The 57671-nt window shown below is 56.6% G+C and carries 50 protein-coding genes (1 of these 50 running past the window's edge); 22 read left to right on the top strand and 28 right to left on the bottom strand.

Features of this window, described 5'->3' with window-relative positions:
• The first annotated feature begins 61 nt into the window (after positions 1-61).
• The 4 genes from PZA18_RS16730 (at position 62) to PZA18_RS16745 (ending at position 2760) form a co-directional block, all read left to right on the top strand.
• Entirely contained in the window at positions 62-925 is an 864-nt protein-coding gene (locus tag PZA18_RS16730) for a nucleotidyltransferase domain-containing protein (RefSeq protein WP_308447409.1), read from the top strand.
• Positions 926-1000: 75 nt separating this feature from the next.
• Complete coding sequence (locus PZA18_RS16735) at positions 1001-1405, top strand: VOC family protein (RefSeq protein ID WP_284102016.1); 405 nt, start codon at positions 1001-1003, stop codon at positions 1403-1405.
• A gap of 279 nt (positions 1406-1684) precedes the next feature.
• On the top strand, positions 1685-2254 hold the full coding sequence (locus PZA18_RS16740) for a hypothetical protein (protein ID WP_284102017.1): 570 nt from the start codon (positions 1685-1687) through the stop codon (positions 2252-2254).
• 137 nt (positions 2255-2391) lie between these two features.
• Complete coding sequence (locus PZA18_RS16745; RefSeq protein WP_284102018.1) at positions 2392-2760, top strand: VOC family protein; 369 nt, start codon at positions 2392-2394, stop codon at positions 2758-2760.
• A gap of 64 nt (positions 2761-2824) precedes the next feature.
• Here PZA18_RS16745 and trxC read toward each other — a convergent pair whose 3' ends face one another.
• Entirely contained in the window at positions 2825-3250 is a 426-nt protein-coding gene (trxC, locus tag PZA18_RS16750; protein ID WP_284102019.1) for a thioredoxin TrxC, read from the bottom strand.
• Between the two features lie 643 nt (positions 3251-3893).
• Here trxC and PZA18_RS16755 point away from each other — a divergent pair.
• Positions 3894-4103 (top strand): hypothetical protein, encoded by a 210-nt coding sequence (locus tag PZA18_RS16755; RefSeq protein ID WP_284102020.1) that lies wholly within the window; start codon positions 3894-3896, stop codon positions 4101-4103.
• A gap of 66 nt (positions 4104-4169) precedes the next feature.
• On the opposite strand, the gene PZA18_RS16760 is transcribed toward PZA18_RS16755, so the two are convergent.
• Together PZA18_RS16760 and PZA18_RS16765 are read right to left on the bottom strand one after the other, a co-directional pair.
• Positions 4170-6482 (bottom strand): S8 family serine peptidase, encoded by a 2313-nt coding sequence (locus PZA18_RS16760; RefSeq protein ID WP_284102021.1) that lies wholly within the window; start codon positions 6480-6482, stop codon positions 4170-4172.
• Between the two features lie 148 nt (positions 6483-6630).
• Positions 6631-8949: a S8 family serine peptidase gene (locus PZA18_RS16765; protein ID WP_284102022.1), complete on the bottom strand. Its 2319-nt coding sequence runs from the start codon at positions 8947-8949 to the stop codon at positions 6631-6633.
• Between the two features lie 616 nt (positions 8950-9565).
• Here PZA18_RS16765 and serS point away from each other — a divergent pair.
• The 8 genes from serS to PZA18_RS16805 all read left to right on the top strand — a co-directional run bounded on the left by serS (position 9566) and on the right by PZA18_RS16805 (position 19944).
• A complete protein-coding gene (serS, locus tag PZA18_RS16770) occupies positions 9566-10846 on the top strand; it encodes a serine--tRNA ligase (protein ID WP_284102023.1) in 1281 nt (426 codons plus the stop codon).
• Between the two features lie 160 nt (positions 10847-11006).
• The gene (locus PZA18_RS16775; protein WP_284102024.1) at positions 11007-11432 is read left to right on the top strand and encodes an NfeD family protein; all 426 of its coding nucleotides are present in this window, start codon (positions 11007-11009) and stop codon (positions 11430-11432) included.
• 89 nt (positions 11433-11521) lie between these two features.
• Positions 11522-12493 (top strand): SPFH domain-containing protein, encoded by a 972-nt coding sequence (locus PZA18_RS16780; RefSeq protein WP_284102025.1) that lies wholly within the window; start codon positions 11522-11524, stop codon positions 12491-12493.
• 82 nt (positions 12494-12575) lie between these two features.
• Complete coding sequence (locus tag PZA18_RS16785) at positions 12576-13508, top strand: exopolyphosphatase (RefSeq protein WP_284102026.1); 933 nt, start codon at positions 12576-12578, stop codon at positions 13506-13508.
• Positions 13509-14152: 644 nt separating this feature from the next.
• Positions 14153-15154 carry a hypothetical protein gene (locus PZA18_RS16790; RefSeq protein WP_284102027.1) on the top strand — a complete coding sequence of 334 codons (1002 nt, stop codon included), beginning with the start codon at positions 14153-14155 and terminating at the stop codon, positions 15152-15154.
• A gap of 609 nt (positions 15155-15763) precedes the next feature.
• The gene (locus tag PZA18_RS16795; protein ID WP_284102028.1) at positions 15764-17593 is read left to right on the top strand and encodes a DNRLRE domain-containing protein; all 1830 of its coding nucleotides are present in this window, start codon (positions 15764-15766) and stop codon (positions 17591-17593) included.
• A gap of 84 nt (positions 17594-17677) precedes the next feature.
• On the top strand, positions 17678-19303 hold the full coding sequence (locus PZA18_RS16800; protein ID WP_284102029.1) for an ethylbenzene dehydrogenase-related protein: 1626 nt from the start codon (positions 17678-17680) through the stop codon (positions 19301-19303).
• Entirely contained in the window at positions 19300-19944 is a 645-nt protein-coding gene (locus tag PZA18_RS16805) for an Lcl C-terminal domain-containing protein (RefSeq protein ID WP_284102030.1), read from the top strand. The genes PZA18_RS16800 and PZA18_RS16805 overlap by 4 nt, the downstream gene beginning before the upstream one ends.
• A 78-nt stretch (positions 19945-20022) precedes the next feature.
• Here the strand turns inward: PZA18_RS16805 and PZA18_RS16810 are convergent, their stop codons facing one another.
• Entirely contained in the window at positions 20023-20820 is a 798-nt protein-coding gene (locus PZA18_RS16810; protein WP_284102031.1) for an inositol monophosphatase family protein, read from the bottom strand.
• Positions 20821-20986: 166 nt separating this feature from the next.
• Here PZA18_RS16810 and PZA18_RS16815 point away from each other — a divergent pair, with 166 nt between their 5' ends.
• On the top strand, positions 20987-21778 hold the full coding sequence (locus PZA18_RS16815; RefSeq protein WP_284102032.1) for an RNA methyltransferase: 792 nt from the start codon (positions 20987-20989) through the stop codon (positions 21776-21778).
• Here the strand turns inward: PZA18_RS16815 and PZA18_RS16820 are convergent.
• The 21 genes from PZA18_RS16820 to PZA18_RS16920 all read right to left on the bottom strand — a co-directional run bounded on the left by PZA18_RS16820 (position 21767) and on the right by PZA18_RS16920 (position 46310).
• A complete protein-coding gene (locus tag PZA18_RS16820; protein WP_284102033.1) occupies positions 21767-22129 on the bottom strand; it encodes a response regulator in 363 nt (120 codons plus the stop codon). The genes PZA18_RS16815 and PZA18_RS16820 overlap by 12 nt on opposite strands.
• 173 nt (positions 22130-22302) lie before the next feature.
• Entirely contained in the window at positions 22303-24621 is a 2319-nt protein-coding gene (locus PZA18_RS16825; RefSeq protein ID WP_284102034.1) for a Tex family protein, read from the bottom strand.
• Positions 24622-24770: 149 nt separating this feature from the next.
• The gene (locus PZA18_RS16830; RefSeq protein ID WP_284102035.1) at positions 24771-25634 is read right to left on the bottom strand and encodes an Asd/ArgC dimerization domain-containing protein; all 864 of its coding nucleotides are present in this window, start codon (positions 25632-25634) and stop codon (positions 24771-24773) included.
• A 292-nt stretch (positions 25635-25926) separates the two neighbouring features.
• Positions 25927-26409, bottom strand: a complete 483-nt coding sequence (locus tag PZA18_RS16835; RefSeq protein ID WP_284102036.1) for a YegJ family protein — start codon at positions 26407-26409, stop codon at positions 25927-25929.
• Positions 26410-26476: 67 nt separating this feature from the next.
• On the bottom strand, positions 26477-27586 hold the full coding sequence (asd, locus tag PZA18_RS16840; RefSeq protein ID WP_308447410.1) for an aspartate-semialdehyde dehydrogenase: 1110 nt from the start codon (positions 27584-27586) through the stop codon (positions 26477-26479).
• 33 nt (positions 27587-27619) lie between these two features.
• Complete coding sequence (gene leuB, locus PZA18_RS16845) at positions 27620-28690, bottom strand: 3-isopropylmalate dehydrogenase (RefSeq protein ID WP_308447414.1); 1071 nt, start codon at positions 28688-28690, stop codon at positions 27620-27622.
• A 36-nt stretch (positions 28691-28726) separates the two neighbouring features.
• Positions 28727-29293: a methyltransferase domain-containing protein gene (locus PZA18_RS16850; RefSeq protein ID WP_284102038.1), complete on the bottom strand. Its 567-nt coding sequence runs from the start codon at positions 29291-29293 to the stop codon at positions 28727-28729.
• 16 nt (positions 29294-29309) lie between these two features.
• A complete protein-coding gene (leuD, locus tag PZA18_RS16855; RefSeq protein WP_284102039.1) occupies positions 29310-29948 on the bottom strand; it encodes a 3-isopropylmalate dehydratase small subunit in 639 nt (212 codons plus the stop codon).
• Positions 29948-30076, bottom strand: coding sequence for an entericidin A/B family lipoprotein (locus tag PZA18_RS16860; protein ID WP_284102040.1), 129 nt, complete (start codon positions 30074-30076; stop codon positions 29948-29950). The genes leuD and PZA18_RS16860 overlap by 1 nt, the downstream gene beginning before the upstream one ends.
• 13 nt (positions 30077-30089) lie before the next feature.
• Entirely contained in the window at positions 30090-31496 is a 1407-nt protein-coding gene (gene leuC, locus PZA18_RS16865; RefSeq protein WP_284102041.1) for a 3-isopropylmalate dehydratase large subunit, read from the bottom strand.
• Positions 31497-31742: 246 nt separating this feature from the next.
• Positions 31743-32888, bottom strand: a complete 1146-nt coding sequence (locus tag PZA18_RS16870; RefSeq protein WP_284102042.1) for an MFS transporter — start codon at positions 32886-32888, stop codon at positions 31743-31745.
• A complete protein-coding gene (gene pgsA / locus PZA18_RS16875; RefSeq protein ID WP_284102043.1) occupies positions 32889-33467 on the bottom strand; it encodes a CDP-diacylglycerol--glycerol-3-phosphate 3-phosphatidyltransferase in 579 nt (192 codons plus the stop codon).
• 8 nt (positions 33468-33475) lie between these two features.
• Positions 33476-35302 (bottom strand): excinuclease ABC subunit UvrC, encoded by a 1827-nt coding sequence (uvrC, locus tag PZA18_RS16880; RefSeq protein WP_284102044.1) that lies wholly within the window; start codon positions 35300-35302, stop codon positions 33476-33478.
• On the bottom strand, positions 35299-35721 hold the full coding sequence (gene ftsB / locus PZA18_RS16885) for a cell division protein FtsB (protein ID WP_284102045.1): 423 nt from the start codon (positions 35719-35721) through the stop codon (positions 35299-35301). Before ftsB ends, uvrC begins: the two co-directional genes overlap by 4 nt.
• 189 nt (positions 35722-35910) lie before the next feature.
• The gene (eno, locus tag PZA18_RS16890) at positions 35911-37194 is read right to left on the bottom strand and encodes a phosphopyruvate hydratase (protein ID WP_284102046.1); all 1284 of its coding nucleotides are present in this window, start codon (positions 37192-37194) and stop codon (positions 35911-35913) included.
• A 243-nt stretch (positions 37195-37437) separates the two neighbouring features.
• Positions 37438-39090: a CTP synthase gene (locus PZA18_RS16895; protein ID WP_284102047.1), complete on the bottom strand. Its 1653-nt coding sequence runs from the start codon at positions 39088-39090 to the stop codon at positions 37438-37440.
• A 137-nt stretch (positions 39091-39227) separates the two neighbouring features.
• A complete protein-coding gene (locus PZA18_RS16900) occupies positions 39228-41216 on the bottom strand; it encodes a sensor histidine kinase (protein WP_284102048.1) in 1989 nt (662 codons plus the stop codon).
• A gap of 127 nt (positions 41217-41343) precedes the next feature.
• Complete coding sequence (locus PZA18_RS16905) at positions 41344-42732, bottom strand: M48 family metallopeptidase (protein ID WP_284102049.1); 1389 nt, start codon at positions 42730-42732, stop codon at positions 41344-41346.
• 172 nt (positions 42733-42904) lie between these two features.
• Positions 42905-44281, bottom strand: a complete 1377-nt coding sequence (locus PZA18_RS16910) for a TRAP transporter large permease subunit (RefSeq protein ID WP_308447411.1) — start codon at positions 44279-44281, stop codon at positions 42905-42907.
• Positions 44278-44838: a TRAP transporter small permease gene (locus tag PZA18_RS16915; RefSeq protein ID WP_284102050.1), complete on the bottom strand. Its 561-nt coding sequence runs from the start codon at positions 44836-44838 to the stop codon at positions 44278-44280. Before PZA18_RS16915 ends, PZA18_RS16910 begins: the two co-directional genes overlap by 4 nt.
• Positions 44839-45311: 473 nt before the next feature.
• A complete protein-coding gene (locus tag PZA18_RS16920) occupies positions 45312-46310 on the bottom strand; it encodes a TRAP transporter substrate-binding protein (RefSeq protein ID WP_308447412.1) in 999 nt (332 codons plus the stop codon).
• A gap of 205 nt (positions 46311-46515) precedes the next feature.
• On the opposite strand from PZA18_RS16920, the gene PZA18_RS16925 reads away from it, so the two are divergent.
• On the top strand, positions 46516-48492 hold the full coding sequence (locus PZA18_RS16925; RefSeq protein WP_284102051.1) for a sensor histidine kinase: 1977 nt from the start codon (positions 46516-46518) through the stop codon (positions 48490-48492).
• 83 nt (positions 48493-48575) lie between these two features.
• Here the strand turns inward: PZA18_RS16925 and PZA18_RS16930 are convergent, their stop codons facing one another.
• On the bottom strand, positions 48576-49178 hold the full coding sequence (locus PZA18_RS16930) for a response regulator transcription factor (RefSeq protein ID WP_284102052.1): 603 nt from the start codon (positions 49176-49178) through the stop codon (positions 48576-48578).
• Positions 49179-49322: 144 nt separating this feature from the next.
• On the opposite strand from PZA18_RS16930, the gene PZA18_RS16935 reads away from it, so the two are divergent.
• Together PZA18_RS16935 and PZA18_RS16940 are read left to right on the top strand one after the other, a co-directional pair.
• Positions 49323-50765, top strand: coding sequence for a delta-60 repeat domain-containing protein (locus tag PZA18_RS16935; RefSeq protein WP_284102053.1), 1443 nt, complete (start codon positions 49323-49325; stop codon positions 50763-50765).
• A 279-nt stretch (positions 50766-51044) separates the two neighbouring features.
• Positions 51045-52637 (top strand): RCC1 domain-containing protein, encoded by a 1593-nt coding sequence (locus PZA18_RS16940; protein WP_284102054.1) that lies wholly within the window; start codon positions 51045-51047, stop codon positions 52635-52637.
• 113 nt (positions 52638-52750) lie between these two features.
• On the opposite strand, the gene PZA18_RS16945 is transcribed toward PZA18_RS16940, so the two are convergent.
• Together PZA18_RS16945 and PZA18_RS16950 are read right to left on the bottom strand one after the other, a co-directional pair.
• Positions 52751-52894 carry a hypothetical protein gene (locus tag PZA18_RS16945; RefSeq protein ID WP_284102055.1) on the bottom strand — a complete coding sequence of 48 codons (144 nt, stop codon included), beginning with the start codon at positions 52892-52894 and terminating at the stop codon, positions 52751-52753.
• A 110-nt stretch (positions 52895-53004) separates the two neighbouring features.
• A complete protein-coding gene (locus PZA18_RS16950; protein WP_284102056.1) occupies positions 53005-53151 on the bottom strand; it encodes a hypothetical protein in 147 nt (48 codons plus the stop codon).
• A gap of 254 nt (positions 53152-53405) precedes the next feature.
• On the opposite strand from PZA18_RS16950, the gene PZA18_RS16955 reads away from it, so the two are divergent.
• From PZA18_RS16955 to PZA18_RS16975, 5 genes are all read left to right on the top strand, one after another.
• Positions 53406-54845 carry an amidohydrolase family protein gene (locus PZA18_RS16955; RefSeq protein ID WP_284102057.1) on the top strand — a complete coding sequence of 480 codons (1440 nt, stop codon included), beginning with the start codon at positions 53406-53408 and terminating at the stop codon, positions 54843-54845.
• 83 nt (positions 54846-54928) lie between these two features.
• Positions 54929-55381, top strand: coding sequence for a hemerythrin domain-containing protein (locus tag PZA18_RS16960; RefSeq protein ID WP_284102058.1), 453 nt, complete (start codon positions 54929-54931; stop codon positions 55379-55381).
• 7 nt (positions 55382-55388) lie between these two features.
• Complete coding sequence (locus tag PZA18_RS16965) at positions 55389-55616, top strand: DUF2249 domain-containing protein (protein ID WP_284102059.1); 228 nt, start codon at positions 55389-55391, stop codon at positions 55614-55616.
• Between the two features lie 24 nt (positions 55617-55640).
• Positions 55641-56939: a permease gene (locus PZA18_RS16970; RefSeq protein ID WP_284102060.1), complete on the top strand. Its 1299-nt coding sequence runs from the start codon at positions 55641-55643 to the stop codon at positions 56937-56939.
• 531 nt (positions 56940-57470) lie between these two features.
• Positions 57471-57671 carry the start of a DEAD/DEAH box helicase gene (locus tag PZA18_RS16975; RefSeq protein ID WP_284102061.1) on the top strand. Its footprint extends 1272 nt past the window's final position, so 201 of the gene's 1473 nt are visible here — the first part of the coding sequence; it begins with the start codon at positions 57471-57473; the stop codon falls past the right edge of the window.

Genomic DNA, 57671 nt, shown 5'->3' on the forward strand with positions numbered 1-57671 from the left:
CGGATTTGGGCCTGCTGCCGCGTTAAAATCCGCTTGCTTAGCCCACTAAGCGGCGCGCTTTTTGCCTTGCATCAGGCCCAAATCCGACGAAACGCGATCCGGAAATAAAGCGTCAACAGAGCCTAGCATCCGCCAGCGTATTCTCACCGAGCTGGAGGCCATTGAAGCCCGACATCAGGTGCGGGTGCTGTTTGCCTGCGAATCCGGCAGCCGTGCCTGGGGATTTGCATCGCCAGACAGCGATTACGATGTGCGCTTCCTCTATGTGCATCAACCGGAATGGTATTTCCGGGTCGAACCACAGCGCGATGTGATTGAGCTCCCGATCTCGGACGAGCTGGACATCAGCGGCTGGGAGCTTCGCAAGGCGCTGCAGCTATTGCGCCGTTCCAATCCCACCCTGCTCGAATGGCTGGACTCACCAATCGTCTACCGCCGGGATGAAGCCGTGATAGACAAGCTACGAACACTGGCGCCGGTTTTCTTTTCCCGCCGTAAAGGAAGGTGGCACTACTTGGCCATGGCAAGGAAGAATTTCCGCGACTATCTGCAGGGAGACACCGTTCGACTGAAGAAGTACCTGTATGTGCTACGTCCCTTGCTCGCTGCCCGCTGGATCGATTCTGGCCGGGGAATGCCGCCGATGCGTTTTGCCACAATGGCTGAGGCATTGATTAACGACAACGCCCTGCGCGATGAAATCAACGCCCTGCTCCGAGTCAAAATGGCCTCTGGCGAAGCCGCACATGGCGACCGCTTTACATTGATCCATGCCTTTATCGAGGCAGAACTGGCCAAAGCCGAACACGACACTGACCCGAAAAAGCCGGCAGGCGATGAGCACTTGCTCGACCAGATGCTGTTTCAGGTGGTACACCAGACCGCCAGCGCACCCGCTCGCGTCGAGCAAACCCCGCCGCAGTGAACTAAAAATCAGGGTAAGCCATTTGCGTCCCGAAGTCGGCCATGCCGCCCGACTCGGGCAACCCTGGAGACAACCATGCAAGTACAGCCGTACCTGATTTTCAATGGCCGGTGTGCCGAAGCCATCGAGTTCTACAAAAAGGCCGTCGATGCGCAGATTTTGTTCCAGATGCAATACAAGGACGCTCCGGATCAAGCGCATGTCCCACCGGGATCAGGCGAGAAAATGATGCACGTCAGTTTCAAGATCGGGGAGTCAGTGTTGATGGCGGCAGACGGCCAGGAGGACGCCCCAGCCGCCATGGAAGGCTGTTCCTTATCAATCAGCGTCGAAACCACCACCGATGCCGACCGCGTATTCCAGGCACTGGCCGCAGGCGGCACCATCACCATGCCGCTGACCAAGACATTCTGGAGCGAGGCATTTGGCATGCTGGTCGATAAATTCGGCATCTCCTGGATGATCAATGTCGAACACTAGGCTCTGTTGATCGCTGGCAAGACAGCCGGGTGACGCCTTCCACTTTGGACAGTGTGTCCCGACAGACTCGGCAGAACAGACATCAAATTAACCAGTCGCGCACAAAAAGCAGGGGTTTCTTGCATTAGAAGCCTTGCACCGATAGTCCGACAGGTGATCACTGTGCTAACTTCGGCTTCGGGCTGAAAACAACGACCAGCAAGGTCGCGGGCCCGCTACCGAATACCATTACCCGGCGCCGCGCCGGGACTGATTGGGGAAGCACAAGGAGAGAGCCGAATGTTCAATTCGATTATGGTAAAAACCGAAGCAGGACAAGCCGCCCTGAAAGACCGGCACGCCTGCCCCGCTTTGACAGGCAGATTGCGGACCCTGCTGTTGCAGGTCGATGGTCACAAAACTGGTGGCCAGTTGAATGACATGGCCGAGTCACTGGGCGCCCCGGTAGGCTCGGTTGGCAAGCTGGTCGAACTCGGGCTGATTGAGGCCAGCACCACCGCCGAGCTTGAGTTGGTCGCCGCAGACATCCTTACTGAAACATCAGATAGCCATACCGCGCCGGCAACTGCCACCGTAGCCAAGCCAGCCCCACCGAAAGCGGTTGCCATCCCGGACACCATCTCCCCAGAAGAAGAAGCGACGGTCGCTACCGTCAGGGGCTTGCTGAAAAGTGTCGCCTCGGAATATCTGGGCCTCAGCGGTTTGTTTTTTACCCGTAAGCTCGAAAAAAGTACCCGGCTTGAAGAATTGCGGCCATTGGTCGAAGAGCTACGCAAAGCGATTGCCAAAGCCCGCAACAAGGTCCATGCCGACCTCGCGGTTGACGATATCGTCAAGCTGCTGCAGTAAACTGGCTTGGTGGTATTCCGGATATCGACAACTCACCTTTCTTCCTGAACGTCATACGTGATCATTGGGATCAGTCTTGCAAAAAGAACGAATGTTCTCTATGTTAAAACCCCCAAACCACAGGAGATATGTCAATCATGATGGCGTACGTATTGCTGGGCACCAACGATCTGCCCCGTGCAATCTCGTTTTACGAGGCACTGTTCGAGGGGCTCGATGCCAAACGTGTGTGGGAGTCCGAGCGCGGTATTGCCTGGAGCAACAATCCTTCGGCGCCTGGCTTGGGTGTGATCCTGCCGTTTGACGAAAAGCCGGCCACGATTGGCAATGGCAGCATGGTGGCGCTTCACATGCCTTCCCGCGAGTGGGTTGACAAACTCTACGCCAAGGCCCTCGCGCTAGGCGGTACCGATGAAGGTGCCCCTGGTGAGCGTGGCCCGGGCTTTTACGCTGGCTACTTCCGCGATCTCGACGGCAACAAGCTCAACGCTGTCTGTTTCGGTTAAGCGCTGCAATCAAAAAAGAGGCTTTCGCCTCTTTTTTGATTTATGCACCAAAGATCTGGGGTGCTCAGTTCGGCAGACTGGTCTTGATCCATTGCAGAATCTGCCCGGACGACAGGGCACCACTTTGTCGTGCCACCTCCTGCCCGCCAACAAACAGGATCAGCGTTGGAATACTGCGGATGCCAAAGTGCCGACTGGCAACCGGAGCTGCATCAGAATCCACCTTGACAAACCGCACCTGCGGCCATTTGCTGGCAGCCTCAGCAAACTGCGGCGCCATCATCTGGCAAGGCCCACACCAGGCAGCCCAGAAATCCACCACCACGGGCAGCTCGGTTCCTGCCAGAAAACCAGGCAGGGCTGCATCAGACAGGGCGACGGGCTCGGGCGTCAGCAGGGCCTGCCCGCATTTTCCACACTTCGGCCCAGCCTCCAGCTTGTCTTCAGATACCCGATTCTTCGCGGCACAAGCGGGACACACTAGCAACATTCTCGTCTCCAACAATGAGTCAACAGAACCTAGATCAAGGCAATGCCGCTGATCTCAAGCCCCCGGCAAGGCGAAGGCGCAAACGCATTTTTTCGACAAAGCACTACCCATGCCCAATTCTTTGTGTTAGATTGCGCGCCGGTTTGGAGAAAAAGTACCAAACCTGCCTACCTTGCAGTTCTCAAGCCCCAGTCCTTTTGGCTTGCCTCTCGGAATAAATCCGATAAAAACGAGAGCGCCGTTCCAGATGCCCCACGAGCTTGTTATCGCCCGGCTTTCTGCTTTGTCAGAGTCCTGGCTCGCTGTGACGAAGGCCCCGCGCCGTGGACTGGCAGACCGCTTATAACAAGCATAAAACCCCACCTTTCCCCGGCTTTTTCGTACCGTGCCATGCCCTGTTTGGGCCAGCAAGGTGCCTTGGACATTCCAGGCCCCCGAATCATTTTACTGATTCCCGCCAGAAACTACCGGCTATGCCATCGCGTATTTATTTGATAAATAACGCAGATTTTTATATCCAAAGTTTCTGACTGAAATTCGCATTGCCGTTTGCGGAATTAGGGCTTGTCTCCTGGCAACTTCTGCGCTAAATATAGAGTTGGCGGCGCTTGTTGCGCGAATTTTTTGTTTGGAAAATTGAAAAATGATTATCAAAGAACTACAACCGGGTGACCGTTTCATCCAGAACCATCATGGTGAAAACATCTGCTTTGAAGTAATTGCCATTAATCCTGTTGGTCGGCAATACGAAGTGAGCTTCCGCTCGCAACTGGGTGAAGCCTCCGCTTATTACCCTGGCAATGCCCACATCACCATCAGCCCGACCCGCGATAACCAAGCGGCACTCAATTGATGCCCAAAACCGGGCGAGCCTTCAGGCCATCTGCAGAAACCTGAGGCTCGTCTCTGGTTTTTCGCCTCAGGGCAAGGTATCTACCAAGCTGTAATTTCCACGTCCCAGCATTTCCTCGACATCCGCACCGAAGCCCACATAGATCCGGGTTCCGCTCAGCCCTTCCGTCAGTTTTATCCCTTCATAAACCGATATTTCCTGCTGCTCGGCCAGCGTGAGCATTGCCGATGCTGGCGCAGGCAGGCTGACAGGCTTCCAGCCGCTGCCATGCCTCTGGTAAAGCGTGCCATCTGGCAATTGCGCCACAATGTAGACATTCACCGCTCGTCCCTGATCCAGCTTGCGCGGTGTCAGCGTTACCGACAAGGTGCGCAGCCCATCGCGAGTGATCGCCTTGGGTTGAAAGCTCAAGGGTCGGTACGCCGGCAAAGCCTGCCAGGCGGCTGCGACATCAAGAATGCCGTAGCCCCAGCCATAGTCGGGCAGATCAGGCAAAGGCTTGCGGGCATCGAACCGGGCCAGGTTGCCGCTGTACCGATTGAGTGCAGTCTGTCCAAGCAAGGCGGCGCGCACTTCTTCCGGCGTCAGATCGGGATTGCGTTGCAGCAGCAGGGCAATCGCGCCGCTTACGTGCGGGGCCGCCATACTGGTACCGAATTCCGCCACATGCACACCATCCGGATCGGTCATCGATCCATTGGCCAAACCCATATCACCTGACAGCGCCGAGAACACTGCCATGCCAGGCGCCACCAGCTCGGGCTTGAGCTGGGGTGGGCACTTGGCAAGATTACTGCATACCCGCCTTGGCCCCCGACTGGAGAAACGGGCGAGATCACCCAAGGTGTAGCGGTCCGCAAAGCTGACCTCCCCCTCCAGACTGTTCCAATCGGTCCGGGTAACGTAGGCTCCCACGCCAATCACTTTGGATGCGGTGGCGGTATCCACCAGACTCTCACGCGTCAGCGTGCCGGGCGGCACCACAAAACTGCCTTCCAGCCCCCCTTCCCCGCCTACAAGGCTATAGGAACTCGCTGCATCCGCCCGATCCGCCCGAATTTGGATCGTCCACTCGCCCAGCGCCAACGAACTTTGACCGCGCTTGAAGTCGATCAGAACCTGCTTATCGCCATTCTCAGGATTCGCCTGCACCTGGCTCATGAAAGTCAGGCGGCCACAAGCAGTTTCGGTCACCACGGGTGTGCTGCCAGATGAAATCCAGCCGCTATCGCAAACCCGATCTCCGCTGACAGGCCCCAGCACTCTGACGGCATAGTCATCGGCACCGGGGTACCAAAGTTCAGCCTGTTCCCCCTGGCTGCCAACGTGGATCAGATACGGCCAGCTGACAGTTTGCCCGCGCTCGATGGTTCCACCGACACGCACCGGCACCTCGGCTTCATTGCCGGCCGACGCCACCAGCATGAAGCCCATCTCGACAGCATTCGACAAGGCTCGCTCATAGTTCGACGTGCCATCCCTTGGCCCGTGATAACTACCAAAGCTCATATTCACCACTGCGGGCTTGCCGGCGGCTTTGCTGGTGCGTTTGATATAAGCCAGCGCATCAACGATGGCATTGCTGGTCGTCACATCGCGGTCGAGTGCATTCACGATCACCAGATCAGCTTCCGGCGCCATGCCAACGTAGCGGAAAGCCGGCTTGCCGCCCCCGGTTGCCGCCCCGTTACCTGCAGCGATGGCGGCAACGTGGGTACCGTGGCCGGAGGGGTCATCGAGCAGGCAATTGGCGGCAGAGCGGCCGTCACGCAAGGCGCTATTGATTGCCCCGGCCGTACATTCACTGCCATAACTGAAACTTGCCGGAGGTTTGCCGGCACGCTTGCTCTCACGTTGGTCCCACGCGGCAAGCAAGCGGGTGCTGCCATCGGGTTTGCGGAAATCTGCATGTCTGATGTCGATGCCATCATCGATAATGCCAACAATCACCCCTTTCCCGGTGGCACCCGTCCAGTTGGGCGCCTGACCAGTTCGCAGACGACTGGCGCCGGTCTGCACCACACTCGTGGACAACAGACGCCGTGCCGGCCTGGCCACTTCAAACGACACCAGCGTATCGCTAGCCGCCACCGCCGCCAGCTGATGCAGGGGCACTTCAACCGAGGCCACATCACCCACCACCGAATGCAGAGTAATGCCAAGTCGCTCCAGCTCTCTCAGGCCGCCCAGCTTGAAGCGCAGCAAACCCTTGATGCTGGGGGTCTCGGCAAAACGATTCCCCATCGCCACCGAAGGCAAGGTATGTCGGGCGAGGTCCGGCCGCTGTGCGGCCAGGGTGGCGGGGGCATCCAGATACGCGGCGGAAACCGGCAGGGTAAAGGTCAGGAAACAGGCAATGACGGCGTGGCGCAACAACATCGGGCAATCTCGCAGCAACTAGACAAAACGCCGAGTATAGGCCGGGAGCCAGGCTCTGTTGACGTTTTGTTTCCGATCGCGCCGGACGAAAAAAAGCCGCCCCCGGACAGGGGCGGCAGATCGGAGTGATGATAAACCGGGTGATGGCTTAATGCAGGGTGTAAACCTTGCCGAAAGTGGACTTCTGTAACATCTCGGCATCGCTGGCACCGTAGCCCATATAGATCTCGGTGCCGACCAGGCCGCTCAGGTCGATGCCCGACACAATCGGCACTTCCATGGAGGCTGTGGCAGGGGCCAGATTAGGATTGATAGGTGCAATCGGCGAGGACAAAGGCTCCCAGTTGGCGCCATGCCGGATAAAGAACGCCCCATTGGGCAGGCGTGCAGCAAGGTAGACATAAACCTGCTTACCGACATCGGCCGTAGCGGGAGTGATGGTTCCCACCAATGCCAGGGTCTTCAGATCGCCCGTTGCGCTGGCGGTGAACTTCGCCGTACCGCCACCCGAGCTACCGCCGGAGATGGCGTTGTATGCCTTGGCGACATCCAGAATGCCATAGCCCCAGGCGTCATTCGGGGTTGCCGGCATGGGTTTGGCGGCATCGAAAGTCGGCAGGTTGGTGGTGAAGTTGTTGGTCTGCACATTGCCGAACAACAAGCGCTTGACGTCAGCCGGGGTCAGGTTGGGGTCTTTCTGCAACAACAGGGCAATGGCGCCGGATACATGCGGTGTGGCCATGCTGGTGCCGTTGTAGGCCACATGCTGGCCATCCGCCTCGACCGTGGTGTTGTCGCTACGGGGGGCATCCTGCCCCAAGGAAGACATGATCATCGCGCCTGGCGCAGTGATTTCCGGCTTCATGATCGGCGGGCACTTGCTGGCGTTGCTGCAATCACGACGCGGGCCACGGCTGGAGAACGCCGCCACATCACCAATCGGACCATGGTTGGTGTTGGTGCTTGCGCCATTGAGCGAGTTCCACTGCGTCTTGGTGACGTAGGCGCCGACCGCAATCACGTCTGTCGCTGAAGAAGTATCGGTCAGAATCTGCTTGGTAACGGCATCGGTATGATCTGTAAACACGCCGTTATTACCGTCGTCCGCGCCGATCATGCTGAAGGTGCTGCCAGCCGCTGCAACCGTGCCGGTGATGCTGATTGTCCACTTGCCCTGTTTGAGCGCACTGGTACCAGGGTTGATGTTGATGGTGATCTGCCGGTCATCGTTATTGGGATTGATGTCAGTTGAGGTGATCACCACCTGACCGCATGCGGTTTCCTTGGTTGCCACCGGATCGGCGGGATTGATGGTATCGGTGACGCAGTCCGCCTGCGGGCCAGTGACCTTGACGGCGTACTTGTTGGTGCCGGGGTACCACATTTCAACCGTTTGGGCTTTATCCACGGGAATGTTGTAGCCAACATTCACGGTTTCGCCCTGCGCAATGCTGCCGTGGGCACGGATCTTGTCGGTTGACTCATTGCCTGCCGCCCCAACCAGAATGAAGCCCTTGCCGCCGGCGTTGGTCAAGGCTTTCTCGTAGTTGGATGTGCCATCGCGGGCGCCGTAGTAGCTACCCAGCGACAGGTTGACGACGGCCGGCTTGCCCAGCGCCGCCGCCTTCTGCTTGATGTAGTTCACCCCATCCACCACGGCATTGCTGGTGGATATGCCGCCGCCAATCGAGTTGGCCGCCATGATGTCGGCCTGTGGGGCCATCCCCACAAATCGGTAAGCTGTCTGGCCATTGCCGGTCTGCTGGCCATTGCCAGCAGCAATCCCGCCTACGTGGGTGCCATGATTTCCCTTGGAAGGCTGGGTACAGGCTGTCGAGCTGGTCCCCTCGGTAATCGCCTTGTTCAGCATCTCGACCGTGCATTCCCCGCCGTACTGGAAACCGGACGGCGGGCTACCTGCCGGGCCGCTTGCCCGCTGGTCCCACAGACCCAGCAAGCGGGTTGTGCCATCCGCATTACGGAAATCCAGATGACGGAAATCCAGGCCATCATCGACCACACCAACAATCACGCCCTTACCGGTAGCCCCGGTCCAGTTTGGCGCCGTGCCGGAGCGGATCTGATCCGCATGGGTGGCCGGAACGCTGGCTTCGAGATGCGCCCGTAACTGACGGGCGGCTTCAATGTAAATCACTCCAGGTTGTGCCGCGATCAGGCCCACCTTGGAAACCGGAATATCAACCGTTGCGATATCACCCGACACAGAATGCACAACCGCCCCTTTGGCGCGGATACTGTCGAGCCCTTTTCCTTCAAAGCGCAGCAGGGTCTTAACCACCGGCTCGCTGGCAAACTGCGACTTCTCCAGCGCAGCACGCGCTAACACCTTCTCGGCCAAAGCTGGCTTCTGCGCCACAGCGGTCAAGGCTGCATCCAGCTTGGTGTAGGCCCAGGAAGGGCTGCTCAGCGCGGCGCTGACAGCAACGAAAATTGCAAGACGCTTCATGAATTATCCACCTCATGTTTTGACAACGGTTCAGGCAGGTCGCAACGCTCCCGCCCCCTCGCTTCCAGATCACCCCATTCAACAGAGCCTAGCCAGATCCTGGCGGAATGAACGGGAACAACAGGCTGCGCAGCATTGCACATCCCGCATTTCGCCAGACTAAGCAATCTCTAACCATCCCCTCACCAAGCCATCACAAGTAATACAGCTAACACTCCCCGCCGCTTCGAACCATTCACCCCTGCACAGAGCCGCAGTCAGCGAGCAAGCATCAACCAGCGGAAAACGCCCACGATCTTGTGCAGGCGCAACCGCCGTCGTCCTCGCACAGGCTTGTACGACGGCGGCACCTTGCCCTTGTTTGATAGCAGGAAATGCGGGGTTTGCTGCTCACAAAAATCTGAACCTTGGCACGCCGGTCGCAACTCCCGGCGGCGCATCCCGGCTTAGTGACTGTTTTAAAAAGGGAAAATCAACAACGCCTGCTGCAGTGCAAAAAACCGGAGCATCCTGGCCCTTGCATGATCGGCGCGCAGGCATGAACTTCTCGCAAATCCGAGCAATATCCGGGCTAAAATGGCCGGTCATACTGATTAAAGACCTTCGAGGGAAACTCATGCTCGATATCCAAATTTTGCGCAACGACATCGAAGCCGTCGCTCAGCGACTGGCTGCGCGCGGCTTCGCTCTCGATGTCGCGGCCTTCACTGCACTTGAAAACGAACGCAAGCAACTGCAAACCCGCACCCAGGATCTGCAAGCCAAGCGCAACAGCAGCGCCAAACAGATCGGCATTGCCAAATCAAAAGGGGAAGATGTCTCCGCGATCATGGCCGAGGTGGCGAATCTTGGCGACGAGCTGAAAGCCTCGGAAGAGGCCCTGGCCGCGCTGCAGACCAAACTGTCCGACCTGTTGCTGCACGTTCCTAACCTGCCGCATGAATCCGTGCCCGCCGGGAATGATGAAACCGGCAACGTCGAAGTCCGGCGCTGGGGTTCGCCCCGTCAGTTCGACTTTGCCGTGCGCGATCATGTCGATGTCGGTGCCCCTCATGGCCTGGACTTCGAGACCGGCGCCAAGTTGGCTGGCTCCCGCTTCACGCTGCTCAAGGGGGGGATTGCCCGCCTGCATCGTGCGCTGGCGCAATTCATGATCGACACTCACACCACCCAGCACGGCTACACCGAGGCGTACACCCCCTACATCGTCAATCCGGAAGTCCTGTTCGGTACCGGCCAGCTGCCCAAGTTTGCCGATGATATGTTCAAGGTCGAACGCGGTGGCGATGGCGGCCATACGCAATACCTGATTTCGACTGCCGAAATCTCGCTGACCAACACGGTGCGAGACAGCATCCTCAAGGCCGAAGAACTGCCGATCAAGCTGACTGCGCATTCGCCCTGCTTCCGTTCCGAGGCCGGTGCTGCGGGTCGCGATACACGCGGCCTGATCCGCCAGCACCAATTCGACAAGGTGGAAATGGTGCAGATCGTTCATCCCGACCATTCCTACGCGGCACTGGAAGACATGGTCGGTCATGCCGAAGCCATTCTGCAAAAGCTGGGCCTGCCTTACCGCGTGCTGACGCTATGCACTGGCGACATGGGCTTTACCGCTGCCAAGACTTACGATCTGGAAGTCTGGCTACCCGCCCAGAACACCTTCCGCGAGATCTCGTCGTGCTCCAACTGTGAAGCCTTCCAGGCCCGGCGCATGCAAACCCGCTTCAAGAACGAACAAGGCAAGAACGAGCTGGTGCATACCCTCAACGGCTCGGGGCTGGCCGTGGGTCGTACCCTGGTGGCGATTCTGGAGAACTACCAGAATGCCGATGGCAGCATCACCATTCCAGAGGTTCTGCGCCCTTATATGGGCGGCCTGGAAAAACTGGGCTGATCCAGAAAAAAACAAAAGGAGGCTTGCCTCCTTTTGTTTTTTGCGCGGTCTATCCATAACTAATACTGAGTCATGCCGTCTGGCCACAACAGGATCTGGTCTACCGCAGGAATCAGGTCTTAGGCTCTGTTGACGTTTTCCATAAAAAGAGGGAAGCACGATGAGTGATTATCTGGTCTGGTTCGTCCTGGCGGCGCTGGCTGTCGGACTGGAGCTGACGACCGGCACGTTCTATCTGCTGGTATTCGGCATCGCCTTTACCGGTGGCGGCATTGCCGCCTTACTGGGGCTTCCGTTCAACCTGCAGTTGCCGATTGCGGCAGCCATAGCCATTGCCGGCACGGTCTGGCTCCGCAGCCGCCGCTTATCGACATCGGTCAAGGCAGAACAGCAGCAAACCGGCGATATCGGCCAGCGCGTCAGCGCCGAAACCTGGCACGACGATCAGCACCTGCGGGTACGCTATCGGGGCACGCAATGGGATGCCGAACTGGCCGCACCATTACCGGAACGGCCAGCCGATCTCTACATTACCGGCCTGCGTGGCAGCACTCTGCTCGTATCCGGCACCCCGCCGCACGCCTAGGCTCTGTTGACGTTTTGTTTCCGGATCGGAAATGAAATATCGACAGCTCCAGGCCCAATCCAAACCAATCCCCAAACAAGGAGTCCCGTGTGCAAACCATCTTTATTCTGGTTGTCATTGTTGCCCTGATATTCGTTTTCAAGTCGATCAAGGTCGTGCCGCAGCAACATGCCTATGTGATCGAGCGCCTGGGCCGATTTCATGCCACCCTCGGCCCTGGCCTCAACATCATCATCCCGTTCCTTGATCGCCTCGCCTACAAGCACGATCTGCGTGAAATCCCGCTGGATGTCCCGAGCCAGATCTGTATCACCAAGGACAACACCCAGCTGCAGGTGGATGGGATTCTGTACTTCCAGGTCACCGACCCCCAGCAAGCCTCCTATGGCTCCTCCAACTTCGTGCTGGCCATTACCCAGCTGGCACAGACCACACTGCGCTCGATCATCGGCCGGATGGAGCTGGACAAGACCTTCGAGGAACGCGACGACATCAATCGCCACGTCGTATCGGCACTGGATGAAGCCGCAGCCAACTGGGGTGTGAAAGTACTGCGTTACGAAATCAAGGACCTGACCCCACCCAAGGAAATCCTGCACGCCATGCAGGCCCAGATTACCGCCGAGCGGGAAAAGCGTGCCCTGATTGCCGCATCTGAAGGTCGCAAGCAGGAACAGATCAATATCGCCACCGGTCAGCGTGAGGCGGCGATCCAGCAGTCGGAAGGTGAGAAGCAATCATTCATCAACCGTTCCGAAGGTGAAAAACAGGCGGCCATCAACCGCGCTGAAGGGGAGTCGGAGTCGATCAGACTGGTTGCCCGCGCCACTGCCGAGGCCATCCACATGATTGCCCAGACCATTCGCCAGCCGGGCGGCACCGAGGCCGTCAACCTCAAGATCGCCGAACAATACATCGACGCCTTCGGCAAAATCGCCAAGAGCAGTACCACCATGCTGCTGCCTGCGAATGCATCGGATGTTGCAGGTATCGTGGCAACGGCTATGAATGTAGTGAAGACCACGCAAGCGCCGGGCAGCGGTAGCAACACCCACCGCTGATCGGCTGGCCGCCAGGCCAGACTGGATACCGTAGACAGCGAAGCCCCCGACTGCGGGCATCATAAGGATCGAGGAGTGCACCATGCCTGAACAGAAATACCGACTGATCACCCGCAGCGACTTCGATGGCCTCGTCTGTGCCGTGCTGCTGAACGAATTGGGGCTGATCGACGACATCAAGTTCGTTCACCCCAAGGATATGCAGGATGGCAAGGTGGAAGTTACCGAGCGTGACATTACCACCAACCTGCCCTATGTCGCGTCAGCCCATCTGGCCTTCGATCACCACTTCTCCGAGACGCTACGCAACCCGGGAGGCAAGCAGAACCACATCATCGAAGCCGATGCCCCCTCGGCAGCGCGGGTGGTTTACAACTACTACGGCGGTAAAAAGGTCTTCGCTGCCATCCCCGACGACATGATGCTGGCCGTGGACAAAGCTGACTCGGCCCAGTTCAGCCGCGAGGAAATCCTCAACCCTACAGGCTGGGTGCTACTGAACTACCTGATGGACGCCCGCACCGGCCTCGGTCGTTTTCGCGAATTCCGGGTATCGAACTACCAGCTGATGATGGATCTGATCAAGCACTGCCGCGACCACACCATCACCCAGATCCTGGCCTTGCCGGATGTGAAAGAGCGGGTAGATATGTACTTCGAGCACGGGCCCAAAGCCAAAGAGCAGATTGCCCGCTGCACAACGGTTCACGGCAACCTCGCGATCATTGATCTACGCAAGGAAGATACCATCTGGGCAGCCAACCGCTTTCTGATCTACGCGATGTACCCGGAAACCAATATCTCGATCCATGTGCTGTGGGGGTTGCAGCAGCAGAACACCGTTCTGGCCACTGGCAAATCCATCCTCAACCGCAGCTCAAAAACCAATATTGGCGAGCTGATGCTGCAGTACGGCGGCGGCGGCCACGAGAATGCCGGCACCTGTCAGGTGGCCAACGACCAAGCCGAAACCGTAATTGCCGCGCTACGTAGCAAAATCAACGCAGACGGCTGATACCGGCTTCCCTCCGCTTTCCGGGTGAGTCTGCGCCCAGACTCACCCGGTTTGTCCGTTCGATGAGTATCCAGATTATATTTATTAATGTAACAGTTGTGGCTGCAGGCCCATTTACGTACCTGGCGTCACAGGTGTGCATCTTGTATTCGGCATTGAAGTAGGAGACCTCAATAACTATTTTGCCTGGCACTACGACATGTGGGTAAATTGAGAAAACTCCCGAATCATCAAACGAAACATTCCAAGAAAATACATCCATTCACTCCAATCTAGAATAAATACCTGATCGACATACTAAATTTCCTGAACGGGAGCGCACTCAAAAATTTGAATAGCCGGGAAAATATCTATCATGCGGAAAACATAAGGGATTTGACCTGGACAAGTCCATCGCCAGAATATTTCATTTCGATGCACCAAGCAAAGCCCTGAAACCAAGAAAGTTGACTTTCAAAAATCACCCCCTTTACTAATAACAAGAATTTAATTCCCAATTGCAATACACTCCAAATCCATTTCATCAAAAAAAATTTAAAATATCTTTCCTCTCTTAAACCATTGCCAATCACCAAACAAGGGGCTAAAATAAAACTCACCTCTACGAGGCAACCACTCTACACAAAGGCAACACGAGGCACAACATGCCAGCAAGAAACAAATCATTAGTTTTAATCACATTCATTACACTCTTACTGAGCACGTCAGCGGCTGAAGCTACAGTTAACCTGAACTGGACCATATTTACCAAGGAGTCCTTATCAGGCCAGGCAATTTCCGACGCATCTGTTTATTTCAGGTTTATAGACAAAAGAACACAAAAGATAACCGATAAAACCTGTGCCACTGATAAAAACGGGCAATGTACTTTTGAAACACTTGCCGCCGGCGGCATGATTCGTAGCCCAAATTTCGATATACAGTACAAAGCAGAAAAATCCGGCTATTCAAAAAGATTCACCTACAAGAGTGAAGACCTTAAAACAGAGAACCCTAAGGTTTACATTACGATGAATCCTTTAAGAAAATTCGAAACCCCGGTGTTCGTAGATGCCAGTAGCAACAGCATCGTCGGGGCAAAAGTTTCTTTTTCGACAAGGTACAATGATCGAATCGAATCCGAGCGCGTCACTTGCACTACCACCCAAGATGGCAAATGCACCCTTGCATTTGACGGTGAGTTGTTTACTGGATTCGTCTCAGCCCCTGGTTATTACGCTGAATCAGTAACCATGGCATCGCCGCCTGAAATAATTTCTCTGAAAAAAATCATTACTGATCTAGACTTATCCCGCATGGAAAGTGAAGTAGCCGTCGAATGCACAGGGAAAGAAAGTTGCGAAAGAGCATTTTCTTTAGCTCAGATTTATTTATTGAAAGTTTCAAGTCAAAAACTGCAAATCGCCACAGATACCATAGTTGAAACATACAACCCATCTCTACCCAACACAATTGGCGGACGTGTCTATAAAGAGCCTATAAAAGGCGATAAATGGCGAATCGCCATACAGTCTTATTGCTCGGAGCCAATAGAGAAGAAAAAAGAAGATGTGGAAGCGATTGTTGATCGTGATCGAGACGCCAGAGCATGCGCCGAACGAAGAGTGAAAATTTACCAAGACTTTAAGCGATCTGTTCACAACTAGCTTTACATCGCATCATAAGCTTTAAGCCCATATTTACCAACTTCCTCGTTAGAAGATTCATTTCTGCGCGCAAATAGATTTTTAAATCAATGGATTGTTTGCAACCGGAAATGAATCTACTTTCGAGAACGTTAGCATTCAGTACTTTTGCAAATTTACTGCGATTTTAATTTCTCACTAGCTTCACTACTTTTATAAATTACTCCTCCAGCGTATTACGCTGCAGTGCCACTAGAAGCGGAAATTCTTTTACAAGCAACCCTCGTCCAACAGCCATACAATTTACCCATCCTCTCCAAATGGATTAGCCCGACAAAACATGCCACAGATGAAGATCTGATGAAATATGTTTCAATCCATTTGGATTCTTTATTTCGTCATGCAATCACGTTACATTTTCTCCGCTCGATGACGCAGTATTGAAATGGGCCTCTATCAGGGGAACCCCTGCTCAAAATAAAAAATACTATGAAATGCGTCACGGCAGGCCCCCTCCAAACTCACCCATTCCCAGCAAACCATTGGACATTGCGACGAAAGCGGGGGTTTGAGCGGTGCCCGATTGGGGCGGTTTTACCGCACTCGAAGACACCACAGGAGAAAATGAGAATGAAACACGCACAGGGATGGCTATTGCTTGGCGCGCTGTTGGCGAGCCAGGCGGACGCGGCCGTTAAAAATGTCCGGGTCGTCTGGGATGCCAATCCAGCCAACGAAGCCATCATCGGCTTTTCGCGCAACGGTACATCCAGCGGGCAATATCTGAAGTTTGGCACCAGTTTGACCGAAAACAGCTGGCAAACCCTCAACTCAGTCACCCAACGCACTTTCCAGTCGAGCCTGGATAGCTACTTCGTCCGTCTGACTAACCTTACCCCCGCCACCGATTACTTCTTCCGTGCCTGCGACAGCAGCGGCTGTACCGAGCCCTATGTCTTCCGTACCGCGCCCGCTACGCCCCAGGCGATGATCTTTGTTGCCGGGGGAGACTCCCGTACCAACCGCAGCCAACGCCAGGAAGGCAACCGCCTGGTGCAGAAGATCCGCCCGCATTTCATCATGTTCAGCGGTGACTACACCGACAACCATAGCGCCAGCGAAATGGCAACCTGGCTGGACGACTGGACGTTGACCTTCAGCCCGTTCACCGTCAATGGCAGCAGTGTGCGTCAAGTTCACCCGATCATCCCGACGGTGGGCAACCACGAGGGTGCCGACATGAACTTCATGTGTACGGTGTTCGGGGTGGATGCCGACCGCAATGGCAGCTGCAGCTTGCGTGACAGCTACTTTGCGCTGAATGTCGGCAATCTATTGCGCATCTACACCCTCAACACCGAATTCGAGTCGAGCTTTGCCAACGAACGCACCGCCCAGCGCAACTGGCTGAACGCCGACCTGCCCGCCAATGCCAACGCCACGGTATGGCGGCTCGCGCAATACCATCGACCGATGTTCCCACGCAGCTCGTCCAAGCCTGCGGTTACCCAGATTTCGCTGGACTGGGCGCAGCCTTTCTACGATTTCCGCATGAATCTGGTGAATGAGTCGGACACCCATATCGCCAAATACACCAAGCCGGTCAAGCCCAATGGCGCAGATTATCAAGAGATCAGTAGCGGTACCGTCTACATCGGCGAAGGCGCCTGGGGCGCGCCGGTGCGGCCGGCAGACCGTAGTGCTGCCTGGCAGGTGGATTCGGGCAGTTTTGCGCATCTGAATGTGATCCAGGCCACGCCAACAAATATGGATATCCGCACGGTATACATCTCTGGCGAAGCGGCCACCAGCAGCGTCAGTAAAGCCAGCCGGGATGCCGACCCGTTGGCCCTGCCGACCGGTTGGTCGCTATGGGATGCCGCCGGGGTCGGTAATGTGTTCAGCCTGAAGCTGGCCGCCGATAAACGCACCGAATTGAACGAAGGGAGTAGCGGTGGGGAGGGTCAATCCATCAGCCTGAGCGCCGTTCGTGATGTCACCGTGGTCAGCGACAACAGTCTGATCAACGACAGCATGGTTTACGCCGATGGTGACAAGAGCGGCAAGCAGCTGCGGGCGCTGCTGGGCTGGAATGTCAGTGCCGTACCAGCGAATGCCAGCCTCAAGCGTGCCAGCATCCGCCTGAATGTGACCGACCCTTCCAGCGGCAGCTACAACCTGTATGCCATGACCAGCAGCTGGAGCGAATCCTCCGCCCGTTATAGCCAGACCGCAGGCGGCACACTAATGGGCTCTGTCGTGCCATCCAGCACTGGCAGCGCAACACTGGTGCTCAACAGCGCCGGTCTGGGTATTGTGCAAGGCTGGATCAACGGCAGCGTGACCAACCATGGTGTCGCGCTGATCAGCGGTGGCACGACCAATGGCGTTGACTTCAGTGCCAGAGAGAACGGCAACGGCGCGCAGCTCTTGCTGAACTACACCGTGTCCGGGCGCTAGAATTTTTCCAGTCTGCTCTGCCGATCGCGCCTCGCTGAAGTTAGCCGGGCGCGATCCTCTTTCCCGCTGCAAAGACCTTCCCAAATGCTTCTGTTCGGACCGTACCCCCGCATTGTTCTGCTGCATTGGCTGGCAACTCCCCTCTGCCTGATCAGCCTGGTTAGCGGCCTGCGCCTGCAGGCCACCAGCCGCCCGGATAATTTGAGCCGCGCCCTGGCCAGCCTGCTGCCGCAAGGGGACATGTATGGCCTGCACCTGTGGGCGGCCTGCGGCTGGCTGTTGTTGTGTTGTGCCTATTTGGGCCATCGCCAACTGAGCCAACGGGGGCGCCGTCGAAATCCGCCGTCTGCCACCCTGCCGGCAGCCACGTTAAAGGGCCACCATCCGTTCAATCACTGGCTGATCCACCTCGGGCGTTGGCTGGTACTCGGTCTGGTCATCATCGGGTTGATGCTCTGGCTCGGAGGCAGCACGTTCGCAGGGGGGCGTCTGTTGATGCTGCATCGCTGGCTGGCCTGGGGGCTGCTGGTCTACGTGGTGATCCACTCTTTGGCGCAATGGGCGCTGGCAGGTCGGGTTCGCGCCATTCTGCTGCCCCATCTGCCTCGTCGCCACTGGCTGACTGCCGTGCTGGTCACGGTGAGCCTGGGTGGCATGTCCAGCCTCGCACGGCCCGCCTGGCTATGGCTGACGCAAGCCACACTGCCGGTACCCAATATTGCCGCCGACCTCATCATCACCATTGACGGTGACGCCAGCGACTCAGCCTGGCAGCAGGCGCCGGTACGTCAGGTCGATACCTTGCAGTCTGGCAACGATGCCGCCGTCGTACCAGTGCAGATCCAGGCGCTGCGGCAGGGTGAGGTCATTTACTTCCGATTCAGCTGGCCCGATACCAGCCCCAGCTTGCGCCACCTGCCACTGGTCAAGACAGCGGAGGGCTGGCGCATTCAGCAGCATGGCTTTTCACAGCGCGATGAAACGGAATTCTATGAAGACAAACTGGCCGTGCTGTTTGCCCGCCACCCCGATGCTGCAGGCGCCAGTACGCTGCAGCAAGGCCCCCAACCGCTTGCCGGCAAGCCCGCGCATATCACAGGCCGGGCGTACCATGCCGCTCCAGCGGGCGAGCTGGTAGATGTCTGGCACTGGAAGGCCGTGCGCACTCATGGCTTCAACCAGCTCGACGACAGCCATTTCGGCCCCGCTTACCCAACCGTGCCCGGTGACATTCACTATACCGGGGGTTATCGGTCCGACCCGTTGCAGGCTGGCGGCTATGCTGAAAACTGGAGCTGGCCGGGGGATGGCATCGTCACCCCCAAACGCCTGCCGCGTGATCCCGCCCTGCTGGCCCCCTTTCAACAGGCCGGAGCGGATGACCCGAATCTGTACTGGGGCCTCTCCTGGTACGAGACACGCCCTTATTCCGCTCAGGATGATCATTACCCGATAGGCACCGTGATGCCGTCAGTCCTCTGGAAAACCCGTCTGGAAGGCGATCGGGGCGATGTCCGCGCCGTTGCCCGCTGGTATCGGGGGGTTTGGACGCTAGAAGCCGCGCGCGCATTGGCCGCGACATCCCGATTCGATCTGGAACTGCAGGACGGGATTTATATGTGGGTGGCGGTGTTCGACCACAGCCAGACCCGGCATAGCTACCACTTGCGGCCGTTACGCCTGCAGTTTTCAGGTGGGGTGCGCTTATGAGCTGGTACGGGTCGAACCCAATACGCTGGCTGGCTGGCTTGACTGTTTCCAGCCTGCTCACTGGCTGTCCAGCCAGCGGTGTGGGCCCCTCGGTGGAGCGCTACCAGAAACTGGATGCCAAGGGTCGTCCGCTGGACGTCCAGCAGGGGCCGTGGGCCTGCGTGCTGGATCGGCAAACCGGGCTGATCTGGGAAAACAAAACGGATAACGAAGGTCTGCACTACGAAGCGGCGACCTATTCCTGGTTCAGCGCCGAACAAGGCACAGGCCGCCCGAAAGCAGGCAGTTGTGTCGGGGCGGACATGGGCGTCTTCGCCTGTGATAGCAGTGACTTACTGAAGTCTGCGCGGCAGCAGCAATGGTGTGGCCAGCGCGGCTGGCAGATTCCAACCCACCAGCAATTACATAGCCTGCTGCACGATACCGGCTTTGCCGGCAATCCGCGCATTGCTACGGGTTTCTTTCCCAACACCGGCCGAATGCCGTACTGGACGGCAGACTGGCGGCTGGGCGCGCAGGGCGAGGTTGAAGCCCTGCAGATTCACTTCGGCACCGCCGAGGCAGGGTGGCTATCGACCCGCCACGCCGCCCGATTGCGGCTGGTGGTAGATCCGGCGGTTACCCGCATCACCCAGCCCTGACTGCGCAACTTGCCTGACAGCCTTCAAGCTAGCCAGGTAGCCATTTTACCGTCACGCAGCCATTGGTCTGGGAGGTCTTTAGCGATCGCCGAGGTGGGTCTGGACAATCGGCAGCATCTGGCCGAATACCTTGGGCGTGCCGGCCAGCAGGTTGCCAGTTTCCAGATAATCACTCTCGCCATTCAGGTCGGTAATCAAGCCACCGGCTTCCAGAACCAGCAAGCTGCCTGCCGCAATATCCCAAGGCGCCAGGCCAAGCTCCCAGAAACCATCGAAACGGCCACAGGCGACATAAGCCAGATCCAGCGCTGCCGCGCCAGGGCGACGAATACCGGCGGACTTCTGCATGAAATCTTTGAACATATTGGTATAGGCGTCGATCTTGCCGAACTCTCGATACGGGAAACCTGTGCACAGTAGCGCATCGGCCATTTCACGGGTCTTGGCCACGCGGATACGACGATCGTTCAGGAATGCGCCGACCCCACGGGTCGCGGTGAACAGGTCATTGCGGTTGGGGTCGTAAACCACGGCCTGGGTAATCTGGTCGCGGTGGCGCAGGGCAATCGACACGCAGTATTGCGGGACGCCGTGCAGGAAGTTGGTCGTGCCATCCAGCGGATCAATGATCCACTCGAAGTCGCTATCCGCCCCCTTGGGGTTGAGGGCGCCTTCCTCTGCTAGAATCGCGTGGGTCGGATAAGCATCCAGAATCGTTTCAACAATGACTTTTTCGGCAGCACGATCGACTTCGGTCACAAACTCGTTGTGACCCTTACGCTCTACGCGCAGGTGTTCGATACTGTCTGAGGCGCGCTGAATGATGGAAGCGGCGCGGCGGGCGGCGCGAACCGCAGTGTTGAGCATCGGGTGCATGGGCTATCCTTTTCTTGCGATTGGCAATCTGTACGCCAGCCCATCACATGAATAAATAGTCCACCTGCCGGATTACCGGCGGGGTACATGCATGCTTCTGGCTGGCAAAAGAACAAACGGCGCCGGGTAACCGACGCCGAAATCATTTCAATTTTAATGCAATACGATGCAAACCCCCAAATCTTCTCCGCTTGATCATATTCGCGTGGTGCTATCCCACACCTCTCACCCCGGCAATATCGGCTCTACCGCCCGTGCCATGAAGACCATGGGCCTGAGTCGGCTGTATCTGGTCAACCCCAAATTCTTTCCCGATCCGCAAGCCGAAACGCTGGCCTCCGGTGCGGTTGATCTGCTTGAAGGCGCCATTGTCGTGGATCGCCTCGAAGACGCTCTGGCAGGCTGCACGCAAGTGGTCGCCCTGTCAGCACGCCGACGGGAACTGACCGTGCCCGTTCAAAATCCCCGCGAGCTGGCCCCCGTTCTGATCAAGGAGGCCCGCCGTGGCGCGGATGTCGCAATTGTCTTTGGTACCGAAATGTCCGGCCTGACCAACGAGGAAGTACGCCAATGCAACCGCGTGGTGTCGATTCCCGCCAATCCCGAATATTCCTCGCTGAATCTGGCACAAGCCGTGCAGGTGATCGCCTATGAACTGCGCATGGCCGTTGATACAGATCTTGAACACTTGCAGGAGCGACATGAGCTGGCCAGCCATGATGATATCGAGCGGATGTACGCACACATGGAAACTGCGTTGATCGACATCGGCTTTCTCAACCCGCGTTACCCGAAGCGCCTGATGCCCCGGCTGCGCCGGCTGTTCGGTCGCATTCAGCTCGAAAAAGTGGAAGTGGATATTCTGCGAGGCATGTTGAGGGCTGCGGTTGAGCCACCCGCCGGCCGACGTGTGGTGGCAATGCCAGGTGATGAGGAGAAATCGGGCTCAGCCGAATAGGATTTCTATCTGCCTGACCAGATCTGCCAGGCGGCCTTTCTCGACAATCGCGGCGGCGCCGGCATGGCAGAGCGCCGCTTCCGATTCTGGCCCGACTGCGCCAGTGACGATGATGACGGGCAGATCAGGCGCCAGCTCGCGAGCCGTCCACAGTGCGGCCAGCCCTGAAAAACCGGGCAATTTGTAGTCCGACAAGACCACACTCCAACCGCCAGCTTCCAGCGCCCGCCGATAGCCATCCATCTCCCATACCCGTTCGCAGTACCAGTCTGGATGGGATTTCTTGATCTGACGAGCCAGCAGCATTGCATCGTCTTCACTATCTTCCAGCATCAGTATCCGCTTGCTCATTCGGGCCTCCTGGGCCATTTTCAACCGTTACCAGACGGGGCAGCAGTGCTGGCCTGATCTTGTGCATCCGCAGCATCGCCCTGAATTCTAGACCGGGCGGCACGAAGCCGCCCGAATTCCAGCGAAGGATTGCTCGGTCACGCCATCCAGCCCCGGCGAATACCAATGCAAATTCAGCGTTTCTTCAACGCTGCAAAGGCGCTCGCCATGGCGGTCTGGCTCGGGGCTTGCGACTCCCCGCGCGCCAGATGTTTCTTGTCGCGTTGCGTCAGCGGTGCCTTGGCGATCTCGCCGGTGGAGTGGTCGCGGGCACTGTCCGACATCCGCATGGTCAGAGCAATACGCTTGCGCTTGACATCGACTTCCAGCACCTTGACTTTGACGACATCACCCGCTTTCACGACTTCGCGGGGATCTTTAACGAACTTGTCCGCCAGTGCAGAAATATGAACCAGTCCGTCCTGATGCACGCCGACATCGACAAACGCACCAAAGTTGGTGACATTGGTAACAACCCCTTCAAGCACCATATCGGGCCGCAGATCAGCGATTTCCTCGACACCTTCCTGGAACGCAGCGGTCTTGAATTCGGGGCGAGGATCGCGGCCGGGCTTGTCCAGCTCTGCCAGAATATCTTTGACCGTCGGCAAACCAAAACGGTCATCGGTAAATTCATTGGCATCGAGTTTTTTTAGCAAGCCCGAATCGCCTATCAAGCCTTTCACCGGTTTTTGTAGCTTGGCAAGGATCTTTTCGACCACCGGATAGGCTTCCGGGTGAACAGCCGAGGCATCCAGAGGATTCTCGCCGTTCATAATGCGCAGGAAGCCAGCCGCCTGCTCAAAAGTCTTGTCACCCAGGCGGGGCACCGCCCGGAGCTGCGTGCGGCTACTGAAAGCGCCATGGGTGTCGCGATAGGCAACGATTCCAGACGCCAGGCTGGCAGACAGGCCGGAAACCCTGGTCAGCAGCGCGGCGGATGCGGTATTAACGTCCACGCCAACCGCGTTTACGCAGTCTTCTACTGTCGCATCGAGCGTGCGGGAGAGTTCTGACTGGTTGACATCGTGTTGATACTGCCCCACGCCGATGGCTTTCGGATCGATCTTGACCAGCTCGGCCAGCGGGTCCTGCAGGCGACGGGCAATCGACACCGCACCACGCAAGCTGACGTCGAGATCGGGAAACTCCTTGGCAGCCAATTCAGACGCCGAATACACCGATGCGCCCGCTTCAGACACAACGATTTTCTGCAGTTTGAGTTCAGGGTGGAACTTCATCAGGTCATGCGCCAGGCGGTCGGTCTCACGCGAAGCCGTGCCGTTGCCAATGGCCACCAACTCGACCTTGTGCTTGGCCGACAAGGCGGCCAGCACGGCAATCGACTGGTTCCATTCATTGCGGGGCTGGTGGGGGTAGATGGTGGCGGTATCCAGCAACTTGCCGGTAGCATCGACCACGGCCACCTTCACGCCGGTGCGCAAACCGGGATCCAGACCCAGCGTGGCGCGCGGTCCTGCCGGTGCAGCCAGCAGCAGATCCTTCAGGTTGGCGCCAAACACCTTGATGGCTTCCGCTTCGGCGCTCTCGCGCATCCGTCCCAGCAACTCAGATTCCAGATGCAGGAAGATCTTGGCACGCCAGGCCAGGCGCACGGTATCCAGCAGCCAACGGTCTGCCGGGCGGGCAGCATCGGCAATGCCATATTCACGGGCGATCATGGCTTCGCAAGGGCTGGGGCCACTGCTGTGATTGCCATCCACACTTGGCAGCTCCAGTGCAATGGTCAGAATGCCTTCATTGCGGCCGCGCAGCAGTGCCAATGCCCGATGCGAGGGTGCGCGGGCAACGGGTTCGCGGTGGTCAAAATAATCTGAAAACTTGGCCCCTTCTTCGGCCTTGCTTTCGTCAGCCAGCTTGGCGGTGATTTCGCCTTGACTCCACAAGTGGTCACGCAGCTTGCCAAGCAGGCCGGCATTTTCGGCAAAGGTCTCCATCAGGATCTGTCGGGCGCCATCCAGCGCGGCTTTGCCATCGGCCACGCCTTTCTCTGCACTGATATAAGCTTCTGCCGTCGCCGCCGGATCGAGACCGGGGTCGGCCAGCAGTGCGTCGGCCAGCGGTGCGAGTCCAGCCTCGCGGGCAATCTGTGCCTTGGTGCGACGTCTGGGCTTGTACGGCAAGTAGAGATCTTCTAGCCGGGTCTTGTTGTCGGCTGTCAGCAACTCTGCTTCCAGTTCGGCAGTCAGCTTGCCTTGTTCCCGAATCGACTCGATCACCGTGGTGCGCCGATCCTCCAGCTCCCGCAGGTAACGCAGACGTTCTTCCAGATGGCGCAGCTGGGTGTCATCCAGACCGCCCGTGGCTTCCTTACGGTAACGGGCAATAAACGGGACGGTCGCGCCATCATCCAGTAGCTGGACGGCAGCGGTCACTTGTGAAGGACGGGCGTTAAGTTCGTCGGCGATACGGTATTCAATGGTCGGTAGCATGACGATTCAAACAGCGGTAGGGGCAATGGTTACTAACGAACTCGGGGCAATGGCTGCCCCGGTCCTTCCTAAATTGACATGGGGTGGTCGATGCTTAGCCGCCAGACATGGCGGCCGGTGGTATCGGTGGACTCAGCCCAGCAGGTGCCTCAGGCATCCGCCAAAGCATGGGCCAGTTCGGCAAAGATAGCGGTAGCGGCCTGGCGAGTACCATCAAACGCCAACCACAGGCTGATTCGCCCAGGAGCTGGGCTACGCAGGCCGCTGACGAGAATATCGTCCTGGCCGGCAACATCCATCGGCGATGCCTGTTCATCGGTCAGCAGGGTGGCTGCCGTTTGCAAAGCCGTCTGAATCTGCTCGGCAGAGACCGTCGCCGCCAGACTGATATCCAGCTGGATCAGATCACCGTAGAAAACCGGAACGGTGGCTTCCGTTGCGAGGATCAGGAAGTTGCTGTCCAGGCCAGCCTTGATCGAATCAGCAAAGTGGCTGGCCGTGTCCGGACGGATGGCGGGCAGCACATTGAAAGCCAATCGCTTGGGAAAAATATAACGTTGAATGGTGTGCTGATTGAAAAGCGCCTGTGTCTGCTGAGCCAGCTCTTCAACGCCAGCTCGACCGAAATTGGCCGATGCCCGCAGCAAGGTGGCGCGGATCTCCACGATACCCGCAGTCTGATGCAGGTTTGCCAACGCCGTCACCACAGCCGTGGCGGCTCCGTCCACATTCTCCCCGATCACCGGGCAACCGGCAGTCTGGGCGGCAGCGATGGCTGCCTCGTCGCGCGATGCGACAATGCAGGCTACGCATTCATGGAAATCGAATTTGTCGAGATCGCCGATTTCGAGCGATTGGTCTCCGAATTCGACCCACTCTCCCACTTGGTCTTCCCGCCCCAGCGGACGCACCATTTCCAGCGGCCAGCCCAAGGCAAGCGCCCGCTCGCAAATAGCCTCAGCCAGCAGGCTGTCAGCGCCGATTATTGCCAGTGGGCGTGTATAAGCATTCATCTAATCAAACTCCAGACCGTAAAAACTACCAAATTATAGCGCCAGCAGGCTTCAACTCTCGTCGCAGCAACTGGCGGGAGACACCGCGCGGCAAGCCGCCACCGTGTCGGAAAATCTATCCAGGCGCTGTTGACATTTTATTTCCGGATCGTGTTTTGTCGGGCTTGGGTTTGATGCCAAACGAAAAACGCGCCGCTTAGTGGTAAGCCACGCGACTCTTAACGCGGCGGCGGGCCCCAATCCGTCAAAGCCCTCCGGCCCGGTGCGACCGGAAACAAAACGTCAGCAGCGCTTAATCACACTGGAAACCGTAGCGCTTTTTGTAAGCCTCCACCTGCTCTTTGGGCATGTGCTTGAACATGACACAAACGGTATAGCTGCCAAATTGCTTGCCATCCTTCTCATATCCCCAGTCAGAAATATCCTTGCGGCTGAAGCGATAATTCTGACCGGCCTCGACGTTGGAAACCAGATCGGGTTGATTGGCGATGGTGCCGGTGAATTCTTTGCCCGCCCGTTTGAACGGTGTCACCCATAGGTGTTCTGACTCCGATCCATCAACCACTTTTACTTTCAACTTGTACCCACGGGCATCTTTGGGTTGTGCATCGTAGATTTTCAGAAAATCATCCAACGTTGCCTGGGCTTTGGCTATCGCTGCGTTCATCTCGGAATCGGAATTATCGATCATCACGGTGCGGTCTTTGGTTGAGACGTCCGAAGCAACCGCAAGTGGCGCAACCCCCAGCAAAACAGCAATCAGTAGTGACTTCATCGCAACCTCTTTCAAAATGGAAAGGGCGCCTGGACAGCGCCCTTTTTTTGTTTGACCTCTACCTGGCTCAACGATCCAGCAAAATGCGCAGCATGCGGCGTAGCGGCTCGGCAGCTCCCCACAGCAATTGATCGCCACAAACAAAGGCGCTGACATACTCTGGCCCCATGTTGAGTTTGCGCAGGCGCCCTACCGCAACGGTCAGATCGCCGGTTATAGCGGTCGGCGTCAGTTCACGGGCCGTAATGTCCCGCTCGTTCGGCACCAGCTTGGTCCAAGCAGTGCTCGACGCAACGATCTCGGCAATTTGCTCCAGCGGCAAGTCTTGCTTCAACTTGATGGTGAGCGCCAAGCTGTGGCAACGCATCGCACCGATCCGCACGCACAAACCATCAACCGGAATGGTCTCACTGGTCCCCATGATCTTGTTGACTTCAGCCTGGCCTTTCCACTCCTCCTTGGACTGGCCATTCTCCAATTGCTTGTCGATCCAGGGGATCAGACTGCCAGCCAGGGGCACTCCGAACTGGTCAACCGGGAAGGTATCGCCGCGCATGGCATCCGTCAGAAGCTTGTCGATGTCGAGAATCGCGGATGACGGGTCTTCCAGCAAATGCGCAACACTGGCGTGGGCCGCTCCCATTTGCTTGAGTAACTCGCGCATATGTTGAGCGCCCGCACCCGATGCGGCCTGGTAGGTCATGGAACTGACCCAATCAACCAGATTTTCACGGACCAGTCCGCCAATTCCCATCAGCATCAAGCTATTGGTGCAGTTACCGCCAATAAAATCCGTGACCCCTTGTTTGAGCGCATTGCGGATCAGGTCGCCATTGACCGGATCAAGAATGATCACAGCATCGTCTTCCATCCGCAGGGTGGAAGCCGCATCAATCCAGTAACCCTTCCAGCCCGCCGCCTTGAGCTGTGGCCGCACCTCGCTGGTGTAATCGCCGCCTTGACAGGAGATGATGACATCCATTTCTGCCAGTTCGGCAATCGCTTTGGCATCTTTAAGCGGTGTCACCTCTCGGCCAATATCCGGCCCTTTGCCACCCACATTCGATGTGGTGAAAAACACCGGATCAATCAGATCGAAATCACGTTCTTCACGCATTCTCTGCATCAGCACCGAACCGACCATGCCGCGCCAACCAACGAAACCCACTTGCAACATTTTCAATTACTCCTGCAACTTATTCTGTCTCAATCAAAGAGCTGCGACGACCGCATCGCCCATGCCTGAGCAGCTGACTTTTTCGCAACCCGATTCATAAATGTCCGCAGTGCGATAGCCCTTCTGGAGCACGGTCTTCACTGCTGTTTCTATGCGCTGCGCCGCATCCTCCCGGTTGAAGGTATAGCGCAGCATCATCGCGGCAGACAGGATGGTCGCCAGCGGATTTGCCAAATTCTTGCCCGCAATATCAGGCGCCGAACCGTGGCAGGGCTCGTAAAGCCCCTTGTTGTTGGCGTCCAGCGATGCCGACGGCAGCATGCCAATGGAGCCCGTAAGCATCGAAGCTTCATCCGACAGGATGTCACCGAAAATATTACCCGTCACGATCACATCAAACTGTTTGGGTGCCCGCACCAGCTGCATGGCCGCGTTATCAACATACATATGGCTGAGCTGCACAGCGGGGTAGTCTTTTGCCACATCGGTGACAATTTCCTTCCAGAACTCGGTACATTCGAGCACGTTGGCCTTGTCTACCGAACACACCTTGCCCTGCCGCTTCTGGGCGATGTCGAATGCGACTTTGGCGATACGTCGGATCTCCGACTCACTGTATCGCATCGTATTAAAGCCTTCACGCTCGCCAGCCTCATTCACGTGAATGCCTCGTGGTTGGCCGAAATAAATGTCGCCGGTCAACTCACGGACAATCATGATATCCAGCCCGGATACCACCTCCGGTTTCAACGTCGAAGCCCCAGCCAGTTCCGGGTAAAGGATGGCAGGCCGCAGATTGGCAAACAGGCCAAGATCTTTTCGAATGCGCAATAGACCCCGCTCTGGCCGCATATCGCGCGGCAGCCCGTCGTATTGAGGACCACCCACCGCGCCGAGCAAAATGGCATCCGCTTCACGGGCCAGTTTCTGCGTTACCTCCGGGTAGGGGTCACCATATTGGTCGTAAGCCGCGCCACCCAATGGCGCGGTATCAAGTTGCAGGGGCAAACCCTCTGCTTTGAGCTTTTCCAACACCCGCACGGCCTGAGCAACAATTTCCGGGCCGATTCCATCACCTGGGAGAATCGCGATTTTCATTGGTATATAACCCGCTATTTTAAAAAATCTTTAGAAACCAGATCAAACACGCGCAATGGCGATCCAGCTTTCCTCATTGGGCAGAATTTCGGCAAATCCAGCGTCAGTCAATTGAGCCTGCGTCCATACCGAGCGATGATTTTCGTAGGGATTTGCTTCCACTTCCTGTGCATGAAATTCTTTAGGGGTGCTAATCAATACTGCACGGCTGGCTACCCGCTTGAGTTGATCCAGAAAGATCAGACCTTCAGGAGTTTCAAAATGTTCCAGAATATCAATCGCCATAACGTATTCGTATTGGCGATTTTCAATTTTGGGCAGAAGGTCCATTGCATTGCCGATCATGACCTGGTTGTAGGCATATTGATGAACGGGCGTCAGATATATTTCACACCCTTCAATGCCATCGATTCTTACTTTCCATTCGTCTTTGCTTGTCTGGCGGGCTGCTGCACCATTCACACTGAAAAGATTAAGAAATTCCAGATTGTTCCGGGCAAGGAAGCCGTATTGGCCCATGCCAGTACCAACATCCAGCACTGATTTTGGCGCAAGCTCCTCAATAAAACCAACAATGGTAGACAGCTGCGAACTTTGGCTAAATGGCATTTAAATACTCGTATAATCAGGCAAAAAGCCAGGGTTGTTCAAGACGGCGTTTTTCTTCAAATGCCTTTATTTTATCCGCATGGTTCAGCGTCAAACCAATTTCATCCAACCCATTTAGCAGGCAGTGCTTTCGGTGTGCCGTAATATCAAAACCAAACACCAAACCCATTGGGGTTTTAATAGTCTGATCTGCCAAATTAATTGCTAACCGATACCCTTCCTTAGCCTGGGCTTCTGCAAACAATAAATCGACCGTTTGCGCCGGCAGCACAATTGGCAAGAGGCCATTCTTGAAACAATTATTGAAGAAAATATCGGCAAAGGACGGCGCAATGACCACTCTGAATCCATAGTCTTCGAGCGCCCAAGGCGCATGCTCACGACTGGATCCGCATCCAAAATTTTCACGGGCCAGTAAAACCTGCGCACCGGCATAGCGCGGGAAATTCAGAACGAACTCGGGATTCAACGGTCGTTTGCTGTTATCCATCCCCGGCTCGCCATGATCGCGATAACGCCACTCATCGAATAGATTGGGACCAAAGCCAGAACGCTTGATGGACTTGAGGAATTGTTTGGGGATGATGGCGTCGGTATCGACATTGGCCCGATCCAGCGGACACACCAACCCGTCGAGTGTAGTAAATGCTTGCATCAGCTTGCTGCCCTTTCAATGGCTTGCCCACCTCGCTTGATGTCCTTGCCGATGCCAGAAATCGTATTGCATCCGGCAAGGCTGACTGCACACAAGGAGGCCAAGAGCCCGAGAAATGTTTTACGCATGGCAATCGTTCATTCAGCCAAGTGTCCTGACATCAATGAAATGCCCCGCAATGGCAGCGGCCGCCGCCATCTCCGGGCTAACCAGATGGGTTCGACCACCCTGCCCTTGCCGACCTTCAAAGTTGCGGTTTGAAGTAGACGCGCAACGCTCGCCAGGCTCCAGCCGATCTGCGTTCATGGCGAGACACATTGAGCAGCCTGGTTCCCGCCACTCAAACCCTGCCGCAATGAAGATCTGGTGAAGCCCCTCTGCCTCCGCTTGCGCTTTGACCAAGCCAGACCCAGGCACAATCAGTACCTGTTTGACGCTAGCAGCCTTCTGCCTGCCACGCACAATCGCTGCGGCAGCACGCAGATCTTCAATACGGGAGTTGGTACAAGAGCCGATAAACACTTTATCGACCGGTATCTCGGCAATAGGCGTATTCGCTGTCAGGCCCATATAGGATAAGGCCCGTTCAATACCAGACCGCTTGACCGGATCATCAATCTTGGCAGGATCTGGCACCGTTCCACCAACATGGGTCACCATTTCAGGGGAAGTACCCCAGGTGACTTGCGGTTCGATCAGCGCGGCGTCCAATTCCACCACGGCATCAAAGGCGGCGCCATCATCAGAAATCAGCGTCCGCCAGTAACCAACCGCCTTGTTCCACATATCGCCTTGGGGGGAGAAGGTGCGATCCTTGAGGTAGTCAATTGTGATGTCGTCTACGGCGATCATGCCAGCACGGGCGCCTGCCTCAATCGCCATATTGCACAACGTCATGCGTCCTTCCATCGACAAGCCACGAATGGCTGACCCCGCGAATTCGAGTGCATACCCCGTCCCGCCAGCGGTGCCGATACGACCGATCACGGCGAGTGCGATGTCTTTTGCTGTAACACCCCGCCCCAGTACCCCTTCAACCTTGATCAGCATGGAGCGTGACTTCTTGGCCACCAGGGTTTGCGTGGCAAGAACATGCTCGACTTCTGAGGTGCCGATGCCATGGGCAAGACAGGCAAAGGCGCCATGCGTGCTGGTATGACTATCCCCGCAGACAACCGTCATGCCAGGCAGGGTGGCGCCATTCTCCGGACCAACTACATGCACGATGCCCTGTTTCTTGTCTTTGAAGGGGAAATAGGCCAGTGCGCCAAATTCGCGAATATTCGCATCCAGCGTTTCAACTTGCTGGCGGGAAATTGGGTCTTTGATCCCCTCGTCCCAGTGGTCGGTCGGAGTGTTGTGGTCGGCAGTCGCCACCACAGAGGAAATACGCCAAGGTTTGCGGCCCGCCAGTTTTAATCCTTCGAATGCTTGAGGGCTGGTGACTTCATGGACGAGGTGGCGGTCGATATAGAGAAGCGCTGTGCCATCGGCCTCTTCATGTACCACATGGCTATTCCAGAGCTTATCGTAGAGGGATTGAGGCATCGCTATCTTCGCTGAGTTGAATACGGCAGAGAATTGAAGTTGATCCGGGTGGGCCATGTGCGGGCACTGAAAGTCCGATCAGAACCCGGTCACGCCAGATTTCGTAAACAGAGTATGGCAATGAATCTAGGTTCTGTGGACATTGTGCATCCCCAGAAAAACATCAACAGAGGTCTTGAAACTTATCACGGCATATCGGGCGCAGCAACCACTGTTTCCGCACTGCAGCATGATGATTGGCCGACTTTACCGCCTCAGGCAACTGGCGATGATCAGGCCACCAAACAGTGAGAAGGCCGCCGCCCCCGTGAAGGTCCAGCTCGGATTAGTGTGCTGCCACAGCCAACCACCAGCAAGGCTACCCACTACCCCGCCCATCCCATGCACGATGGCGACGTACAGCCCCTGGCCTCGCGCCTGCAGGTGTCCAGCGAAGAAGCGATGGACATAGACCATTGTCACGGCATGCGTGACGGCAAAAGTTGCGGCGTGTCCAATTTGCGCCAGCAGCAGTAGCGCGAAATTGTCGGCCATCCATCCAATCAGAAGAAAACGAGCCACCGCAATCGCAAAACATGCCAACAACAAATTCTTGAGATGGAAACGGCTGGTCAGCTTGCTCATGTGGGTGAATACACCGATTTCGGCCAGCACGCCCAGCCCCCACATCAGGCCGATTGCCATGCCACTATAGTCATGCGCTTTCAGCTGCAGGGTATAGAACCCGTAGTAGGTACCGTGACTGGCTGTGATCAACGCAGAAGCGGCAAACAGTGCCGCAATGCTGATCAGGGATGGTCGCTCAAGGTCGGGGCCACCCGATGTCTTCCCCGCGCCAGAAACTGCTGTGGCGGGTAACCACCAGGCAAAGGCAATGATGCCAAGCAACGTCAGCAGGATCAGCCAGGGGAGATGCTGCACCCCCTGCCAGCCGATCCAGGCACCGCCAATCAGATTGGTTACGGCGAAGCCCCAGGAACCCCAGACTCTGACTTTGGTATATTTTGCGGCGTTTCCTGCAAACAGACTCAATGTGGTCGCTTCCACCAAGGGCAAAGCAGCTGCCCAGAAGAAGCCTGCGCCCACCATGATCAGCGCAAACGCCGAATAGCTTTCACCAGCAAATACCCAGGCAAAAATCAGCGTCGCCAGGATGGAGGTAATCAGGGTAATGGAACGTCTATCACCCGAGTGATCTGCCAGCCAGCCCCACAAGCCGGGCGACACCACTCTGGTTGCCTGCACCAGCGCCAGCAGGCTCCCTATGGCAACGCCATCAAAGCCACGATGTGTCAGGTACAGGCTCCAATAAGGGGTATAAAAACCCGAATAGGCAAAATAGAAGAAGTAGAAACCGCAAAGCGGCCACAACAGCAAACGAGGTGGGGTCAATTAGATCGGTGTCTTTTCTGATAGTTGAGGCCAGGCCATGCGCAAGTAATAACCCATTGACCAAAGCGTCAGCAACGCTGCGGCAAACAGGAGGATGGTCCCGATGAAGTCGGTTGGCACACCAGGAATCAATGGCTCGTGATAAAGCAGCAATAAAATTGCCACCATCTGCGCCGCCGTCTTTACCTTGCCAACATACGATACGGCAACACTTCGGGAAGCCCCGAGCTGGGCCATCCATTCCCTAAGCGCAGAAATAGTGATCTCGCGCCCGATAATGATCAACGCCAACCAGGCATCAGCCCGATTGATCTGCACCAACAGGATCAGGGCTGCCGCGACCATGAGCTTGTCAGCCACAGGATCGAGGAAGGCTCCAAACGCCGATGTCTGGTTCCATTTGCGGGCAAGATAGCCGTCGAACCAATCGGTGACTGCGGCAGCCATGAAGATCAAGGCACTAACCAGATTCTGTGTGGGTTCAGACAGCCAGGACTGGGGTAGGTAGAAGACGCCGACAAACAGCGGAATCAGCACGATACGCGCCCAAGTGAGCAGGTTCGGCAAGTTGATCGGCATGGAGAGTATCAGTGGAGTGCGTTGTAAATTCGTTCGGCGAGAGCCCGACTGATCCCGTCCACTTGAACAAGATCATCGATACTCGCGGCCCGAACCCCTTGTAACCCCCCGAAACGAGTCAGCAAGCGTTGCCGACGCTTGGCGCCGATGCCTTCTATATCTTCGAGACTGGAGGTAGTGCGTGTTTTGGCGCGGCGGGCACGATGCCCGGTAATCGCGAAGCGATGAGCCTCATCGCGGATTTGCTGGATGAGATGCAGTGCCGCGTGCTCGCGGCCCAATTGTAGCGTCATTCCAGAAGCAGGAACAATCAACTGTTCCAGCCCAGGTTTGCGGGTTTCTCCCTTGGCTACCCCTACCAGCAGCACATCAGAAAGACCCACTTCGTTCATGACTTCCAGCGCGATGCCTATCTGCCCTTTGCCACCGTCAATCAGCACCACATCCGGCACCACCCCATCGCCCTCGGCGATTTTGCCGTAGCGTCGTGTCAGCACCTGACGCATCGCGGCAAAATCATCGCCAGGGGTAATATCCTTGATGTTGTAGTGCCGGTATTCCTTTGGCTGCATATTCAGCCTGTCGTAAACCACGCAGGATGCAACCGTGGCCTCCCCCATGGTGTGGCTGATGTCAAAGCATTCGATACGCTGCGCGGAATCGGATAAACCCAGAGCCTCGTGCAAGGCAGACAGTCGCGCAAGTTGTGTGGCTTCAGAACCCAGCCGCTGCTCCAGGGCAAGCTCTGCGTTCTTGGTAGCCATTTCCAGCCAGACCCGGCGCTCGCCATTCGGATTGGTGTTGATCACCACCTTGCGCCCGGCCTGGGTCGAAAGTAACTCGATCAGCGCTTCAGGGTGGGATGACAAATTGCAGATGATGGCCGAGGGCACACTTCGATCAAGATAATGCTGAGCCAGAAACGCTTCCAGCGCACCATCAACTTCATAATCCTCACCATGGCTCGGGAAAATCGACTTGTCGCCAACATGCCTGCCGCCACGGATCATAGTGACGTTGACACAAACTGCACCACGCTTGACGACACAAGCCACGATGTCGGCATCCTGCTCACTACTATTACTGGAAACGAATTGCCGCTCCTGCACTCTCGCCAGAGACTGGATCTGATCGCGATAGACCGCGGCCTGCTCGAACTGCCAGGCTTCCGATGCTGCATCCATTTTCTGCTGCAGCGTTACCAGCACTTCATCAGCCTTGCCTTGCAGTAGTTGAACAGCGTGCAGGACATCCCTCCGATAGTCATCATTGGACACATGCTCCACACAAGGGCCACTGCATCGCTTGATCTGGTACAACAGGCAAGGTCGTGACCGATTTTCAAACACCGTATCCTCACAGGTACGCAATTTGAAAACCTTCTGCAACAGTTGCATGCTTTCGCGCACAGCAAAACTATTGGGATAAGGCCCGAAGTATTGATTGCGCTTGTCCAGCGCACCTCGATAGAAAGCCAGACGAGGGTAGCGATGGCCTGTCAGGACCAGATAGGGGTAGCTTTTGTCGTCACGAAACAGGATGTTGTACCGCGGCGACAGCGCTTTGATCAGATTGTTTTCCAGAATGAGCGCTTCGGCCTCAGAGCGAACCACTGTGGTTTCGATCTGAGCAACCTGCTGCAGCATCAAGCGGATACGCGGTGACTGATCGCTCTTCTGAAAATAGGAACTGACTCGCCGCTTCAGGTCGATAGCTTTGCCCACATACAGCACCGCACCAGATTTATCGAGATAGCGGTATACCCCTGGCAAGTTAGGCAAGCTGGCAAGGACAGGTTTAGGGTCAAAGGCCTCGTCAGTAGTTTGGGAGGTCATGGCTGTGGAGCCGTCACAGCAGACGGCCCGCTGATCTTTTCCGCACCAGCCAGAGGTGTCTGGGAAGCCGCAGCAGGTGGGGCAAGCGCCGGCCTCTCTGCACTTGCCGCAGGCGAACGGCTGGCGGACGGCTCAGCCAGCGGCTCGCTACGATCAAGGATCTGAAAAAACACTTCATCATTGCGAATCATGCCCAACTCATTCCGCGCACGTTCTTCGATGGCAGAAACACCGGTTTTCAGATCATTGACTTCTGCATCGAGTGCCTGATTGCGGCTTTTAAGCTGTTGATTCTGTTTAACCTGATCGGCCAGTTGCGACTCAATCTGCCAGACTTTGAGCCAACTCCCCTTCCCCACCCATAGAGGCCATTGCAGCAGGACAATCAGGGAAGCAAGGGCTATGGCAAGCAATCGCATGGCAAATGTTCTTCAGAAATATCCAAATTTAAAACCATTATCGAGCACAAAGGCTCAAGAACACGTCTACCGCCTCTGGTTAGGTACTTCCAATCCAGATTTTGGCAACCAAGATAACGAGTAGTGCGCCCTGACACTTGTCAGTTCAGGACGGGGCCAGAACCTGCCCCGTCTTGCCTATAACTAAGCTTACTTCAAATGGTAGAACGCATTGCGGCCAGGGTAGTAAGCTGCGTCGCCCAATTCTTCTTCGATTCGCAACAACTGGTTGTACTTGGCCATGCGATCCGAACGGCTGAGTGATCCTGTCTTGATCTGCATGCAGTTGGTGGCAACTGCCAGATCCGCAATCGTCGAATCCTCTGTCTCACCGGAGCGATGAGACATAACTGAGGTATAACGATTCCGTTTGGCCATATCGACAGCCTGCAGTGTCTCGCTAAGCGTACCGATCTGGTTGATCTTGACCAATAGCGAGTTGCAGATACCCGCCTGGATACCTTCCGCCAAAATCTTGGGGTTGGTAACAAAGACATCGTCACCAACTAACTGGATGCTACGGCCCAGTTTGTCGGTTAGTAGTTTCCAACCCGCCCAGTCGTGCTCGCTCATACCATCTTCAATGCTGATGATGGGGTATTTGCCTGCCAGCGTAGCAAGATAGTCAGCAAATTGCTCCGAAGTCAGCTTCAGGCCCTCAGCCTCCAGATGATAGAAACCATCTTTGTAGAATTCAGAACTTGCACAGTCCAACGCCAGCATAACGTCCTGACCTGCTGTGTAGCCCGCACGCTCAATCGCTTCGGCAATCAGGCTCAGGGCTTCTTCATTGCTCTTCAGATTCGGAGCAAAACCACCTTCATCGCCAACTGTCGTTGAGTAGCCCTTGTCATCACACAGCTTTTTCAGGTTGTGGAAGATCTCGGCACCACAACGCAACGCGTCGCGAAAACTCTTGGCACCAACGGGCATGATCATAAATTCCTGGATATCCAGGCTATTGTTTGCGTGCGCACCCCCATTGATGACATTCATCATCGGCACGGGCAGGCTCATTGGCCCGGCCCCGCCCAAGTAGCGATACAGAGGCAAACCTGCGTCTTCTGCAGCGGCTTTGGCAACAGCTACGGACACCGCCAGAATGGCATTGGCGCCAAGACGGCCCTTGTTGTCCGTGCCATCCAGATCCAGCAGGGTTTTATCGATAAATGCCTGATCAGCAGCATCCAGACCGATAATGGCTTCACAGATTTCTGTGTTGATATTCTCAACCGCCTTCAGAACGCCCTTACCCAAATATCTGGCCTTATCACCATCACGCAACTCCAGTGCTTCCTTAGCACCTGTCGAGGCGCCAGAAGGCACGGCGGCCCGGCCCATTACTCCGCTTTCGAGCAACACATCGGCTTCAACAGTCGGATTTCCTCGCGAATCCAGTATCTCGCGGGCGATTACTTCTACGATTGCACTCATCGGTTCAGCTCCTTGCTACGATGCATGAAATAGTTACAGCCAGTCGATGTTGGCGGAACAGGCTTGTGGTAATCAAGCCAAACCGGCCTACAACACCATGGTGAAGATTGTTTGGGCCCAGGCCTTCAGCCACAGTTTCTGGCTGATCCGGCGGGGTCATTGGCACCTGTCTCAAAAACAGGCAAGACTTAGGCTCTCAAAACAAAACGCCCCAGCACTTTCATGCCAGGGCGCCTTGCTCAATCAGCAGCTCAGTCCGGTGCGGCCATGCTCTTTGGCGTAAGCGATAGCTGCCTCGATAAATGCCTTGAATAGTGGGTGACCTTCGCGCGGCGTCGAAGTGAATTCTGGGTGGAACTGGCATCCGAAGAACCAACGATGCTCCGGCAGCTCAATGGTTTCACAAAGATGATTCGGGTCGGTAGAACGACCTGCCACTTTCAGTCCTGCGGCTTCCAGCCTTGGCAGGTAGTAGTTATTGACCTCGTAGCGATGACGATGGCGCTCAACAATGGTCTGAGCACCATAGATTTTGGCAGCAAGCGAGCCAGGTGCGAGTTCGCACTCCTGACCACCCAAACGCATGGTCCCTCCCATGTTCGAATTTTCATCACGCTTCTCGATCTTGCCATCGTGATTGACCCATTCATCAATCAGCGCAACCACCGGGAACGGGGTTTCAAGCGTGAATTCGGTCGAATTGGCATCGGTCATGCCAGCCTTGTGGCGTGCATATTCGATCAAGGCCAGCTGCATGCCCAGGCAAATTCCCAGATAAGGCACGTTGTTTTCGCGTGCATATTGAACGGCGCGGATCTTGCCCTCAACCCCGCGCTTACCAAAACCGCCCGGCACCAGAATGGCATCCATGCCATCGAGGGATGGCAGGGTCTCGCCTTCAAACTCTTCCGAGTCAAGGAAGTGGATCTGCACATCGCTGCGAGTATGAATACCCGCGTGCTTGAGCGCTTCGATCAATGACTTGTAAGACTCGGTCAAGTCCATGTACTTGCCGACCATCGCGATATTGACAGTCTGCGTTGGATTTTCGATGGCCTCGACAATGCGATCCCACAAGACAAGATTGGCAGGAGGCAAGTCGATTTGCAGCTGTTTGCAGATGATTTCGTCGATAGCCTGTTCGCTCAGCACTCGGGGAATCTTATAAATCGAATCCATATCCGGGCAGGAAATCACCGCGCGTTCCGGCACATTGGTAAACAGGGCGATCTTGCGCTTTTCATCCTCCGGCACATTCCGTTCTGCGCGACAGATCAGGACATCTGGCTGAATACCGATTTCACGTAATTCTTTGACGCTGTGCTGGGTTGGCTTGGTCTTGACCTCACCTGCAGCGGCAATGTAGGGCACATAGCTCAGATGAACAAAACAGGTGTTTTCACGTCCGAGGATCACGCCCATCTGGCGAATCGCCTCAAGGAAAGGCAGCGATTCAATGTCACCGACCGTGCCACCGACTTCGATCACGGCCAGCTCTGCATCTGCGGCGCCCTGGTCGATAAACAACCGAATCTCGTCAGTAATGTGCGGGATGACCTGCACGGTCTTACCCAGGTAATCGCCCCGGCGTTCTTTTTTGATCACGGAGTCGTAGATCTGGCCGGTGGTGAAATTGTTGGCCTTCTTCATCTTGGCATGGATGAAGCGCTCGTAATGACCGAGATCAAGATCGGTTTCTGCACCGTCTTCGGTCACAAATACTTCACCATGTTGGGTCGGGCTCATGGTGCCGGGATCCACGTTAATGTAAGGATCCAGCTTCATCATGGTGACTTTGAGGCCGCGCGATTCAAGAATCGCCGCAAGTGAAGCGGCGGCGATGCCTTTCCCCAGAGAGGAGACAACGCCGCCGGTAACGAAGATGAACTTGGTCATGGCAAATGTACTGAGAGGTAATTGGGCATTTTACCTTGAACGGCATGGCTGCTCAATGAAGCCGGCGCGGTGTAAGCCACCGTTTTGCGTTGGGTGCGCCATGTTGTCGCATATCCAGCATCCCAGTTAGCGCCAGGTCAATGCCGCAAAGGCAGGCGTGCCTGCACCAGAGTCCCCCCAATCAGGCTGGACTCAATACTCAGGCGTCCACCGACCCCTACAGCCCTCTCCCGCATGCCAATCAGCCCCAGGCTGCTGGAGGGCCCCGTCGGTTCATTCGTGACAAAACCCTTGCCATTGTCCCGCACTTCCAGCAACAGCCAGCTGTCTTCTGCGCGAAGTCGAACGGTCACGGCGGTGGCACTGGCATGTTTAAGCGTATTGGTCAGCGCTTCCTGCACTATCCGGAACGCGGCGGTCTCGATGGCAGGATCGGGGCGAGGCTCAATCTCAACGCCGTCAAATGTCGCCAGAATCGGGCTGTTGCGGAACAATTTGGTAATGTGGTCTTGCAAGGCAGCAACCAAACCCAATTGATCCAGCTGTACTGGTCGCAACATACGTGAAAGATCTCGCACCTGCCCCAGAGCGCGCGAAGCCATGTCCACCAGTTCGGAAAACGGGCTGCCTTGTGGTGCGCTGGTCTGTCGCCGGTCATGCCACTCCAGATGCAGTTTGATCGCGGTCAGCGCCTGGCCGATCTCGTCGTGCAACTCGCGGGCAATCTGCCGTCGCTCATTTTCCTGCACTTCAAGCACGCGATTGGACAGACGATGCAACTCGGTATTGGCAACTTCCAAGGCTGCCTTGACCCGCTCGCTCTCGGTCACGTCACGAATCATTGATTGCACCGCCGACTCCCCCGCCAGAGTTACCGGCTGCGAGGCAATTTCAACCTGACACTGCCGTGTGCCGTTAGTAAATGTAGCCGGAATGAAGCCCGGATCAGCCGTTGCTCCTTTGGCAATCACGTCGAAACGACGTCGAATGTTCTCGCGCGCTTCGCCACTGACCCAGTCGAGCAGATTTTTCCCGGACAACTCGTCCATGTCAGTCACGCCCAGCAGCCGCAATGCGGCTTGATTGCAGAACTGAAATCTACCACCACGGTGCAGCACCAGTCCCTCAGGCATCAGATCCACCAGCTTCCGGTACTGGCGCTCCCCTTCAATCACTTTCGACTCGGCCATCTTGAGCTCGGTAATATCGATGGCCGACCCCACCAGGCCCGATGGCCTATCGCCGATTTCATAAACCAGCTCGCCCCGGACATGCAGATAGATGAGCCGCCCATCCGGGCACTGGATGCGCAGCTGAACATCGAGGGGCGCAGCACCGGCCAATGCAGAAGACTGGGCCCGCTGCAAGGCGGGGCGGTCACCTGGATGCACCATCCAGAAAAAGCGGTCATAACGTACGCCATCGGCTTCAGGTGCCATGCCCAACATGGGCCAGACCTGATCCGAGAAGCTGAATACACACTGCTCCAGACCTATCCGCCAGTGGCCCAGCCGGGCAATACGCTGGGCTTCGGCCAAAAGATGCTGGCTGTCGGCCAATTCCCGTTGCGCGCTCAGAGCACTGGAGATATCAATCGCCCGGGCAAGCCGGGCACTGCGCCCTTCAAATGAAATGGTTTGCACCGCCCAGTCGATATCCAGAATTCGACCATCAGAGGCGCGGTGTTGCACCAATCCATTGTCTAGCACCAACCCCCCCCCTGGCGCAGACAGATTGCTCAGAGGCATTTTCAAAAACTGCTCACGGCTATATCCGTATTGCAGACAAGCCGCGCGGTTGACTTCAAGCACTTGCAGGCTCTGCGCATCATGCACCCACATGGGATTGGGGTTATCAATGAACAAAGACCGATAGCTGGCCTCGGAGTCTTTGATCAATCGCATCAATTTGGCGGCCTGATGCATATGGCGCGCAATCAACCCATACAGCAAAAGCCCTGTCAGACTTACATACAGCAACCCTTTTATCGACTGGATATCGGCGTAGATCTGCTGATCATGTACCAACATGCCGAGTACGCCATCACTACCCAGAATCCAGGCAATGCCAAATGTCAGATAGATGGCGACAATCTTGGCTGCCGCCCGGTTGAGATCCAATTTCATTACGGCGTTCAGGTGGAAGATAGGTTGAACTCAAATAGACGCCAGACCCTGGCTACCCCTCCAGTGTATCCGCCAAAATGGAAAAGGCAGCGAATTCGCTGCCTTTTGTTGCCAGTTCCAACGTGGATCAGGAGGCCGATTTGGCTAACTTGCTCTCTGCGGCGCTTCTGAGTTTCATGTATTGCTCCATGAATTTGGCATCGGTCTGTTGCATGGCAAATTTGCGCATCCACCAGTTCTGGATCATCAACCAGTCATACCAGCCGAGTTTGTAGGGCTTGAGCATGCCATCCATAGCCTTGTAGTTACTGAACTTGTCGGTATGCTTTTCTAGCAGGACCGAAATTTCGGCCCACTGCTCCATGCTGATCGGCGCTTGCTCGGCCAAAGGCTTGCCCGTGGCGTAGGAATTGGCAGCATCTTGTGCCCACTTGCCGTATTGCCCCTGCGCAGCGGCAAGGAAGCGTGAGGTGTAGAAAATCGACAACCTGCCGCTTTTATCTTCGGCGAGGCGTTTACTGAATATCTCATTGACCCGCTTGTATTTTTCGGCGGTCAACCCGTACTTCTTGAATGTCGCAGGCGCCTCGGAAGTAAACACAATCTCATTATTCAGCTTGCAATAGGTTTCAAAACTGATGCCTTCCACGGGAGTCAGATATTTGGCTTCGGGCATTTCCAGCGGTTGGCTGGCTTGACCTGCTACGGGTGCTTCTTCTTCGTCCTCGTCGTCTTTTTCCTCGACTTCAACAAATAACGGTGTCGGCTCAACTTTGGCCAATTTGGCGGCAGCCGCGTCTTCACGAATCAACTTTTGCAGGTTCTCAATTCGCTCATCGCTCGTCGGATGGGTGCTCAGCATGCTGAAGTGACTATTGCCAGCCTCCTCCAACAATTTGCGATGCAAGCGTATTGCGCCTTCCGGGTTGTAGCCGGCAGCCACCAACCACGGCATGCCCGCTGCGTCGGCCTCGCGCTCCTGATCCCGGCTGAACTTGCGATCCAGCAACGACGCAGCGAGGTTGGTCACATCACTGCCCAAGCTGGTATTAAAGCCGCGCGACCCAAGTTTGTAATCCACGACGGCCCCCACAATGGCACTCAATATGCCAAGCGCTTTACCGGTAGACTGCCCCTTCTCGATATGATTTTTTTCATGATGAGCCAGCTCGTGAGCATAAACCGATGCCACTGCGTCCTTGTCGTTATGGAATTGCTCTAGCAAACCAAGATTGAACACAATGACTTTCTCGCCCTTGATCTCAGTGGCAAAAGCATTGATCTCGTCGCCCGTGCTGATCAGCAAGCGGGTCTGAACATGGCTGGTCTTCTCAAGATTGGTTTTGATCTCCAGCATGCTACCAAGCATCCGTTTGACGTTCTCCGAATCCGTCGCCTCCAGCCACCTCTTTGCGTCATAGAACTCTGGGCCTTGCGCAGCCTGCGCAATACCCAAAGTTGAGAGCACCAAAGCAGCAGCGAAAGAAAGAACATGGCGAGGGGCAGCAAATGGCATGAGGGATCCTTGAGGCGGTCTGACAATCGAGATAAGCCGATGATTTTAACAGCAATTATCTAAATGTCATGGCATATTTTCAATAACAGCCTTGGCAATCTTGCCTTTGCTAAAAGACAAAAGCCTGAGACACCTCTCAGGCTTTTGTATGAATCCAAGTAAATCTACTGGTCTAAATCATCCCCAGCACACGCGGTAGCCAGAGCGACAGATCCGGCCAGTAGGTCACGACCACCAGGAATCCCAACATTGTCAGCAGCCACGGCCACACAGCAACGGTGAGTTCGGTGATGCCCATTTTGGTGACACCAGAAGCCACATAGAGATTCAAACCCACCGGCGGGTGGCACATGCCCACTTCCATGTTCACGGTAATCAATATCCCCAGGTGAATCGGGTGAATGCCAAGCTTTACCGCTACCGGAAACAGAATTGGCGCCAGAATCAACACAATCGAAGATGGCTCCATGACATTCCCGGCCAGCAACAACAGGATATTGACAGCCAGCAGGAAGCTGATGGGACCAAGCCCCATGCCCAGTAGCCAGTCTGCCATGGCTTGCGGGATCTGCTCGTGCGTCATCAGAAAGGAAAACAGCACGGCATTGGTAATGATGTACAGCAGCATCGCACTCATACTGGCTGAGTCGAGCAGCACTTTGGCTACCCGTTTGAAGGGCAGATCTCGATAGACAAAGACTGCCACAATGAACGCGTACACCGCCGCCATGGCCGCTGCTTCGGTTGGTGTAAAGATCCCGGAGTAAATACCCCCCATCACCACGACAATCAGCATCAACCCCCAGATGGAACGGCGGAATGCCAGCCAACGTTCAGCCCAGCTCGCCTTGGGCAGGCGAGGATAACCATGCTTACGAGCACGCCACCAGGTGGTCAGCCCCAGCAGGAAGGCCAGCGCCAACCCGGGGATCACCCCCGCCACAAATAAGGCCCCTACTGAAGCATTGGTTGCTACGGAATACATCACCATCACAATGGAAGGCGGGATCAAAATACCCAGCGCCCCGGAAGTGGTGATGACCCCGGCCCCAAACTGGCGGGGAAAGCCCTGTTTGACCATCGCAGGCAAGATGATTGAGCCGATCGCAACCACCGTGGCAGGGCTGGAGCCAGACACGGCTGCAAACAAAGCACAGGCCAACACCCCGGCCAAGCCCAACCCGCCATGCCAATGACCGACCATCGACGAAGCGAAATCAATCATCCGTCGCGCCACGCCACCATGAGTCAGGAAGTTACCGGCCAGGATGAAAAACGGAATCGCCATGATTTCGAATTTCTCGATGCCGGTGAATAGCTTGAGCGCGACAGACTCAATGGGCACTTCGGTCAGGGTAAACAGGAAGGTCAGAACCGTCAGCCCCAGAGCGATCGAGACCGGCATGCCAGTCAGCATCAAGGCAATCAGCAGACAGAACATGGTGGCCTTGCTGCCCCCCACCACCGCGATGATCAGCAGACAAGCCAGAATGCCCAACGGGATCTTGATCGACATAGGCTTGGCGCCAGGTAAGGAAATCGCGCTCATGCAGCACCTCCTGCCGTTTGGGCTTCCAGCCCTTCAACATGGGAATGATCGTGTTTGGGCAGCTCGCCTGTGCGCCAGAAAGCCCAGGCAACCTGCAAGAAGCGGAAACTCATCAGTGACGAGCCAAGCGGAATTGCCAGATAGACGATCCAGATCGGGATCTCCATTTCAGATGACGTCTGGTCGGTATGGGCAATTTCCCAGACAAAGCGCCCGCCCAGATAGGCGATGACTCCCGTGAACAAGGCCCCGGCAAATAGACTGAGGTGGACACACAGCTTGCGCCAGCGATCATCCAGGCGATTGACCAGCACATCGACCCCAACGTGGATGCCAGTCCGCACGCCATAGGCTGCACCGAACTTGGCCATCCAGACAAACAGGTAAATACAGAGCTCTTGGGCCCAGGAAAGATTGATGCCAAGCAGCCAAGTCTGCAGCGCCCCACTGCTCAGACCGGTCGCGTAGCGATGAATGACTGCCACGAAGATGATCAGCGTCGCCGCTGCCATCAGCGTGCCGATCAGCCACTCTTCCAGATAATTAAGAAATTTCATTGCTCTGATCCTTGCCATATGGCGGCATATCAAACCCATCGGGTAGCCGGATACCTGCCCTGTCAGGCATGCGAGCTGGTACGGGCATGGCGTCTGTAGTGGCACTCGCGGGCGAGTACAACGGAAGTAGCGCGCCCAACCAGTAGCCGAAGTGTTTGATCAATGATGGGAGGCGTTGTCGGACAGAACCTGGTAATCATCCCACCCTGTCAGCACGGTTTCCGAGAACTCCACTCCGAACCCAACCTTCCACCAAAGAGGCCGTTGCTGCTGAATTCTTCGGAAACCAAACAGCATCAGCCCCTAAAGCACGGCGTACTCGAAAACGTGATTGGGAATACCGGTTCTGTTGATGTTTGGTTTCCGGTCACGCTGGGCGATGCTTTGGGGCAAGGCAGGGTGGGCGCGGTTTAGCGCGCTAAATAAGCGAACCCTAACGACGCCTTGCCCCAAAAATCGACCCAGCCCGGAGCTTACTGCGCCGGATTGAACCCGGTTTCTTTATAAATGGCCTGGATCAAATCACGGCCAATACGGTCGGACATCTTGGCATGAACCGGTACCATGGCCTTGCGGAAGGCTGCACGCTCTTCATTTGTCGGGGTGTAGATCGTCGTTTTGCCAGAAGCCTTGATCGCAGCTAATGCCTTCTCGGCTTCCTGCTTGGCGATCTGGTTGGCATAGACGGTTGAATCCTTCATTGCCCCTTCCAGTGCAGTGCGCACATCCGGTGGCAGGCCATCCCAGAATTTCTTATTGGCAATCACCGCATAACCAAGGAAGCCATGGCCAGTCAGAGTCAGATGCTTCTGCACCTCGTAGGCTTTACTGGTGTAGAGGTTGGAAGGGTCAAGCTCCGTTCCATCCACCACGCCTGTCTGCAGCGCCTGGTACACCTCGGAAAATGCCATGACCTGCGGTAAAGCGCCCAAGCTACGAATTTCCTCATCCAACACCTTGGAGCTCTGGATGCGGATCTTCATGCCGCGAATGTCCGCCGGACTACGGACCGGCTTGTTGGCTGTCAAATTCTTGAAGCCGTTTTCCCAGTAAGCCAGACCCTTGATACCTTTGGCCTGTAATTTGTCGAGCAGCTGCGCCCCCACTGCGCCATGCATCACCTTGGTCACTTCGTCATAGTTGTCAAAGATATAAGGCAGATCAAATGCCTCAAACTCCTTGACGCCGAGTGGGCCAAACTTGGCCAGGCTCGGGGCCAGCATCTGCACGGCGCCAAGTTGCAGCGCTTCCAGTTCTTCTTTGTCCTTGTAGAGTTGGCTATTCGGATAGACCTCTACCTTGACCTTGCCCTTGGTACGCTCTTCAGCCAGTTTCTTGAAGTATTCGGCCGCCTTGCCTTTTGGCGTATCGACAGCGACCACATGACTGAATTTGATGACAATCGGGTCTGCCCAGGCAGCCCCTGCCAACAAGGCAGCTGCCATGATTGATAGCGTCTTGGTGAATTTCATTTTGTTGTCTCCTTGGTCTTGACGACCTATTCCGGTAGAAGCGTGAGGATGTCTGATTCATTTTGATAGCCAGTGCCGGAGCAGATGTCCATCGCATCGGCCCGGATGGCTTGAACGCACACTGCTTTTTTAGTCTTCGGCCGCCAGCCACGCCATTGTGGACATCCACATTTCAGCCGACATTTGTCACTGCCAGACTGCGCCCATGAGAAAACACACCCAGCACCCCGCCCAACCCCTTCCACCGCAAGCGAACATGCGGCCCCTGGTCTCGCGCTGGCCCGGCTGGCTTTGGTGGTTGCCGAAAGCGGCCATCCTGCTGCTACTGGTTGCGAGCGCGGCACTGATTTACCTGACACACCATCGCGCCAGCGAAGAGCAACGACGGCAGCTGATTTCTGACGTGCTATGGCTGGAGCAAAGCCTCGATTTCCAGCTCAATCACAATGTCGATAAATTGCGCGAAATCGGGGCTGATTATGGTCATGGCAAAACCAGCCATGCCCGCCAGCAGGTCCGCCTGCTGCTCTCCATCACGCCTGAGTTCACCCGGATCAACTGGAATGGCGGCGGGCAGCTCGACAGCACGCCCGTGCAAGCGGGCACGCCGGACGATCTGAGCACCATCGACGACCGGGCACGCAAGCTGGCACGGCCAGCCTATGCCACCCCGAGGGCTCGTGGCGCCGACCACGAGTTCTCGGTTCATGTGCCCATCTACGACGATCGTGGCTATATCGGCAGCATGGTTGGGGTGTACTCGGTTAAATCCCTGCTCGCCAGGGAAATACCCTGGTGGTTTACCGAGCGCTACCGTTTGGAAATCATGGATGACCAAGGGCGAGTGCTGGCCCGCAAGTCCGCCGTGGCCAACACTAGCTCAGATTTGCATTACCAGGTGGACATCGGCCCGCCCGAGCTTGGTCTGGTCGCGCAGGCCACGGTCTACCAGACCCGCACAGACCTCGCCAGCAGCCTGATCATCACGGCCATTGTCGGCCTGTCATTGATGACCATTTTCAGCCTGATGCTGCTGAGTCGGCACGCCCGGCGCCGCGTGCATGCCGAGAAGGCGCTCCTGGCGGCACATGCCTTCAATCAGGCCATGGAGAACTCCCTGCTGACCGGCATGCGGGCTATCGACATGTCGGGCCGCATCATCTACGTCAACCCGGCGTTCTGCCGGATGGTAGGCTTCGAAGCGGCCGAGCTGCTGGGCAGCAGCCCGCCGCAACCCTATTGGCCGCAGGAGGACGCCAGCAGAATCCTCTCCGCGTACCAAGCGCTACGTTCCGGGCAACGACAGAATCAAGGCATAGAACTGCGCCTGAAACGGCGCGATGGCAGCGATCTCGACGTATTAGTCTACGAGTCGCCACTGGTGGACGGCGATGGCCAGCAGGTTGGATGGATGGGCTCGGTGCTCGATATCACCGAGCGAAAAAGGGCTCGCGAACTCGCCAAGCTGCAGGAAGACAAACTGCAGCACACTGCACGATTGGTGTCGATGGGTGAAATGGCTTCCAGCCTCGCGCATGAGCTCAATCAGCCGCTGGCCGCCATCTCTGGCTATGCCGCAGGCAGCGTCACCATGGTGGAACGCGGAAACACAGATGCCCGTACCCTGCTGCCGGTTCTCAAGAAAATCGAAGCCCAAGCGCAACGCGCGGGTCAGATCATTCGCCGCGTGTATGACTTCGTTCGGCGGCATGAGCCCGAACGCAGTCGCTGTGACCTGAACATCATCATTACCACCGCCCTGACTTATCTGAACAGCGAAGCCGAACAACACGCCATTCAGATCCGCACCGAACTGGCGCCAGACCTACCAACCATTCAGGCCGACCGTGTGCTGGTTGAGCAGCTTGTCTTCAATCTGGCACGCAACGGCATGGAGGCCATGTATGACTCCCCTCCCGGTCAGCGCACCTTGCGACTGCGCAGCTATCAGGATGGCAATCATCTGGCCGTTGAGATTATTGATCAGGGGCATGGCGTGATGGATGGCCAATACGAAAAGCTGTTCGAGCCGTTTTTCAGCAGCAAACAGCATGGGATGGGAATGGGTCTGAATATCTGCCGGTCTATCGTTGAGGCCCATCGGGGCCGGCTGACCGGCGAAGCCTGCACAGAGGGCGGTAGCTGTTTCCGATTTACGCTGGAACTGGGTTCAGCGCCCTAGGCCCTATGGAAGAAATTTGTTAATTGTTTGATTTTAAATGAAATTCATAAAATCCAGATTCAAATTCCTCACGTCCACAGCGCCTAGCGATGCTTGCTGCCCAGCAGCTGAGACAATTCCACCGCAGAGCGAACGCCCATCTTGTCGAAGACATTGGCACGGTGTACTTCCACCGTGCGCATGGCAAGGTTCAGCTCGTCTGCAATCACCTTGTTCAGCTTGCCTGCCAACACCCGGTCCATGACCTCGCGCTCTCGCGGTGTCAAATGCCGTAATCGCGCTTCAATTTCGGCGTCAGAGGCGGCCTCCTTGCGCTGGATATTTGCCTGCTTTAGCGCGGCCTCGATCACATCGGCCAGGGTATTCGAGTTAAAGGGCTTCTCGATGAAATCGTAAGCCCCACGTTTAACGGCCCCTACCGCCATCGGAATATCCCCATGGCCTGTCAGGAAAATCACCGGCAGCGTGCAACCGCGCTCCAGCAGCACATCGAAGACCTGCAGCCCACTCATGCCGCCCATCCGGATATCCAGCACCAGACAGCCATGAAAACCAGCGTCGTAGCTCGCCAGAAAAGCTTCACCCGATGCCCAGTCGCGGCAGTCAAGCCCCCTCGCCTGCAACATCCAGCTCAGCGAGTCACGGATAGCGTCATCATCGTCAACAAGGTAGATCGTCGGGTTCATGGGTTTAACCGCAGTTCCAGTTGGTTTGGCAAGAAAACATGAAGATCAAGCCAGGTGAGGTGTTGATCTGCCAGCAGACAGTATTCAAATGACTGCCACCAAATCAACAGGATGCCTAGCCGGGCCCCTCATCAAGGGGCGTTTATGGTAAACCAAACGCATCCCAGGAGCGTGATATTGCTGAATACCCTTATACTTCAGCCCCATCTTTCATACCGGTTCATCCCGCCGAATGATTGTCGCGCCATTCAGTCCACCACTACCAAGGAGTATTCGTTGATGCAGCTTCTTTCACGCTTTCTCTCCGCTACGACAGGGTTGAGCGGAGTTCGGCCCCTGGCCCGGTTTTCGGGTTTGTTATCCAGTCTGCTGTGGCTGATTGTTTCGCTGGCAGGGATAATGCCCAGCCACGCAGCCGATGCTCAGGATGTAACCAATCCGACCGTTCAGACCAGCTGGGGCCTGAATGGCTCCGTCTATGCAATGGCCGTACAGAGTGACGGCAAAGTCATAGTCGGGGGCGAGTTCACCTCTTACCACGACGGTCGCACCGCAATAAGCCGTAACAATATTGCGCGCCTGAACCCGGATGGCTCTCTGGATAGCAGTTTTGCACCAGGCCTGGCGGCCAATGATCCGGTAGTCGCCATCGCCATACAGGGCGACGGCAAAATCATGATCGGCGGCGGCTTCACCGCCTACAACGGCATCACCCGCAACCGGATAGCCCGGATTCATAGTGACGGTACGCTGGACAGCAGCTTCAATCCTGGCGAAGGTGCCGCCGGCGGCGAAGTATTGGCCTTGGCCTTACAGAATGACGGCAAAGTTGTCATCGGCGGCAAATTTACTTATGTCAACGGTGTACCACGCAATCGTGTCGCTCGACTCAACAGCGACGGCACGCTGGACACCAGCTTTGGGATTGGCAATGTCAGATACGGCGCTGCGGGTTATGTCATCTCGTTAGCAATACAAAATGATGGCAAGATTCTCGTTTGCGGGAACTTCACCGTCTTCGACCGGATAAACCGCAAGTACATCGCCCGTCTGCATAACAACGGTACGCTTGATACCAGCTTCGATCCCCGCAATGGTCCCAGTTCCGAAGTAAACGTCATCCGGTCCCAAAATGACGGGAAGGTCCTTATCGGGGGGTTCTTCACGGAATACAACGGCGCAAGGAGCGGCCGTCTGGCCCGGCTCAATAGTAATGGCACGCTGGACAACAGCTTTAACACAGGCTTTGGGACCGACTTGGAGCTCTACTCCCTGGAGGTTCAGGATGATGGCAAAGTGCTGATCGGTGGCAATTTCACCACCTATAACGGTGTTGGCCGCCACAGGATCGCCCGCATCAATACGGATGGCTCACTGGATACCAGCTTTACCACAAACCCCGGTACGAATGGCCTAGTGCGAGCAATCGCCACGCAAGGTCCTAATTTGGTCCTCATCGGCGGCGCGTTTACCAAATACGACGAGACAAGGCGCGACTTTGTCGCCCGGCTAAAAAGCAGCGGCGCACTGGATAATAAATTTGCCCCAGGACATGCAATTGGTGGGCCTGCAGACGAAACCGAGTAAATGTGCAGCATGCAGGGTGTCCTGATGGCAGGCATGCCGTAGACCTGCTCATGCAACGCACCCTACCCCGCCTATTGCACACCTGCTTGTTGCAAGACGGATTGAAAGGGCTTCCTTCCCAAGGAAGCCCTTTTTCTCACTGTTTACAGCCGCACCGGCCACCTCGACAGGCAAACGCAACAGAGCCAGGCTGTCGGCTGTCTCAAACCCGAAAGTAGTGGTGTATCGGGTAAAATCATCCCATCTTCTGTCAGCAACCCTCTTTCAGGTTACCGTTTCATGCCCCAGCCTACCTCCCCGTGGCGCGTCATCATTATCAGTCTTACCGCCTGCCTTTGTATAAATCTGCCCGCCTTAGCCGCGCCTCCGCTCACCGGCATCGTCAAAGTCGCCACCTCGCCCAACCACTTCAGCTGTGCTCTGAATACCGCAGGCGGCGTGCATTGCTGGGGCAGTAATTCGCAGGGCCAGTTGGGCAACGGCAGCCAGAGTGAGGCCGGCGGCAAGGTCGATGTGCCAGGGCTCAGCAGCGGCGTTGCCGACATTGCCGTCGGCGGCCTGCACGCCTGCGCCGTGCTAAAGACCGGGAGCGTCAAGTGCTGGGGGCTGAACGCCAGCAGCCAGCTGGGAGATGGCTCAACCGCCGCCAATCGCACCAGCCACTTTCTGGCGACGCCTACACCGGTCAAAGATCTGGAAGACGCCATTGCCATAGCGCTCGGCGACAACCACAGCTGTGCCTTGACCAAGACCGGAAAAATCAAATGCTGGGGCAATAATGATCGCGGTCAGCTCGGCCTTGGCGACGTCAAAGGCGTCCCCTTGACCGCCGATACGCCCACTGAAATAAGCAGCCTCAGCACGGCCGTCAAGGCCGTCTCGGCGGGTGCAGCCCACACCTGCGCACTCACGCAGGAAGGCGGAATCAAGTGCTGGGGACGCAACTTGCAAGTTGGTGACAACCGAGAAGCCACCTCCCCCGACGCCACCTACCCGGTAGACGTGCGCGGCCTGACCAGTGATATGGTTGCCGTCAGCGCTGGCGGCATCATGAGCTGTGGGTTGACGAAGGCGGGGGCTGTCAAATGCTGGGGCGATAACCGGATCGACATCCTGGGCGATGGTCAATCCAAGATCAGCAATATGCCGGTGCAGGTGCTCGGGCTGGATAGCGGCATCCAGGCCATCAGCGTGGGCCATATGCATGCTTGCAGTCTGGATCGCAACGGGGCTGTCAAATGCTGGGGTCTGGGCTTTTTCGGATCACTGGGGGATAACTACGAAAGCATCCTGCGCCCGGCGCCATTCAAGGTGGCGGGCCTGCAAAGCGGGGTGACTTCCCTCTCGCTCGGTACCTACCACAGCTGCTCGGTTGATGCCGAGCACCGGCTCAAATGCTGGGGCGACAATCGTAATAACTGGCTGGGCACCGATACCGGCAAGGCCATCGACTTTGCCCCCACCCCGGTGGGCTGGAGTACGGGCAACAACAGCTTCAGCATTGCCCCCGCTGCCTCGCGGGTTGGCAACCTTCTGGGGCTTTCGGCGGATTTCAAATTCAAGGCCAGCGATAAAGGTCTGACCGGCTCGCTGTATGTTGCCGCCCAACTGCCGCAAATCCTTGGGGGCGACTTTTATCTGTTTGATGGTGCTCAATGGGTGAAGTGGGATCTCGATCCCGCCCATGCCGTTGCGGTCCAAACCATTCAATCCCTGACTGCGGGTGGCAATGTCCCCATCCTCAGCGGTTACGACATCAGCCAGTTGTCGGGAGTGACGCTGTATGCAGGCTATGGCCGTGCCCCGAATGCCTTCGCAGAAATGCTGGCATCGCAGACCTACGCCACGCTCTACACCATCATCAATCCATAACTGGCCACCCTGCGGCGCCGGGTCTGCCCCTGCACAAAGGCCACCTGAACAGGTGGCCTTTTTACCTCGGTCCGCCAACCACTTCGACGGCCAATTACCCAGCCGCTACGGCATCAGGGCAAGCGGGAGTAGTAATCGCACATATCGCCGATAGGGTCTGAGCTCCACTCGCCCCAGCTGTTCTGGCCAGGTTGACGTGTTGCCGCAGCATCGCCGCCGGATACCAACTCCAATTCATCTTCTTTCAGTTCAATCATCTTTTTCTCCATTTTGATCGTATTTAAAGGTGCGTCAGCCCAATCTCTTTCGCACGATGATCATACTGCCCGGACTGCCTGACAAATTCAAGCATCCTGTCTAAAGTTTGTTACGGATAGAGCCGGGATAGATACCAGATCAGATCTTCCAGCGGATCTTCGCTGTTCTCTCCCCAGCTATTCTGGCCTGGCTGCCGAGTTGCCGCCGCATCACCGCCGGATACCAATTCCAATTCATCTTCTTTTAATTCAATCATGTTTCAACCTCAATAAATAAACGAAAAGCGCTTACAACTTGCTTGCGCGACATAAACTATATCGTAATTCAACTTATTTATTTCAAATTCCAACGTCGCATCGCAGCAATAAAAATAATCAATAAAATCAAAATCATCATTACAAAACCAACTATTATTCTCCGCAGCGCAAAATACATTCTTGCCGCCCCGCCCCTCTCGACAGCGCATCCGGCCTCCCCTATCTTTGCCGCTTTCTTCAGCCTCTTGTCGCCATGATTGCCATCGTCTCGATCCTGCGTCCTCGTCTGTTGCAAAGGCTGGTCTGCCTCAGCCTGCTGACTGCGCCCTTAGTGGGAATCGCTGCAAAGAAGGAGGAATTCATCACCTTCCAGTTCCCCGCCGTGGCGCTGACCCACGTTGAGCTGATCGACGGTAGCGGCAATGCGGTGCAAGCCGATATGACCATCCTGATCCGGAATGGCCGGATTGAGGCCGTCGGTAAAACCGGAGAACTCGCCGTGCCGCCCGACACTCCGATCAAGGATCTGAGCGGCCATAGCCTGACGCCCGGCCTGGTGCTGATGCATGAGCACATCTTCTACCCAACCGCCAATGGTGCTTACGGCGCCATGTTCGATTCCTTTCCCAAGCTGTATCTGGCTGGCGGGGCAACCACCATTCGCACGGCAGGTAGCATCAGCCCCTATGCCGACATCAACCTGAAGCAGGATATTGCCAGTGGCGAGGCGATCGGGCCGGATATCGAGGTCTCGGCGCCTTTTCTGAATGGCAACACGCCATTCGTGATGCAGATGTCCCGTCTGGCAACGCCCGAGCAAGCCAGGGAGATGGTGGCGTATTGGTCTGCCGCCGGCGCAGATTCCTTCAAAGCCTATATGCATCTGACCCGCCCGCAGCTGCGGGCCATCGTCGAAGAAGCACACAAGCATGGCAAGAAAGTCACCGGGCACTTATGCGCCGTTGGTTATCACGAGGCCATCGACCTCGGCATCGACAATATCGAGCACGGCTTCTTTGCCATGACCGATGTCGCACCGGACAAAGTATCCGATCAGTGCCCCAGCGGTGACGGCACGCTGCGCATGCTGAATACCCAAAGCCTCGACAGTAGCCAGATTGGCGCCACCATCCTCAAACTGGTGCGGCGCAAGGTGGCGCTGACTTCGACGCTTGGCGTCTTTGAATCGTTTGCCAGTGGTCGGCCGCAGGCTCCCAAAGGCGCGCTGGATTTGCTGATCCCGGAATTACGCCAGCAGTACCTCATTCGCTGGAACGCCCTGGCCAATCAGCCTGACAATCTGTGGTCCCAGCTGCTACCCAAGGGCATGGCCTGGGAGAAGCGGTTTCATGACGCTGGCGGGCTGCTGATGGCAGGCTCCGATCCGACGGGCTACGGCGGTGTCATCCCTGGCTACTCAAGCCTGCGCCAGCTGGAGTTGCTGCAGGAAGCTGGCTTCAGCCTGCCGCAAGTGGTGAGGATTGCCTCGCTCAATGGCGCCACCTATCTGGGTCGGGCGGATGAAATCGGCAGCATTGCCCCTGGCAAGCGGGCGGACATGGTGTTGTTCAAGGGCAGCCTGAGCAAAGATCCGAAAGCACTGCAGCAATTGGTTTGGACGATGAAGGCTGGCGTCGCTTATGACCGCGCAAAGATTCTGGCGGCGTATCAGGGCAAGATTGGCCTGCAGTGAGTCGGCCGGGCTTGATGGCCATCAAGGCTGGCGTAGCGGCCCGCCTTCTATAGTGTGGGCTTTACTGATCCGCCGGAGCCCATGTGAACACCATCAGCTACAGCATGACCTGCGACCACAAAGCCTGCGACGATCAATTCGTTGCCGCTGAAACAGCCGCGCGCCACGGAGACTGGCAGCTATGCCGCAAACTGTCCGGGCAGTTCGAGCAGGCGCTCAGCCAACACTTTCTGGCGGAAGAAGACATCCTGTTCCCGCGCTTTGAAACCCTCACGGGCATGACGCAGGGCCCTACTGCCGTCATGCGCGCCGAACATGCGGCGATGCGCGACATCGTCTTCAGTTTGCGGCACGCTGCCGCCAGCGAATCGCTCGATGACTTCCTCGGCCATGCCGACACCCTGCTGGTTTACATGCAGCAGCACAATCTCAAGGAAGAAAACATGCTGTACCCGATGATGGACCGGGCCTTGCATGCCGAGACAGGTGCATTGCTTGACCTCGTACAGCAGCAACTCGCCGTACAGTCGGCCTGAGCCTCCCATGCAAACCGTGCTGGACGCCCGCTGGCTGGAGTGCCCGGAGCCGCTCGAACAAACCCTGACCGCCCTGCCCGCATTGGGTCCGGAAGACAGCCTGCTTCTGCTGATTCACCGGCTTCCTTATCCGCTGTTCGATCTGCTGCGCGATGCGGGCTACGACTACCAATACCAGCAGGAGGCAGAAGGCTCGTTCCAGATCACCATCCGCCGCCTGCCAAGCCAGCGCTAGGCGCCGTTGAGTCAAGGAACACGCATGCTGTCCTATGATGCAGCGCCCCCCTTTTCAGCACCGCTGCGCTTTTTCCTGACGGCGCCGATTTTCGGCATGCTCGCCGGCCTGGGTTTGCTGCTGGCTGGCGACCTCGCCCTGTCCTCACGCTGGACGCCACAAGCCCTGGCCCTCACCCATCTGTTTACGCTTGGCTGTCTTGGGCAGGTCATGCTGGGAGCGCTGATTCAGATCCTGCCCGTGCTGGCGGGGTGCAGCCTGCCACAGCCCAAGCGCTTTGCATGGCTCACCCATCTCGGTTTGACAGCCGGAGCGCTGATACTGGCCGGCGGCTTCTGGTTCGGTTCTCCATCCAGCTTGCAGGCGGCAGTAGGCATCCTGGTGCCTGTCCTGCTCGGCTTTGTCGGCCTCACCCTGTACGCCTTGATGCGGGCCCCTCACGCGGATGCTTCAGGCAAGGCCATCCGCTGGGCCTTGCTGTCACTGCTTGCAACCGTCCTGCTCGGCGGCAGCCTTGGCGCTTTGCTCGGCTGGGGCCTCTCCATTCCGCTGCAAGCCACCTTGCACCTGCACGCCGCCTGGGGCTTGGGCGGCTGGTTGATTGGACTGGTGGGCGCCGTCGCATTCCGGGTGGTGCCAATGTTCCAGCTAACCCCCCCATACCCGCCACGGTTCGAGCGTTTCTGGGCACCGGCCCTGCAATGCGCGCTGTGCCTGCTGACGGTGGCGATGATTCTGCAAGCACCGTGGCTGGGCCTGATCAGTCATCTGCTGCTGGCCGCCGCCCTGATTGCCCTCGCTGGCATGACCTACCGTCTGCAAAGGCAAAGCCGCCGACCACAGGATGTCACCACCCGTTTCTGGTCGATGGCCATGCTCAGTCTGCTGACAACCGTTGGCCTGGGCATTGCCGAACTGGCCGGCCTGCAACATCCTGCACTGCCGGTGTTGCTCGGTACGGTATTAATGGCGGGTTTCGGCTTGTCGGTGATCAGCGGCATGCTCTACAAAATCGTGCCGTTTCTGGCCTGGCTGCACCTGCAGCGAGCTGCCCAACGTCGCTATGCCATTCCGAACATGCGACAGATTCTGGCCGAGCCCGCCATGCAACAACAGCTGCACAGCCACTGGATAGCACTGGTCTTATTGATGGCTGCCGCTTGCGGCATCCCGGTCTGTTCCTGGCTTGGCGGCATGGCGCTCTGTGTGTCGCAAGGCTGGCTACTGCGCAACCTGATCATCGCCACCCGGCTCTATACCGTAACAAGGCAGCGCATCGCCCTGGCATTGCACCAGGATGGCTTGCCATCAAGGCTCTGTTGACGTTTTATTTCCGGATCGCGTTTCGTCGGATTTGGGCCTGATGCAAGGCGAAAAGCGCGCCGCTTAGTGATAAGCCACGCGATTTTTAACGCAGCAGCAGTCCCAAATCCGGCGAAACCCGAAGGGCCGGGCCGATTTTTGGGGCATGGCGTTGTTAGGGTTCGCTTATTTAGCCCGCTAAACCACGCTTACCCTGCCTAGCCCTGCCCCAAAACTCGGCCTGGCGCGACCGGAAACAAAACGTCAACAGAGCCTAGAGGCGCTGGTGTCTGACATCAGGCATACCGATCAGGCGCGTAACGTGTCAAAAACCCTGTCAACCAGCGCAGATCCACCGGCCAATGTCGATTCTGCTTGGGCGGATTAGGCAATTGGCCTACAATGCCCGCCTTCCGTGCGCCCTGCCAATCGGCGTACCGGCCTTTTTATATACCTGTGCCTGATCGAGTCCATCGACTCCACCAGCCGCTTTTCCCGCCCGCCTCGATTGGTGTCGTGCATAACTGCCGACAGGCCGTCGCCGGAGTATTCATGTCTGTGTTGAACCCCGCCGCCACTGATGCGGCAAGCCCTACCTTTTCCAACCTTGGCCTGGCCGAGCCTATCCTGCGAGCCATCGCAGATGCCGGCTACACCACCCCGACCCCGATTCAGGCGCAAGCCATCCCTCAGGTGATTGCCGGGGGAGACCTGCTGGCCGCCGCACAAACCGGCACAGGCAAGACTGCCGGT

The organism is Parachitinimonas caeni, from assembly GCF_030129945.1.
GTDB classification, from domain to species: domain Bacteria; phylum Pseudomonadota; class Gammaproteobacteria; order Burkholderiales; family Chitinimonadaceae; genus Parachitinimonas; species Parachitinimonas caeni.

Coding starts and splice junctions, on each gene's coding strand:
- PZA18_RS16735 (WP_284102016.1), top strand. CDS start 1,001: ATGCAAGTACAGCCGTACCTGATTTTCAATGGCCGGTGTGCCGAAGCC.
- PZA18_RS16740 (WP_284102017.1), top strand. CDS start 1,685: ATGTTCAATTCGATTATGGTAAAAACCGAAGCAGGACAAGCCGCCCTG.
- PZA18_RS16745 (WP_284102018.1), top strand. CDS start 2,392: ATGATGGCGTACGTATTGCTGGGCACCAACGATCTGCCCCGTGCAATC.
- trxC (WP_284102019.1), bottom strand. CDS start 3,250: ATGTTGCTAGTGTGTCCCGCTTGTGCCGCGAAGAATCGGGTATCTGAA.
- PZA18_RS16755 (WP_284102020.1), top strand. CDS start 3,894: ATGATTATCAAAGAACTACAACCGGGTGACCGTTTCATCCAGAACCAT.
- PZA18_RS16760 (WP_284102021.1), bottom strand. CDS start 6,482: ATGTTGTTGCGCCACGCCGTCATTGCCTGTTTCCTGACCTTTACCCTG.
- PZA18_RS16765 (WP_284102022.1), bottom strand. CDS start 8,949: ATGAAGCGTCTTGCAATTTTCGTTGCTGTCAGCGCCGCGCTGAGCAGC.
- serS (WP_284102023.1), top strand. CDS start 9,566: ATGCTCGATATCCAAATTTTGCGCAACGACATCGAAGCCGTCGCTCAG.
- PZA18_RS16775 (WP_284102024.1), top strand. CDS start 11,007: ATGAGTGATTATCTGGTCTGGTTCGTCCTGGCGGCGCTGGCTGTCGGA.
- PZA18_RS16785 (WP_284102026.1), top strand. CDS start 12,576: ATGCCTGAACAGAAATACCGACTGATCACCCGCAGCGACTTCGATGGC.
- PZA18_RS16790 (WP_284102027.1), top strand. CDS start 14,153: ATGCCAGCAAGAAACAAATCATTAGTTTTAATCACATTCATTACACTC.
- PZA18_RS16795 (WP_284102028.1), top strand. CDS start 15,764: ATGAAACACGCACAGGGATGGCTATTGCTTGGCGCGCTGTTGGCGAGC.
- PZA18_RS16800 (WP_284102029.1), top strand. CDS start 17,678: ATGCTTCTGTTCGGACCGTACCCCCGCATTGTTCTGCTGCATTGGCTG.
- PZA18_RS16805 (WP_284102030.1), top strand. CDS start 19,300: ATGAGCTGGTACGGGTCGAACCCAATACGCTGGCTGGCTGGCTTGACT.
- PZA18_RS16810 (WP_284102031.1), bottom strand. CDS start 20,820: ATGCACCCGATGCTCAACACTGCGGTTCGCGCCGCCCGCCGCGCCGCT.
- PZA18_RS16815 (WP_284102032.1), top strand. CDS start 20,987: ATGCAAACCCCCAAATCTTCTCCGCTTGATCATATTCGCGTGGTGCTA.
- PZA18_RS16820 (WP_284102033.1), bottom strand. CDS start 22,129: ATGAGCAAGCGGATACTGATGCTGGAAGATAGTGAAGACGATGCAATG.
- PZA18_RS16825 (WP_284102034.1), bottom strand. CDS start 24,621: ATGCTACCGACCATTGAATACCGTATCGCCGACGAACTTAACGCCCGT.
- PZA18_RS16830 (WP_284102035.1), bottom strand. CDS start 25,634: ATGAATGCTTATACACGCCCACTGGCAATAATCGGCGCTGACAGCCTG.
- PZA18_RS16835 (WP_284102036.1), bottom strand. CDS start 26,409: ATGAAGTCACTACTGATTGCTGTTTTGCTGGGGGTTGCGCCACTTGCG.
- asd (WP_308447410.1), bottom strand. CDS start 27,586: ATGTTGCAAGTGGGTTTCGTTGGTTGGCGCGGCATGGTCGGTTCGGTG.
- PZA18_RS16850 (WP_284102038.1), bottom strand. CDS start 29,293: ATGCCATTTAGCCAAAGTTCGCAGCTGTCTACCATTGTTGGTTTTATT.
- leuD (WP_284102039.1), bottom strand. CDS start 29,948: ATGCAAGCATTTACTACACTCGACGGGTTGGTGTGTCCGCTGGATCGG.
- PZA18_RS16860 (WP_284102040.1), bottom strand. CDS start 30,076: ATGCGTAAAACATTTCTCGGGCTCTTGGCCTCCTTGTGTGCAGTCAGC.
- leuC (WP_284102041.1), bottom strand. CDS start 31,496: ATGCCTCAATCCCTCTACGATAAGCTCTGGAATAGCCATGTGGTACAT.
- pgsA (WP_284102043.1), bottom strand. CDS start 33,467: ATGCCGATCAACTTGCCGAACCTGCTCACTTGGGCGCGTATCGTGCTG.
- uvrC (WP_284102044.1), bottom strand. CDS start 35,302: ATGACCTCCCAAACTACTGACGAGGCCTTTGACCCTAAACCTGTCCTT.
- ftsB (WP_284102045.1), bottom strand. CDS start 35,721: ATGCGATTGCTTGCCATAGCCCTTGCTTCCCTGATTGTCCTGCTGCAA.
- eno (WP_284102046.1), bottom strand. CDS start 37,194: ATGAGTGCAATCGTAGAAGTAATCGCCCGCGAGATACTGGATTCGCGA.
- PZA18_RS16895 (WP_284102047.1), bottom strand. CDS start 39,090: ATGACCAAGTTCATCTTCGTTACCGGCGGCGTTGTCTCCTCTCTGGGG.
- PZA18_RS16900 (WP_284102048.1), bottom strand. CDS start 41,216: ATGAAATTGGATCTCAACCGGGCGGCAGCCAAGATTGTCGCCATCTAT.
- PZA18_RS16905 (WP_284102049.1), bottom strand. CDS start 42,732: ATGCCATTTGCTGCCCCTCGCCATGTTCTTTCTTTCGCTGCTGCTTTG.
- PZA18_RS16910 (WP_308447411.1), bottom strand. CDS start 44,281: ATGAGCGCGATTTCCTTACCTGGCGCCAAGCCTATGTCGATCAAGATC.
- PZA18_RS16915 (WP_284102050.1), bottom strand. CDS start 44,838: ATGAAATTTCTTAATTATCTGGAAGAGTGGCTGATCGGCACGCTGATG.
- PZA18_RS16920 (WP_308447412.1), bottom strand. CDS start 46,310: ATGAAATTCACCAAGACGCTATCAATCATGGCAGCTGCCTTGTTGGCA.
- PZA18_RS16925 (WP_284102051.1), top strand. CDS start 46,516: ATGAGAAAACACACCCAGCACCCCGCCCAACCCCTTCCACCGCAAGCG.
- PZA18_RS16930 (WP_284102052.1), bottom strand. CDS start 49,178: ATGAACCCGACGATCTACCTTGTTGACGATGATGACGCTATCCGTGAC.
- PZA18_RS16935 (WP_284102053.1), top strand. CDS start 49,323: ATGGTAAACCAAACGCATCCCAGGAGCGTGATATTGCTGAATACCCTT.
- PZA18_RS16940 (WP_284102054.1), top strand. CDS start 51,045: ATGCCCCAGCCTACCTCCCCGTGGCGCGTCATCATTATCAGTCTTACC.
- PZA18_RS16945 (WP_284102055.1), bottom strand. CDS start 52,894: ATGATTGAACTGAAAGAAGATGAATTGGAGTTGGTATCCGGCGGCGAT.
- PZA18_RS16950 (WP_284102056.1), bottom strand. CDS start 53,151: ATGATTGAATTAAAAGAAGATGAATTGGAATTGGTATCCGGCGGTGAT.
- PZA18_RS16955 (WP_284102057.1), top strand. CDS start 53,406: ATGATTGCCATCGTCTCGATCCTGCGTCCTCGTCTGTTGCAAAGGCTG.
- PZA18_RS16965 (WP_284102059.1), top strand. CDS start 55,389: ATGCAAACCGTGCTGGACGCCCGCTGGCTGGAGTGCCCGGAGCCGCTC.
- PZA18_RS16970 (WP_284102060.1), top strand. CDS start 55,641: ATGCTGTCCTATGATGCAGCGCCCCCCTTTTCAGCACCGCTGCGCTTT.